Here is a 57671-nt window from a genome sequence, read left to right on the forward strand (position 1 = left end):
TTGCGACTGCGTCCCCGCCTGGACCGACGCCCACCACATCAAACACTGGGCCAAAGGAGGACCAACCGTCATGGACAACCTGGTCCTGCTCTGCCGAACCCACCACACCCTGATGCACCGAAAACCCGGATTCACCGGACAATGGGAAATCCGAATGGGCACCGATCACCTGCCCTGGTTCATCCCACCACCAGGCATCGACCCCGACCGGAAACCCCGCCGCTCCACCACACGACTCTGAACCCGGAGGTCACCGAGCACACGCCTCGGTGACCCATTCCGGCGTGCTCTCAATTGCCCGCCCACTCCAAAAGATCTTCGGCGGTCCAGGTATTGATCACCCGATCGGCTTCGACGCCGCACTTTTCGGCCCGGTCACAGCCGTAGCCCTGCCAAGCCAGCTGACCGGGGGCATGGGCGTCAGTGTCGATGGAGAAAAGACAATCGAGATCGCGGGCCAACTCGATCAAACGCGAAGGCGGGTCACGACGCTCCGGTCGGGAATTGATCTCAACGGCTGTGCCTGATTCGCGGCAGGCCTCGAACACTTTCTCCGCGTCGAACTGCGACTCGGGCCGGGTTCCGCGAGCACCCTCGACAAGACGCCCGGTGCAGTGTCCGAGAATATCGACACGCGGATTTCGCACTGCAGCAAGCATTCTGCGGGTCATCGCCTCACGCTCGGACCGCAGCTTGGAGTGGACGCTCGCCACCACGATGTCGAGTTCGTCGAGCAGATCGGGATCCTGGTCGAGTGAACCGTCCTCGAGGATGTCCACCTCGATTCCCGTGAGGATGCGGAAGGGAGCCAGTTCGGCATTCAACCCGGCTATCACGTCGAGTTGAGACCGTAGGCGCTCCGCGGACAGCCCGTTTGCAACTGTGAGGCGAGGCGAATGATCGGTGAGGGCGCAGTAGTCATGGCCGAGTGCTGCTGCGCGTCGCATCATCTCTTCGATGGGGCTTCCACCATCGGACCAGTCGGAGTGGGTGTGGAGGTCGCCGCGCAGCGCTTGTCGCAATGGGCTGTCGCCGATGGGCTCAGCCTGCCCCCGCAGTTCCTCGAGATACTCGGGGATGCCGTCGTACGACTGAGCGATAATCGTGGCAGTCTTCGGCCCGATGCCGGTGAGGGCCTTCCAACTGTCGGCTTTCCGGCGAGACTCCTTCTGCTCGTCGGACAATCCTGAAAAGACCTCCGCAGCTCGGCGATAGGCCTTGACGCGGTGCGTTTCAGCGCGTGATCGTTCGAGCCAGTAGGCGATCTCCCGAAGCGCTTCATCCGGTTCCATGAGACCACTGTTCCGTCAGCAGCGGCTCGCGGCAACCCTTGATCCCCTTACGCTGTGAATATGGACGACCCGAGAGCACGATTTGAAGCCGCGCGGGTGGCTCACCTGGCAACGGCAGATGCGGCCGGCGTTCCGCACATCGTGCCGCTGGTATTCGTCTTGGTCGGCGGCACCGTCTATTCCTGTGTCGACCACAAACCGAAAACCACGACCGCTCTTCGCAGGCTCCGGAACATCACCGAGACGGGGCGCGCAAGCCTGCTGGTCGATCATTACGACGACGACTGGTCCGCGCTCTGGTGGGTCCGCGTCGACGGACATGCGGAGGTTCTCGACCCCGGCACCAAGGAGTCCGAGAGCGCGATCGATGCTTTGGCCGCAAAGTATCCGCAGTACGTAGATCACCGACCGCACGGACGGGTCATAGCTGTCCGCGATGTGGAGTGGTCGTCATGGTCCGCAGCAGCCTAAGGTTCTGTCCTAGTGTTCAAGGAGCGAAAGTGATTGCAACACTCTCAATTCGGACAAATTGGCGGGGGATCGATGAAACGACGGCAGTTACTTCAGCGCGCAGCCACAGGTCTGGCGCTGGTAGCGGGACCTCAGGTGATCGACATGGGTAGCAGTTCCGGAAGCAGTCAAGACGCAACAAGTCCGTTGAACGAACAGTTGTCGGTTGTTTCGCTCTCACACGTGAACGACCCGGCGACGACGCCGGTTTTTCCAGGCGACCCCGAGTTCACTCTCGACACAGCGGCCACCATCGCAGACGACGGCTACTACCTCCAGTACGTCAAGGAAGGTGAGCACACGGGCACGCATTGGGGCGCACCCGCACACTTCCAGGAAGGCGGCCTCACAGCCGACCAACTCGATCCGGCGGACCTCTTCCTCCCCGCAGTGAAGATCGACATCCGGGACAAGGCTGCCGCCGATTCGGACTATGCGCTCACGGTCGCGGACCTGCAGGAATGGGAAACGCGCAACGGCAAGATCCCCGATGGAGCGGCCGTAGTTCTCTGGACCGGATGGGAATCGCGCTGGGGTAGCGAAGAATATGCCAACTCCGATGCCGAGGGCGTCACCCACCAGCCCGGCTTCTCGGTGGACGCGGCGCGGTGGCTGATAGACACCGGCCGTTTGGGCACCCGCGGAGCATTGGGAACCGACACGTTCGGTCCCGACCTCGGAAACGACGAAACCTACCCCGTCTCGACAATCCTGTACGACAAGCATCGAATCAGCCTGGAGAACTTGAACAATCTTGCCGCCCTGCCAACCACCGGGGCCAGCATCCTTGTCGGTGGTGCGATCAACAAGGCCGGATCGGGTTCACCGGCAACGATTTTCGCACTACTACGGCGATAACCATTTGCGACGGTCGCCGTAGACAACGACCGCGCCCTTCCCACTTCTCTTCGCCTCGTACATCGCCGCATCGGCCTGGCGAAGAAGAGTGTGCGCGCTGAGCGGTTCGTCCCCGAACTCGAACTGCGCGGACTCGAAATGCGCGACACCAACGCTCGCACCCACCGACACCGATGTGTCTGCAGTCTGATCGGACCTGAGCGCGTCGACGATCCGGCGAGCCACGACGACGGCGTCGTCGATCGTGCCCTGCAGGAGCACTGTGAACTCGTCGCCACCGAATCGGGCGACAAACGCACCCTCGGGAACCGCTTCGCGCAGACGTGCTGTGAGAGCAACCAGTAACCGGTCGCCGGCCGGGTGCCCGTATCGATCGTTGATCTGTTTGAAGTCGTCCAGATCGACAAGCATCAGCACCCAATCGGAGTTCGTCTGGCGATTGTCGTCGATGGCGCTCGCAAAGTGTTCGTCGAACGCGGCCCGGTTTGCAAGCTCGGTGAGTGGGTCGTGATGTGCTCGGTACCTCAGCTCGTCCTGGGCAGCGGAGATCTGTTGAAGGAGCGCGTCGTTCTCGAGGAGCGTGAGTATTTGGCGCACCAGCGCGAGAACCAACACGCCGACGCCGAGTATCACGACCACGGCATCGAGGTTGCCGACGATCAGCGCCTGAACAGTCACGATCGTCGCGATCACCGCGATCAACAGATACGGCAGCAGCAACTGAGTCCGATCGCTTCGCCACTGCTGCGGCGCGTTGCGGTTCCGAGGCTCGGTTCGCTTCGTCAGCGCCGCCAAGGCGATCAACGGCGGCCCCGCGATGAACCCGGCATCGGCGATGGTCGGCATACTCTCGGCGCCGATCGCCACCAAGTACGCGTACAGGCTGTCCGATAGGGAGAGCATCACCAACCCGCACCCGAGGAACGTCAGCGGTTCGCGGATCTCGGCAACGGCCTTCGGTCCGATGACCATCAGCAAGACCATGGCGATCAGGACGAAGTCGGTGATCGGATACATCACCGCGACAAGAAACCCGAGAGATCCCGTCGGACCGGTATGAACGACGGCGCCCAAGGCGGTCGTCCACGTGAGGATGAACAATCCACCGACAACGACAAGACCGTCGAGCGTCAGCACGAGCCAGAGATGGATCGGACCGATCGCCTCACGCCGGGGCGACTGACGCACCAACGACAGAAGCGCCGGCACGGCGAACACCGGGAACATGAAGAAACCGATATCCGCGATCGACGGCGACGGAAGTGGAACGTGGAGAACCGAGCGGTAGAACGCCCAGAAGAACATCCCGAGAGTCCAGCCGGCCATACCCAGAGCCATCAGAGTTCGCCAACGCCGCTCGACGCCGTGATAGCGCCGCGATGTCCACCAACAGACCGCAGTTGCGGTGGCTCCGCCGACGAGCTGGGCGATATCGTCCACCAGAACCGAAGTTCGTGGGCTGAGCAGCCCGGATCCGGCGAGAGCGATGACCGCGACAACGACGCCGAGAACCAGCCACGTGCGTCGCGCTCGGAACTGCGTCATCGAAGAACCCATCGGTGTTCAAGGCGTCACCACCGATCGTCTTGCAGCCGGCATCGTTGCGGCCGGAATGTTGTGGTGACGAATGCCCGTACGAACCTACCCGATTTGGTAGCGGATTGTTAACTGGACGAACGATCAGGAAGGCTCGTACGCCCCGCGGCGCTGTATTCCGCTCGGGTCCTACGCCGCTGCGAAGTCCATTTCGCGATCACCCCTTGCGACGGGCTGAACAGGTACACCAGAGCGAACACGATGCCCTGCGTCATGACGACCATGCCACCGGAAGCCGTGTCGAGGTAGTAGCTGACGTAGATACCGGCAATCGCGCAGACTGCGGAAACGACGGGAGCTATCACCAGCATCCGCGAAAACTTGTCGGTGAGGAGGTAGGCCGTCGCGCCGGGGATGATCAGCATCGCCACCACCAGCACGACGCCGACGGCTTGCAACGCCACAACGGACGTGAGTGCGAGGACGCCGAGTAGCAGCGCACCCAGGCGCTTGGGCGAAAGACCTATCGCGTTCGCATGGATCGGGTCGAAGGCGAACAACGTCAGATCACGACGCTTGATCAACAGAATGCTCAACGCCAACGCGCCGAGTATCGCGACCTGCAGAAGATCGGACGAGCTCACCCCCAGCAGGTTGCCGAAAATGATGTGGTTGAGATCGGTCTGGCTGGGGGTCACCGAGATGAGAACCAAACCGAACGCAAAGAGAGTCGTGAAGACGATACCGATCGCGGCGTCTTCCTTGACGCGGCTGGTGTTACGGATCAGTCCGATCAGGGCTACGGCGATCAACCCGAAGATCAAGGCCCCGATGGCAAATGGTGCGCCGACGACGTAAGCGAGGACAACACCCGGCAGCACGGCGTGCGAGACGGCGTCGCCCATCAACGACCACCCGATGAGCACCAACCAACAACTGAGCACCGCGCAGACAACCGCTGCCACAACCGCAACGGCCAACGCGCGCACCATGAATCCGTACTGGAGAGGATCAAGTAGGAGTTCTACGAGGTTCATCGATCAGGTCCTGTCCATCACGTCGAGACCGAAAGCCAGGGCGAGGTTTTCCGGTTGCAGCACGGTGTCCGGGTCGGAATGCACCAGGACCTTGCGCATGAGCAGTACCGCCTCGTCGCAAAGTTTCGGCACAGCGTGGAGATCGTGGGTCGAGACCAAGATCGACCGGCCGTCGGAAGCCAACTCTCGTAGTAGCGTAGAAATCGTTGCCTCGGAACGCTTGTCGACGCCCGCAAACGGCTCGTCCAGCAGCAGTATCGACGCGTCCTGCGCGATGCCGCGTGCGACGAACGCGCGCTTCTTCTGACCACCTGAGAGCTGACCGATCTGACGATCCGCAAATTCGGTGAGTTCCACCCGCTCGAGGGCCTCTGCCACCGCCTCGCGATCTGCACGCCGCGGACGTCGCAAGAATCCGAGGTGGCCGTACCTGCCCATCATAACGACGTCACGGACGCTGATCGGGAAGGTCCAGTCGACGTCTTCACTCTGCGGCACGTATCCGACGCGGCCGCTCTTGCGCGCAGTGGCTGCGTCGAGACCGGCGATTCTGACAGAACCGTGGTCCGGCTTGATCATCCCCATGATCACTTTGAACAGAGTCGACTTTCCTGAACCGTTCATGCCGATCAGTCCGCAGACGCTTCCGGAATTCAATGTCAGATCGACGTGGTCCAGTGCGTGGACCTCGCCGTAGTGAACGCTGACGTTTTCGACGCGAATGGCTTCGTTCATGATTTACCGCCGGTCAGACCGCCGAGGATGACGTCGGTGTCGTGGCGAATCATGTCCAGGTAGGTGGGCACGGGACCGTCGGCTTCGGACAGCGAATCGACGTACAGCGTTCCGCCGAACTTCGCGCCGGTCGCCCCGACAACCTGCTGCATGGGGGCATCCGAGACCGTCGACTCGCAGAAGACGGCGGGAACGGAATTGGCTCGGACGAAGTCGATCGCGGCGATGATCTGCTGCGGCGTCGCCTGCTGCTCGGCATTGACCGGCCAGATGTACGCCTCGCTGAGTCCCGCGTCCCTGGCCAGATAGGAGAACGCACCCTCGCAACTGACGAGTGCACGCTGACCTGCGGGCAATGCCGCCAGCCCACTGACCAGGCCGTCCTGAACTGCTTGCAGTTCCGCCTTGTACTTCGCGCCGTTCTCCGCAAATGCCGAGGCGTTGTCCGGGTCGAGGTCGCTGAAAGCAGTCACCATGTTGTCGACGTAGATCTGCGTATTCAACGGAGACATCCATGCATGCGGATTGGGCTTGCCCGCATACGCGTCGCCGGCGATCGGAATGCCTTCGACGCCGTCGCTGACCACGACGTGTGGCACGTCCAGTCCGTTGACGAATTTCGCGAACCACGCCTCGAGGTTCATGCCGTTGTCGAGGATCAGATCGGCTTCGCTCGCCCGCCGAATGTCTCCGGGCGTCGGCTCGTAGCCGTGAATTTCGGCCCCCGCCTTGGTGATCGACTCGACGCGAAGATGATCGCCGGCAACGTTCTGGGCGATGTCCGACAGCACGGTGAACGTGGTGAGCACCACCGGGCGGTCGTCGTCGGAGCCAGAACTCACCGCAGAACAGCTGGACAGAAGCAGGGCGGCGAGGGCGGCAATTCCCAGGCGGCGGAAGTTCTTCGCGTCGCGTGTCGTCATGGTCGAACTCTAATATGTGGGTAAACAAATACACAAGTTCGTCTCGCCGAACAATCTCCACTCGATAGGCTCGGGCCATGCGTCCTACTGCCTTGATCACCGGTTCCAGTCGCGGCCTCGGAGCTGCCATCGCACGCGAACTGGCGCCGACACACGACCTGCTGCTCGGTGCACGATCCGCGCAGGCCCTCGAGCCGATCTGCGCCGAACTGCCCGGATCGACGCCTCTACCCCTCGACCTCACGGACTACGACGCCGTCGCCGCCGCCGCCTCGTCCATCACGACGCTCGACGTGCTGGTACACAACGCCGGCGTGGCCGACATCGGAACCATCGAGGAATCCTCGGTCGATCAGTGGCGACGCACCCTCGAGGCAAACGTCATCGCCGTCGCCGAACTCACGCGGGTTCTCCTGCCCGCGCTTCGTGCGGCCGGAGGTCACGTCGTGCTGATCAATTCGGGTGCCGGACTGCGCGCCAACGCCGGTTGGGGCTCGTATGCGGCCAGCAAGTTCGGCCTGCGCGCTTTCGGAGATGCGTTGCGCCTGGAAGAGCCGGCACTTCGGGTCACCTCCATTCACCCCGGACGGATCGACACCGACATGCAGCGCGACATCGTCGCGGGTGAGGGCGACGAGTACGACCCTGAGCGCTTCCTGAAAGCCTCCACTGTGGCGCGTGCCGTACTCACTGCCGTCGAAACACCGTCCGACGCACACCCCACGGAGATCGTGCTTCGACCTACCGGCCGGTAAATCCCCAGTTCGGCGGTAACGGAATGGTGACGATGGCCATCCGGATATCGCTTTTCCGGGCACTGGCCCGATACTGACATCAGTTGTCGGACAAAGAGACTGGACTTGTCTCAGGAGTTCATCGAGAGGTGGTGTGCGATGCATGATCATACGGATACATGGGGGATCCCCAGCCAGACTTTCCTTCAGTGGTACCTGGTGGCGGCTGCCGTCGCGATCGGACTCTCGCTGTACAGCCGAATGACTGCGCGCCGGTCACCGGTGGTCGTCGACGCTGTCCGTCGGCCGCTCACTCCTCCCGAGATCGGTGCCTTGACCAGTGACTACCAAGCGGTGCTGGCGTCGATGGCTATTCTGCGCAGCGCCGAGCTGATCAGCACCGAAGGCAAGACCAAGCTGGCACTCACTGCGGAGGACAAGAATCGTCTCGACTGGTTCACCCGTACGGTGCACAAGCGGCTCGGCAACGGAAAGGTCCCGCTGCGGCAGGTGCGTCTGATGGGACGGCTGAACGTCGCACTCGCACAACTACGTACGACGTTGATCGACGAGGGATATTTGCAACGCCAGCAGGACGGTCTGACCGCTGCCCTTCGGACCGTTCCGATCGTGGCGGTCATTGCTCTCGGCGTAGTCCGTCTCGTCGCCGGAATCGCCGGCGGTAAGCCGGTCGGGTTCCTGCTCCTCACCATCATCGTTCTCGCTCTGATGATTCCACTTCTTCGCATCAAGCGTCGTCGGACAGCTTTGGGAGACAGCGAGCTTCGACGCCTCAAGCACGAAAACTCGTACCTCTCACCGAAACTGCGGCCCGCGTACACGAGCTACGGTCCCTCGCTCGCCGGGCTGTCGGCGGCGCTCTTCGGTGCGGGCGCTCTGGTTCTGATCGATCCGGCGCTGGCGGGAGCGGTAGCTGCGGGCGCCGCGTACAGCCCGGGTGGCGGAAGTTCGAGCTACTACAGTTGTGGCTCCTCATCCGGATCATCCGGCTCGGACGGCGGTGGCGGCAGTGGGAGCAGTTGCGGCGGCGGGGGGTGTGGGGGATGAGCACGCATGCAGCCGACACCTGGGGGATCCCCAGCGAGGATTTCCTCTACGGCTACATAGCCGTTTCGGCCACGCTCATGGTTCTCACTCTGGGGTGGCGTCTGATGATCCGGGCACGCCGGCACGGGTACTCAACCGAGCACGGGTATTCCGCCGAGCAACTGACGCCTCCGGAAGTCGGAATGCTCACCGGCGAGTCACGCGCCATCGCAGCATCATTGGCAATCCTGCGTAGCGCTGACCTGATCACCACCGACGGCGCTGTCCTGCGCCCGTTGGGCCCTGGCGACGAGACCCTGGACTGGTACACCCTCACCGTGTACCAGCGCCTGGCCCAGCAGGCTCTACCCCATCGTCGGCGCCAACTCGCCGAGCGTATGACGGTGGAAACAGCTCGCCTACGAAACTCTTTGGCGGACCGGGGATACCTGACCTCCGACAGCGCCAGGCGTTCAATCTTTCTCTCCACAGTTCCGCTGAAGATCCTGGTGGCCGTGGGTATCGTCCGCATTGCTTTCGGACTGCACAACGACAAGCCCGTCGAGTTTCTGATTCTCGCCGTACTCGTCACCGGGTTCAGCATCCCGCTGCTCGGGCTCAACTTCGATCGAACCACCTCTGGCAAGGCGGCACGTTCGGAACTGACCACGGCACACGCCTACCTGTCCCCGCGCAACAAGCCTGCCTTCTCCGCCTACGGACCGCGTTTGGCGGGAATGTCCGCTGCTCTCTTCGCCGGTTCGGCGATGCTGATGATCAATCCCGCCTTGGCCTCCGCCGCCGGAATCGGTGCCGACGGCAGCGGAAGTAGCGGGGGTTCGGACGGTGGCGGTTCAGGCGGGGGAGGCAGCAGCTGCAGCGGGGGCGGCGGATGTGGCGGCGGCGGTGGATGCGGGGGATAGCCGCGCCCGGGCGAGCATAAGCGCTGCGGCCTCGGTAGTGATGCCACGTTCCTCGCTCAACGAGTACACCTCGTCCAAGGTTCGACCGATCCCGCGGGTTCGTTCGACGACGTCGTCTTCGTTCCACCCCAAGACTTCTCGCCCCACGAGGTGAAAGGCTCCGCCTGCGTTCGCGACGAAATCAGGGGCACAGAGAACCCCGCGGTCTCGCAGAACCTCACCGGCAGCGGCATCGGTCAAGATGTTGTTTGCTGCGCCCGCCACGGCCATAGTCGGAATCGACGCAGCCGCAGCGGAATCAATGATGCCTCCCATCGCGCAGGGGGCAAAGAGGTCACACGGTGTTCGGAGGACCTCGCCGGCAGGAACGACCGTGTGCCCCGCGAGAGAAGCCGCCTCGAGGCGCTGCGGGTCCGTATCGGCAACCAGCAGACGTGCGCCAGCCTGCGCTGCGAGACGGACGACGTCGCCGCCGACGGCGCCGAGCCCCTGTACCAGTACCGTTCGGCCGTCGAGTGTTCCGAGTCCTCGGCGACGCGCCGTGGCCTTCATCGCTTCGAACACACCCAGAGCGGTGGCGTGCGCGCTGGAACCGGCGCCACCGTTGCCGACCGAACGCCCGAAGACGTATTTGGTGGTGCGGCTGAGCTGATCCATGTCGGAAGAGTTGGTGTTGACGTCAGGACCAGTCCAGTAGTTTCCTTCGAGCTTGTCGATGTTCTCGGCGTGGATGCCGAGGATACGAGACCAGGTTGCGGCGTCGATCTGATTGCGCGGTGCTGGCAGTGCGATCACCGACTTCCCGCCACCCATCGGCAGGTCGGAGACAGCCATCTTCAAAGTCATTGCACCGGCCAGCTTCCCGGCGTCCGCCAGAGCGTGGCCGATCGAGGGATAGTGAGCGGCCCGCGTGCCACCCGACGCCGGTCCCAGACGGGTGGAGTCGATTCGAATCACGAAAGTCGTGCCGGTCTCCCGATCATGGCGTGTGACGGTCAGTTCACCGTCCCAGCGCAGTTCGTCGTCGATACTCATTGAATCTCCTTTTCTGTCTCCGGATCAGTTGTGGGCGTGCAGTGGTGTTCCCGCGAGTGCGAGCATGGCCTCGCCCAACGCTTCGTTCTGACTGGGATGCGCGTGGATGAAACGCCCCACTTCATCGGGAAGTGCTTCCCAGGCAACGGCCAACTGCGCCTCACCGATCAGTTCGCCGACGCGGTCTCCCACCAGGTGAACTCCGACAACAGGGCCTTTCGTTCCGCTTCGAATCACTTTGATTCCACCGGTAGTTCGCAGGATCTGACTCTTGCCGTTACCTGCCAGGTCGTAGATGACGGTGGAGACGTCGGTGTGCTGCGTGCGCGCCGCCTCTTCGTCGAGTCCGACCGATGCAACTTCGGGATGTGAGTACGTCACGCGAGGAATCAGGTGTTCGGCGACCGGTATCGGATCCTTGCCGGCAATCTGTTCAGCCACAAAGATTCCTTGTTGGAAACCTCGGTGCGCCAACGCAAGACCGGGCACGATGTCGCCGACCGCGTACACACCGTCCACGGACGTACGGAGGCGTTCGTCGGTGACGACAAATCCCTTGTCGAGGCTGATTCCGCGTTCTTCGAAACCGTTACCGTCCGTGCGAGGTCCGCGGCCGACGGCGACCAACAGTAGGTCGGTGTCGAGTATCGTTCCGTCGCTTAGTTCGATGCGGACGGAACCGGCTGCTTCTTTCGCGAAATCGACCTTTGTGTCTGTCTTACAGACGATTCCACGTTTCCGGTATGCCCGCTCCAGCTGCTTCGACGACCACGGGTCCTCGGCGGCGATCAGTCGGGGGAGTGCCTCGACGATCGTGACTTCGGCGCCGAACGAGCGCCAGAGGCTTGCGAACTCGACGCCGATGACACCGCCACCGAGTACCGTTGCGCTGGTGGGCACCCGGTCGAGTTCGAGTGCCTGGTCGCTGGTGACGATCCGTCGGCCGAGTTCGATGCCGGGGAGTTCCCGCGGATACGAGCCGGTGGCCAGAACGAGTGATGTTCCGGTGTAGCGGGTTCCGTCGACGTCGATGCTTCGCCCACCGACGTACGTTCCGTATCCGTTGACGATAGTGATCTTGTGTTGCGCCAACAAACCTTGCAGACCGCTGTACAGCCGCTCGACTGTCCCGTTCTTGTAGTCGTGCACCTGCGCGATGTCGATGCCGTCAAAAGATGCCCGGACTCCGAATTGCTCACTGGTGCGTGCCGAGTCGGCCACCTCGGCGGAATGCAGCAGCGCCTTGGTCGGGATGCATCCGCGGTGCAGGCACGTTCCGCCGACCTTGTCCGCCTCGATCAGCGTGACCGACAATCCGAGTTGGGCGGCGCGGATGGCGCAGGCATAGCCGCCCGATCCTCCACCGAGGATCACGACGTCGCTGTGGGGTTCTGCAGTTGTCATCGGAGCCTTGGTCATCAGAGCCTTCCCAGGACGCGGATCGGGTTCTCGATGTAGTCACCGAACAGCCTCAGGAATCCGCCTGCTTCGCCCCCGTCACAGACGCGGTGGTCGAAGCTCAACGAGATCTGAGTGACCTTACGAACGGTCAACTCGCCGTTCACCACCCACGGCTTGTCGATGATGCGTCCGATCCCCAAAATTGCCGCCTCGGGGTGATTGATGATCGGAGTCGATCCGTCGACCCCGAATACCCCGTAGTTGTTGAGTGTGAACGTGCCGCCGGTCAGGCGGGCGGGTTCGAGCTTGCCGTCGCGGGCAAGGTCGGTGGTCACCCGAAGTGCTTGTGCGAGTTCGACGGTGCTCAGGGCGTCCGCATTTCGAATGACCGGTACCATCAATCCCTTCGGTGTCTGCGCGGCGATCCCCAGGTGGGTGCGGGCGTGTCGAACGATCTCGCCTCGAGCAGTATCGACCGACGAGTTCAGTTCGGGGTACTGCGCCAACGCCGCGATGGTCAGCCGAGCCAGGAGCGCCATCAGGCTGATCTTGTCGGAATCGGGCAGTGACTTGTTGATCTCGGCTCGCGCCGCCAGCAGTTCGGTGGCGTCGACGTCGACCCAGGTTGTCGCGTCCGGGATCTCGCGGCGGCTGGTGGACAGCTTGTCGGCCACTACCTTGCGTAGCCCCTTGATCGGAATTCTTTGGTCGGTCGCGTGTGACGTTTCCGTTTCCGGTCCGAAGTTTGCCCCGGCCTCGACGTCGGCGCGCGTGATGACTCCGCCAGCGCCCGATCCGGAAATCGTGGCTAGGTCGATACTGTTGTCAGAGGCCAATTTACGAACGATCGGCGAGATCACGCGTACCGACGGAGCCGCTCTGCGTCGGCGTCTCGGTGCATCCTCGCTGGTGCCGTAGCCGATCAGGACGTTGCCCGAACCGGCGCGTTCCTCTTCGCGGTAGCGCTCGTGGTTGGCCGAAACGACCGCGTCGACACTGTCGCCACCACTCACGGTGATCAGCGGTGTGCCCACCTTCAGGGTGTCGCCGTCATTGCCGTGTAGTTCGATCACGGTCCCGGCGAACGGGATGGGCACATCCACAGCAGCTTTCGCAGTTTCCACCTCCACGACGATCTGATCGATGGTGACCACGTCGCCTACCTTGACGTGCCACTCCGCGATGTCGGCCTCCGCCAGTCCTTCGCCGAGGTCGGGGAGCATGAACACCTGATTGCTCATGCCGTCACAGCCCAACGGGTGTCCGGAGTGTCGTTCCACTGCAGACGGTCGAGGGCGTCCAGGACACGGTCGACGCTGGGCAGGTGGTGACGCTCGAGCTTGGGAGCGGGGTAGGGGATGTCGAAGCCGCTGACCCGGAGCACCGGGGCATGGAGATGGTGGAAACACCGTTCCTGCACGCGGGCAGCAATTTCTGCACCCACACCGGCAAAACCCTGCGCTTCCTGGATAACGATGCAGCGTCCGGTCTTTCGCACCGATGCGGTGACCGTCTCGTCGTCGAACGGCACTATCGAGCGGATGTCGATCACCTCGATGTCCCGGCCCTCGGCTGCAGCGGCCTCGGCGGACCTCAGTGCAACGTCCACGGACGGACCGTAGGCGATGAGCGTCGCGTCACGACCGGGGCGCCGGACGACGGCGCGACCGATCGGCTCACGTGCGGTCAGTTCGACATCTGCTCGCGCGAAGTACAGCTTCTTGGGCTCGAGGAAGATCACGGGGTCGGGGTCCTCGATTGCCGAACGTAGCAGCGAGTACGCATCTTCCACTGTGGACGGCGCCACAACCTTCAGTCCGGGTGTGTGCGCGTAGTAGCCCTCACTGGAATCACAGTGATGCTCCACCCCGCCGATACCGCCGGCAAAAGGAACACGAATGACTATCGGAATCGACAGCGCGCCCTTGGTGCGGTTGCGGATCTTCGCCACATGGGAGGCGATCTGTTCGAACGCCGGATAGGCAAACGCGTCGAACTGCATTTCCACGACCGGACGAAAACCGGCCATGGCCATGCCGATTGCGAATCCGATGATGCCGGACTCGGCGAGGGGAGTGTCGAAGCATCGGTCGTCGCCGAAGTCGCGGGTGAGGCCGTCGGTGACGCGGAAAACGCCGCCCAGGGTGCCGACGTCCTCACCGAAGACGACAACGTTGTCGTCCGCAGCCAGAGAGTCGCGTAGCGCGGTGTTGAGGGCCTGAGCCATCGTGAGCATGGGCATGGTCAGTGTCCCCCTGTGTCAGCGGCTTCGGCAGCAAGTTCGGTTTCGAGTTGAGCTTGTTGCTCACGCAATTGCGGTGTCTGCTCGGCGAAGACGTACCGGAACAGATCGAGCGGATCGTGCGGGCGGTCGACATTCATGCCGGCGCGTAGTGTGGCGGCCTCTGCCTCGGCCTCTTCGGTCAGTGATTCGACGAAGGCGTCGTCGATCAGATCGTTTGCGCGCAGATACTTTTCGAGACGCAGCAACGGATCTCGCCCGAGCCAGGCTTCCACCTCGGCGCTGTCGCGGTAGCGGGTGGCGTCGTCGGCATTGGTATGTGCGTCGATGCGATAAGTGTGTGCCTCGACGATCACCGGTCCGTTTCCGCTGCGGACGAAGCGTGCCGCCTCGTCCATGACGGCCAGCATCGCAACGGGATCGTTGCCGTCGACCTGCTCGCTGCCGATCCCGTAGCCGACGCCCTTATGCGCCAACGTCGGTGCTGCACTTTGACGTGACAACGGCACGCTGATCGCAAATCCGTTGTTCTGCACCAGAAAGATCACCGGCGCCTTGAAGACGGCGGCGAAGTTCAGCGCCTCGTGGAAATCGCCCTCACTGGTGGCGCCGTCACCACAGAGCGCCAAGGCGACGGTGTTCAAGCCCCGTCGAGACTCCCCGTAGGCCACCCCCGCTGCATGCAGCAATTGCGTTGCCAGCGGGGTGCACTGCGGCGCACTGCGCAGTGCGACCGGGTCGTATCCGCAGTGCCAGTCGCCGGCGAGCATGCTCAGAATCTGCACCGGATCGACACCCCGGGCGGCCAACGCCATCGAATCCCGGTAGGTGGGGAAGAGCCAGTCACTCGGCTCCAGACTCATCGCTGCCGCGATCTGACATGCCTCCTGCCCTCGCGAGGACGGATACACGGCCAGGCGCCCCTGTTTGGTCAGCGCCGTAGCCTGCTGGTCGAAACGCCTGCCCAGGAACATCTTTCGATACATCGCGATCAGGCGATCGTCGCTCGGTTTTGCGTAGCGGGCCTCGCTGCGCGTCAGTTCTCCGGCAGGGTCGAGGTACTGCACCGCAGAATCGGCCGGCAGGAACTTCTGATACCGCAGTTCCCCCAAGGGTTCGACAAGTGTCACTTCTACCTCCAGAAGACGTTGTGTCCATCAGTATTCGCACTTCGGCGACGTAATGGCAGCAAGCGTCGAGGATTCAAGACAAACGGCCTATCATGAGGATTCGGGCAGCAATATGTCCATCAACCGACTCGACTACCGAAGCAGGAATGGACAGATGGCCACCGAACCGCACGCTCTCGATGCGATCGACCGTCGCATCATCGCCGAGCTGGTCGCAGACAGTCGCATCTCCATGCGTGCACTGGCCGAGAAGGCGCACATATCCCGCGCTCACGCCTACGTCCGCATCGAAAGGCTCGAGGACGCCGGAATCATCACCGGATTCACGACGCGGATCGCCCACGAGAAGGCCGGACTCGGCTCCTCGGCATACGTGGCACTCTCGATCAGGCAGCACTCGTGGCGAGGTCTGGCGGCGTCCTTGAAGGCCCTGCCGTTTGTCGAGCACTTCTCCCTCCTCGGCGGCGACTTCGACGTTCTGGTGCTGGTTCGAGCCCCGGACAACCAGGAACTACGCCACACCGTTCTCGAAGAACTCCAGGGACTCGACGGGGTTCTCTCGACCAAAACGTGGCTGATCTTCGAAGAAGGCAACGGTCCGGGACCCAACTGGTTGCCCGGCTGATCCGTCTATAGTCGCCGTTAGCAGTTGCACACGGGAGGTGACTCGAATGACCCTGCACGGCCTGGGAATCGGTTGGCGCCCCGAGGTCTCCGGAATCATCGCGCAACTCGACGGCCTGGCATTCTGCGAAGTCATTGCCGAATCCGTCGGAAACGAGATACCGCCGCACCTCGGCTCGCTCGGAGTTCCGGTGATCCCGCACGGAATCTCGCTCTCACTTGGCGGGGCCGAGGCGGTAGATCAGGCACGGATCGATCACCTTGCGCGTGCATCCCAGCTACTGGGCGCTCCCTTGGCGAGCGAGCACATCGCATTCGTGCGTGCAGGCGGCATCGAGGCCGGCCACCTGCTCCCACTTCCGCGCACCTACGAAGCCGTCGACGCCCTGGTACGCAACATCACCCGGACTCAGGACGGTCTACCGGTGCCGTTCGCCGTCGAAAACGTTGCCGCCCTGTTCGACTGGCCGGACGACGAGTTGACCGAAGGGGAGTTTCTCGCGGAAATCGTCGAGCGCACCGGAGCCCTGCTGGTTCTCGACATCGCGAACGTCTATGCCAATGCCCTCAACCGAGGGCGTGATCCCTGGGCCGAGCTGAGCCGGCTACCACTCGAGCGAATCGCATACTGCCACATCGCCGGTGGCAGCATCAGCGACGGCAAATACCACGACACGCACACCGATCCGGTACCCGAAGCCGTGCTGGAACTCCTTGCGCAGTTCACCGCCGCCGGTCACCATCCCGCCATCATGCTCGAGCGCGACGGAAACTATCCGCCGGCACTGGAATTGCTCGACGAGCTCGATGCCATCGCCGACGCAGCTGGTCTGGATCGCATCACCGCGGGCACCGATTGGTCACGCACATGAGCACGCTCGGTGAGCGTCAAGAGGCGCTGATTCGCGCACTGGTGGCGGGTGGCGAACTGCCCGAAGGCTTCGACAAAGACGAAGCCGCCGTTGTCTCGGCGGCGCTGCTCCGAAAGCGCGCAGGAGAAGTGGCGCACCACCTTCCGGTCGTGCGCCACACTCTCGGCGATCGTTATCTTCAGTTGTTCACAGCGTGGGCGGACGGACGACCGAAGTCGTCTTCGCATGCGGATGCCCAGGCCTTTGTCGCCCATCTCCAGGACATCGGCGAACTGCCTCGCCCACCCTGGTATCAGAGGTTTCGAAAGGTCTCACGCAAGTGAGACAACAGCTTCGCTGGTGTACATGAGGAACGTCATCGATTCCTGGAAGTACAGCTCGACGGAGTTCGCATCGTGCGAGAGATAGCCGATGGACAGGTCCTGGCCGAGGTGCAATTCGTAGTCACCGCCACGCGTCGACAGCAGGAAAGCGCCGTCGATGGCCGGGGCCCAGATGATCTCGCCGTCGAGGACGCGTCGCAGGTGCTCGCGGATGGGGTAGCCGTGATCGGAGGTCTCGTTGATCGCGGTGAACGCATCTGCATTCAAGAGCAGTGAGTACGGTCCGTTGACACCGGCCAAGCGCAGCGACGTGATCGCCTGGCTGATGGCTTCCGGGTAGTCCTTGGCGTCGATGGGTAGCTTCAGTTCCGGGTTGGAACCGCTGGCCCGCACGCCGGTGATGCTGGCTGCGGGGTATCCCTCGAAGATGGCGCGGTCCTCGGCGAACGCGATCTGCTTGGCCGCGTCCTTGACGGGCTGCCAGTCGGAGTCCTTGGCGCCGCGTTCGACGTCGTCGATGGCCTGACGGCTGACGGTGAAAGGGACCCGCAGTTCGATGATCGGCTGGGACTGACGAGCATGTGCGATGACGCCGTCGGCCAAGGGATTGATCGGCACCTGATGCCCGAGTGGGATGGCCGCGAGATCGTCACCCGACGGTCCCTCCACATCCACGACACGACGACCGGCGACGTGACGCTTGAAGGTACGGCTCGCCTCTTCTTCGATCTCGGCCCAGGCTGCTGCCGAAATGGGTGCTAGGTCGCGGTGCAGGTTTGTCATTGCTGGGCACTCCTTTTGAGGCTGCCGATTCCGAGAGAACCGTCAGAGATGGGCGCTGTGAACGTCGCTTCGGGAACGAGCCTGGTCGGCAAGTCCGGGGGATCGTCGAGAAAGTCCGCCGTCGGAACGAAGAAATTGATTCCGGTGACGGCGGTGGAGAAATCGAGAATGCGGTCGTAATTGCCGACGGGATTCCCGATGAACATGTTGGTGAGCATCTGCTCGGTGACCGTAGGCGACGCCGAGTAACCGATGAAATAGGTACCCATCTCAGCGGAACCGACGTGGCCGAACGGCATGTTGTCCCGCAGAATCTGGATCTGCTCACCGGATTCGTCCTCGATGACGGTGAGTGCGGTGTGGGAGTTGGCCGGCTTGGTGTCGTCGTCCATCTCGAGATCTTCGAGCTTGGAGCGTCCGATGACGTTCTCCTGCTCCTCGACGGGCAGGGAGTTCCACTCCGACATGTCGTGGAGGTACTTCTGGACGATGACGTAACTGCTGCCTGCGAAATCCGGATCCTCGTCACCGACGGTGACCGCGACGTAAGCGGCCTGCCCGGACGGGTTCTCGGTACCGTCGACAAAACCCATGAGGTCGCGTTGCTCGAAATACTTGAACCCGTGGACCTCGTCGATCACCGACGCGGCCCCGGCCAACCTGTTGGTCACGACCGTGGCGAACTCGAAGCACAGGTCCATCTGACGGGCCCGGATGTGAAACAACAGATCGCCCGGCGTGCGCGGGGCGTGGTGTTTGTCACCGGTCAACTCGACGAACGGATGCAATTCCGCCGGCCGTGGACCGTCGAAAAGTCGGTCCCACGCATCCGAACCGATGCCGACGACGGCAGCCAAGCCACCGGCGGGAACCCGGAATCCGATCGAGCGTTGCAGCCCGGAAATATCCGCCAGAACGTCGTGAACTGCCTGCTCACCACCCTCGTCGATGGTGAAAACCAGGAAGATCGCAGCTTCCGTGAGCGGGGTCAGCAACGGCTGCGGTATCGCGGGAAGGGCCACTTCGGCCTCGTCGATCTCACTCGTTTCCGCCATGCAGACCAGTATGGACGATTCCGGCAGTCCCGGCATCAGTAGTGGGTAAGTCGCGTCAGGGTGTCGCGTCAGGGTGTTGCGGCCTGGGCGCCCGCGTCGAAGCCGGCCGGAATCTCGAAGATCTTTCCGTCGAAGCCGGCGCGGTAGAGATGCCCGGCCGCGAAACCGGAATTGCCACGCCCGTAGGTCAACACACTCGACGCCTGCAGTCCGCTGGTGAGCGAGCAGTACTGGCCGGGTCCGTCGATCCGCCACACCTCACCACTGATGTCCGTGGGAACAATTGCGCGATCTCGCGAGTCCAAGGTCAAACCATCTGGGGCAGAGAAGGTTTCGAAACCACCGAGATCGACCAACGACTCCGAATATCCCGGATTGTCCACGGAGATGCGGCTGACACCCGGGTTTGCGAACGTGCGCGAAACGTAGAGCCAGCGATTATCGGCGCTCAGGGCAGCCCCGTTTGCACTCGGGAAGGTTGCCCACGCCGGGTCGACGGAACCATTCGGGCTGACCTTTCCGATCAGCGAACCGAAATCGTTGGTGGCGTAGATCGTCCCGTCGTGCGCGACGGCAAGGCCGTTTGCAGCGCTCAGACCACCGGCTATCGGCGTCACGGCACCCGAGTTCACGTCCACCCGCGCGACCGACGCAGCACGCGTCAGATCGCCGATCAGCACGCCGGCGTTTGCTCCGGTACCCACCAGCAGTGAACCGTCCGGGCTCCACGCGAGTGCGCCCGCACCGCCGGGAACCGTCGCGATCGGAACTGCGGCCTGACCAGGCCCGTCGACGCGGAAGATCCGCCCACTCACCAGGTCGGTCGTATACAGGCGCCCTTGCCCGTCCACCGTGACACCCTCGAGGGCCGCACCCGGAATCTGGGCGCTGAGTATGGCGGGTGACGATCCAGGGCAAGGCGGAGCGGCGGCGGCACCGGACACGCCCAGAGCCAGAAGCGAACCGGCAACAAGAGCACCGGTGATACCTACCCGAATACCGCGATCGAAGATCCTGGTGCGCATCTGCGCAACGCTAGACCTTCGGCCCGATTTCGCCTAGAGCGACCGAAGGAAAGAGATCAAAAGTTCATTGACCTCGGCAGCGTGTTCTTGTTGTACGAAGTGCCCCGCACCGCCGAGGAGATGTACACCCCGCAGGTCGGGGACGGTGTCCTTCATGCGGTCCAGTGCCTTGGGGCCGCTCATCGCGATGACCGGATCCTCGGCGCGCGCGACGAAGAGCGTCGGGACGTTGACGGTCGCGCCGTCCAGATCCGCACTGCGTTCCCAATTGGCGTCGTACGCTCGGTACCAGTTCAAGCCGCCTGTGAAACCTGTTGCAGTAAAGGCCTTTACATAAACATCCAGATCGTCCTCGGTGAGCCACGACCACGGCAATGCAGGCGCCTCGGGAAGTACGTCGAGATAGCCGTTTCCTTCGGAGGGGTTCTTCCACACATCGAGGTACCGGTAAGCCCCGGACAAGGCGTGGAAGAGCCGCTGAAGGAATTCACGTGGACGGGCGTCGAGTTCGCGCTCCGCGACACCCGGTTCCTGAAAATAGTGAATGTGCAGAAAGTGCTTTCGCGCCAAGGCGGCGTAGATCGTCGAGGGCTTGGCCGGGAATCTGTCCGGCGCATAGGGAACCGCCAAGGAGACCAGTCCCGCAACGCGATCGGGGTGACGAAGCGCTGTCGTCCACGCGACCGGAGCGCCGAAATCGTGTCCGACGAACACCGCTTTGTCGATTCCGAGAGCGTCGAGTAGGTCGATCAGCCGGTTCGCGACGGCGTCGTTGGTGTAATCCTCGATCGCGTCGGGGCGGGTAGTGCCGCCGTAACCGGGCATGTCGAGTGCAATCGACCGAAAACCCGCTTCCGCCAACGCTGCCGACTGATGGCGAAAGCTGTATCCGAGGCCGGGAAAGCCGTGGCACATGACCACAGCTGTCCCGGAACCGGAATCGTCGATCTGCCAACAGAATCCGTCGACGTCGATCGTCTTGACCGTCATGTCAGGCGGTGATCATGTCTTCCTGGTTCCAGAATGCGCGCATCGACAGGATCTTTCCGTCGTCGTCGAAGGTCATGACGTCGATGGGTGCGATGGTCAGGGTCTGCTCGCCGAGCTTGGTGATCAGCGAGAAGTGGAATGCCGCTTCGTTTCCGGCGATGCGGAGGGTCTGAAGGTGAGCTTCCTGGTCGAAATTCTCGATCACGGAGTAGAACTCGAGAATGGACTCGCGGGTGGTGCGCACGTCGGTACCAACCGGGTCTTCAACCGTTGCACCCTCTGCGTACAGGGCCACAACCTGGGCAGCAGTGCCCGTCGCAACGGTCTCGATGTAGGCGTCGACGGTCTTGCGGATTACCTCTGCGGACGGTGCCATGGTCTACCCCTCGTAGTTAGAACAGGTTCTAATTCTGAGGATAACCTACGACTCTGTTCCACGGGTCAGCTTTCGAGCACCTTGCGCAGGCGAGCCTTCTTCCGGTTCTCCCGCACGATCCAGACGACATCGGCGTCGTCCGACGCCTCCAGGGAGAGGAATGCCGGCAGTGCATTCTCCGGATCCGCCGCAACCGCGACACTCCAGCAGTATCCGAGCGCCTGCCGGAGAGTCCGTGTATCGGCGTCACGACGGGCGTCATCCGGTTGCGAGACGATCCACTCGGTAGCGTCTCGGCACACCTGAACGGCCAGCGCAGCGTTGGTCTTGTCCTTCAGCAACCGTGGCTCGCAGATACCGGCAGGCGCTGCGCGCAGCGTCAATGGATGGGTGGAGCGCGCCCACTGCTCGATGATCGCCCGGAACAATTCCGGATCCGTGTCGCCTATCGCTTGAACGGCCATCGCGGCAGCTTCACGTGCACGCCACGACGCACTGGTGGTCGCCTCCGTGAGACTGTTCAGAACAGCCTTGTCGCGTGAACGAACAAGGATGAATCCGAGCCCGACGATCCCACAGCAGCGGATGTATTCGTCCTCGGACTCCGCCGCCAGCAGGATGTCGTCGTCATCGGCGCCGCGCGCGAACTCGAGCATGAGCCCAAGGTTCGCGCGCGGGCCGGGCAATCCTGAACGCTCCGTCAGGTAACTCCACAGTTCGTCACCGTCCAGATCCGCGAACGTCATGGGAGTCCTGCTTTCTCGAGTGCGGGTGCACCCATCATTTCACCGAAAGCCCTCTCACGACGGGAGTTCGAAGCTCACTTGCTTCCGTCGTCGCGCATAGAGGAATCCACCGACAAACGCGAGCACCAGCACCCCGGTCATCACCACGGCCAGAATGTTGCCGCCCAGTAGGAGCGGAAGGTTTCCGGCAATGGCGATCGCGAATCCGATCAGCCCGACAAGGCCCAAGCTCGGGGCAAGTTTGGTGTGCCAGAATCGCTGATCGACCTTCGTACGATGAAAGAAGACGAGCACCGCAAGGCACGTGAGCAACATGAGAGCCACGATCCCCACCGTTGCAACGCCGGCGAACCACGCGAAGATCTGTGTCACCGGATCCAGACCGATGACGATGCAAGCTCCGAGAAGTACCAGAGCACAGCAGGATTGCACCACTGACGCGATGTGCGGCGAACCATGCACGCGGTGCGTCCGCCCACCTGCGCCCGGCAGAACGCCGGTGTTCGACAGAACGAAGATGTATCTGGCCAAGACATTGTGGAGAGACAGAACTGCGGCAAAGAGACTGGACACCAACAGAATTTGAATCAGGTGGGCTGTCACCGTTCCGGCAAAGTCGGTGGCAGTGGTGATCAGCATGCCGTCGGGGTCAGTACCCGCAATGTCCACTGCACCCTTGTCGCCCCAGGCTGTCACAACCGCCCAACTGGAGAGAGCGTAGAAGCCGCCGATGAGGATCAAGGCGGCGTATGTCGCTCGCGGGATAGTCCGCGCGGGATCCTTCGCTTCGTCACGGAAGATCGCCGTCGACTCGAACCCGATGTAACCGGCAAGCGCGAATACCAATGCGACGCCGGGGGATCCGGAGAATATTTCCGACGGAGAGAACATTGCTGTCGACGGGCCTTCCGGACCACCGTCGGCGATGATGAAAGCGTCGAGTACGACTACGATCCCGACCTCTGCGATCAACAGGATGCCGAGCACCTTGCCCGACAATTCGATATGACGAAATCCGAGGACGGCTACCAGAGCCAACGAGGCGAGCGAGAAGATCCACCACGGCACCTCCGGACCACCGTAGGAGGTGATCAACGAACTCATTGCCGGGCCGAGGTAGCCGTATACGGCCAATTGCACTGTGCTGTAACTGACGAGGGCCAACATCGCACTGCCGACGCCGGCACCACGGCCGAGACCATGTCCGATGTAGAGATAGAACGCTCCGGTTCCCGGGATGTAACGCGACATCGCGGTGAACCCGACGGCGAAGAGCAGAAGTACACCGGTTGTCACGGCGAAGGTCATGGGGAAGCCCGCACCGTTGCCACCGGAAATACCCAGCGGCACAAGACCACTGATCACAGTCAGGGGAGCAGCTGCGGCAACGACCATGAGGACTATCGAGCCGGTACCCAGCGAGCCTCGAAGAGTTCGGTCATCGCCGGATGCATCACGTGAAGCATTGACGGAAGTATGGGTCATACGGGCGATATTAGAACCATTGAAGTCGATTCGGGACCCAATTCACAAAACTTTTACTTGCGAAAAACGGGACGAACCGTCCGTTCGTCGCGCTCCCGTCAGCCTTCTTCCTGCAGCGCCAAGCGTTTGAGCTCGTCTTTTGCGTGCAGAATGTGACGTTCCATTGCCTCCGCCGCGCGAGCGCTGTCGCCCCGCTTGATCGCCTCGAAGATTTCCTTGTGCTCCACCCTCGAAGCCTCGACCTGGTCTTCGAACACGAGATGATCGACGGGGACGAACATTTCGCCGCGAGCCTCGACCACAGCGGCCTCCAACCTGCTGTTTCCCGCCGCTCTGGCGATACCGCCGTGGAACCTGGCGTCACAAGCCCGGAACGATCCCCGACTTCCGGAAACCCCCAATTGCTCAATGGATTCGAGCAACTCGAGAAGATGACGATCGGTTCGCCGGACCGCCGCGAGGCTTGCCGTGCGCATTTCCAACCCGATACGGAGGTCGACGATCTCGTCGATGTCTGCTTCTCGCGCTTTCAACTGGCCAACCCAGTCTTCATAAGGCCTGGTCAACTCCGAAACGAACGATCCGCCCGTGGCTCCTCGCCGCACCTCGATGTATCCCATCGCCTGAAGGATTCGGACCGCTTCTCGCACACTGACTCGACCGACTTCGAGTTGCTGAGACAGTTCACGCTCGGATGGCAGGCGATCACCGGGGCTGAGCGCGCCGCTGTGAATGAGCAGTCGCAAGCGTCGAGCGATATCCTCCCCCAACGTCGGTGCACTGACCATGAATTCGATGGCCGGCAGCTTGTCGATCTGCACGTCTCGTACCCCCTACTCGGTGCCTGGACCGACTCTTCAGCTTCGTCCTCGTACGCTTCGTCTTGACCTACGAAATCGAACGCTCCCATTCGCAACTGTCCTTGAATAGATACAGCAGCGCGCGGCACTTCGAACCCGTTACCCCAACTTTACAAGCCAAACTCTAGCGAAAAGCCATTCAATGGTTCTATGCTCGCTCCTATGACCCAATTCACGATGACGGCGGAGGCACTCCCCGCCATGCCCCTGATCGGAGTCACCGGCCGCGTCGACCGCGGCGGGCCGTCACTACCCAACGTCGTCGGCGACGCGTTGATGGAAATGTTCTTCACCGATTTTCCGTCGAAGATCCGCGCCGCCGGTGGTCAACCGATCCTGCTGAGCATCCACAGTGATCCGCGCCGAATCGTCGAGCATCTCGACGCCCTCGTCCTCAGCGGTGGTTCCGACGTGGACCCCCGACGATACGGCCGCACCCCCGGCCCCAACTCGTCACCCATCGACCCCGCTCGGGACGAATTCGAGTTCGCCCTGGTCGATGCAGCCTGGGAAATCGGACTGCCAATCCTGGGAGTGTGCCGAGGACACCAAGTCGTCAACGTCGCCCGCGGCGGCACACTGGTTGCCGACCTTCCGACCGACGCCGGTGAGGCGCACAGCTTCTTCGGCTATCCGCGTTCCTACCGACCACAACAGGTCGCCCTTGAATCCGGCTCCATCCCATACAGTCTGTACGGCAACAGCATTCACGTGAACAGCCTTCACCACCAAGCCGTGGACACCCCGGGGAGCGGGCTTCGGATCGTCGGACGCGCGCTCGACGGCGTCGCCGAAGCCATCCAGGCCGCCGATCGCCCCGTGGTGGGCGTGCAGTGGCACCCCGAATTCTTCGTCGAAATCGACCCGCTCTTCTCGTGGCTCGTCGACGCTGCAACCTCCCGTCGGACCAATTCTTCTCACCAGATCGATCATCACAGAATGGAAGACAACAATGTCACGTACGCATGAGAACAAGGTTGCCCTGATCACCGGTGCAGGCTCCGGAATCGGCCGCGGCATCGCGCTGCGCCTCGCCTCCGACGGTGCCCGCGTCGCGGTCGTGGACCTTCACATCGAAAGTGCAAAGGAGACCGTCGCACTTATCGAATCGCAGTACGGCACACCCGCGCTCGCCCTTGAGGCCGATGTGCGCGACCGCGCCGCCGTGAGCGCCGCTTTCGAAGCCACCGTCGCCGAATGGGGACGCTTCGACTACCTCGTCAACAACGCCGGCCTGATCACGATGAGTTCTCTCGAGAACCTCACCGACGAAGAGTGGGACCTCGTCCTCGACGTCAATCTCAAGGGCATGTTCATCGTCACGCAGATCGCCACCCCGTACTTCCGCGACGGCAACAGCGGCGCTGTGGTGAACTTGTCGACGGTGGAAGCGGACGTGGTCGTGTCCTCCCAGGGCTTCGCACAGGTCCACTACAACGCGTCGAAGGGTGGAGTGAAGATGCTGACGAAGGCTCTGGCCGTCGAACTCTCGCGGTACAACGTACGAGTCAACGCGATCGCCCCCGGGCCGGTCCCCACCGCCTTCCTGCCTGGCATCGACGTCTCCTCCGGCGAAGTTCTCGACTTCATGAAGTCCAGGCTCCTGGTGCCGCGCGTCGGCCGCCCCGAGGACATGGGTGCTGCAGTCTCCTTCCTGCTCTCCGACGACGCCTCCTACATCAGTGGAGTCCAGCTGCCCGTCGACGGCGGATGGCTTGCCCGATGAAAGGCCGGCTCACCACGGCCGAGCTCGCCGAGTCCGACATCGACACCGTCCTCATCGCCGGTATCGACCTCTACGGACGGTTGATCGGCAAACGAGTCCCGACGCGAATTTTCCTCGCGAACATCGACGAGGGTCTGCATGTGTGCACCTGTGTGTATGCCTGGGATGCCAGCCAACGCATGGACAAACTCGTTGTCGACTACGCCGGCGGACACACCGGCTGGCATGACTTCCGCCTGCAACCTGACCTGGGAACACTGCGACGCGCGTCGTGGCTCGAGTCCACTGCCATCGTCATCGCTGACTCGGTCGACGAACATACCGGCGAGATGGTCCCGATCGCACCGCGCACGATCCTGCGCAAACAGATCGACAAGCTCGAAGCTGACGGCCACACCGTCTACGCGGCAACGGAACTCGAGTTCCACCTCTACCGAGGTACCCCCGACGCATTGCGGCGCAGCGGCTATCGGGATCTCGAACCCACCACCCTGGTGCCCTCGGATTACACCATCACCGCCGGCAACGCGATGGAACCTTTCTTCCGCAAGGTACGAACCGCGTTGGAGGAGAGCGCGATTCCCGTGGAGGTCTCTCAGGTCGAATACGGCCTGGGCCAGTGGGAGATCAACCTCGAATACGGAACCGCCCTCGAGATGGCCGACCGCCATGTGCTATTCAAGCAGGTCGTCCACGACGTCGCTGCGGCAGAAGGGCTCACTGCTACCTTCATGGCACGTCCGAGCACCGACGGCATGGGCTCGTCGTGTCATATTCACGCGTCCATGCGGAGCGACGACACCTTCCCATTCCACGACGAAAGCGCAGAAAACACCGCGAGCGCCGAACTGCTGCACGCCGTCGGCGGAGTTCTCGAGCACTGCCCGGAACTCATGCTGTTCTACACGCCGACCATCAACTCGATGCGCCGCACCAGAGCCAGCCACGATTTCTCGGGGAACGGCTTGACCTGGGGTTTCGACAACAGGACTACCACCTGCCGACTCATCACCGGTGCACCGTCCGCCAACCGTCTCGAAATGAGACTGCCAGGGGCGGACGCAAATCCGTATCTCGCACTCGCCGCCGTTCTGGCGTCGATGAACGACGGTCTGACACGAAAGCTCGATCCCGGCGCACCGGTACGACGCGACGGGTACAGCGACACAGACACACTCGAGAAGGTGAAGCAACAACCGCTGCCCGGCACACTGGACGAAGCGGCGCGTGCGCTCGAGGCCAGTGAGTTCGCACTCGCGGCGTTCGGCGCCGACGTCGTATCGCACTATGCGGCGGTCGCCAAGGACGAATGGGATTCCTTCATGTCCGCGGTCACCGACTGGGAACGCGAACGCTACCTCGACAACATCTGACCTACAAACGATTTCGCCACGAAGGACAGTCATGACCACTTCATGCTCACTCGTGCCCCAGAACAACACGATCGACGGAAACGCCGAAACACCGGCTATCGAACTCGGCGAATTTCTCACCGATCCCGACACCGGAGAGAAACTGCAAGCCCAACTCTCGTCCTCCACCGAACAGGTGGAGAGGGCGATCACCGCCGCGACAGAACTTCACCGATCGGGTGTCTGGACCCGTCGACCGGTCGCCGACCGGGTGCGCCTACTCGAGAGAACGGCTGAACTTGTCGAAGAACGGACTGCGGCGATCGCCCGTGAGGACTCCAAGAACAACGGCCTTCCGCTTTCGATCAGCACACTTTTCGCCGGCGGACTTCCCGATCTGTTCCGCAGTGCTGCAACGCATCTGAAGAACTCCTCCGGGTTCGAGCAGTTGCCGTCAGGTGCACATTTACATCGGCTGGCGTGGGGCCCGACCGCTGTGATCGCACCGTGGAACGCACCGAGCTTCATCACCGCCAAGAAGACCGCATTCGCTTTGGCCGCAGGTGCTCCGGTCATCGCCAAGCCCTCCAACTGGGCACCGTCGGGTCCCAACGTGCTTGCCGAGGCGATCTCACGTGCCATCGCCGAAGTCGACGCGCCGAAAGCTCTGTTTCAACTCGTTCACGGAGGCGGGGACGTCGGGCATCTACTGGCCTCCGATCGACGAATCCGAGCACTGGCGTTCACCGGCGGCCGAGCGGCCGGTAGTTCCATCGCCACTGCAGCTTCTACCGATTTCAAGGCTCTTCAACTCGAGCTCGGCAGCAACAACCCCGTAATCATCCGCGCCGACGCCGACATCGATCTGACTGCCACCGCACTCGTCGACGGGTTCACCAAACTTAACGGGCAATGGTGTGAGAGTCCGGGAAGCGTCTTCGTGCCGCCGCACCTTCACGACCGGCTTGTCGACGCAATACTCGACCGCACGGCCGAAATCGCACTCGGCCGAACCGATGACGCCAACACCACGATGGGTCCGCAGGCGAACGAGCCTCAACTCCAACGGATGCGGGATACCGTCGAGTTCCTCCGTGGCGTGGGCGGCACGGCCGTCTCGAGCACCCCCGTGCCTGACGATTCCGGATGGTTCTTCCCACCGACAGTGGTGCACGGAATCTCGTCGGAGCAGACCAAATCGGAGACCTTCGGGCCGATCCTGACGGTGCACCGAGCATCAACCGACGAGGAAGCTCTGCTCGAGGCCAACGCTCTCGATACCGGCCTGGCCGGATACGTGTTCGGCGCCGACGTCGACGCCGCTCGTGAACTTGCGACCCGAATCGATTGCGGTGAGAACAAGATCAACAGCACCAGCCTCCTGGACCTAGACGACCACTCGACCCAGAGTTTCTGGGGCGGAAGCGGTATCGGCGCACACGGCGACGCAGAGCTTCTCGACTTCTTCCGGGGATCGAGAATCATCGGGGTCGATGCGCCCGGACTTCCTCTCTAGGCGGAGGAGGTCGAGGAAATGGGTGAAGCGGCTCGGGTGGGCACCGATACGAGTCGGGTGGGCACCATGTTGGTCGAATGCCACGATACCGCGGCGGTTCTCGCACGTATTTCGTCGCTGGGGTGGAAGCTCGGCGTCGAGGTCGTCAGCCTGTCTACATGGGTATCCGTGACATCGCCGGGAGTCACCGGAATGTCGATCGCGTACCGTTGCCCGGCAACGATCTCCGACGCCATGTTGATCAAGCGTCTCAACAAGATCATCGGGATAGTTCGCATCAAGACGGACCACGGCCCGTTCGTTCCGGTGACACCACAGGTCGGCCTACACGTCACCGCGACTTTCCAACGCGTCGATCCCGTGGCGCTGGTGGCGTACCGGCACGGCGCAACTGTGTGCAGTCAAGCGAACAATGTTCTGTCGGTACAACTCACCACCACCCGATCGATCGCGGACACATTCGTATCTGATCTGGCACAGGTCGCAGAGCGTCCGCTGCGGGGTGAGATCTCGCTGCAGGAGATTCATCTTGCATGACGTCGAAGTGCACCACGGCGATGTGCGGCTACGGAAGTTGGCCAGTAGCCGCACATCATCGTGTGATCAGTGAGCAGGGAGGAGGGACGTCTCCTGCTGCACACCGTCTTCTGCGCCGATCTGGACGATGTTTCGCGGCAGGAACACGGCTGCGATCGCGCCGAGAACTGCTGCAGCAGCACCGATCAGGAACGCGATACGCATGCCCTCGTCGGTGTAGAAGACAGCGCCCTCCATCGCCATCGCGATGTGCGAGTTCAAGACCGTGAAGGCGATGACGGGAAGCACTGCGGGGAAGATGCTCTGGAAGACCGCAACCATGCTCGCCGTGGTTGCCTGCAACTGCGGCGGCACTGCCTCGATGAGCAGGTTCGGGATGGAGGCGTAGCCCATACCCATACCGACACCGAAGATTCCGGCAAAGATGATGAGCAGAGGCTTGTTGTCGTGAATGGTTGCCGTCAACGTGAATCCGACTGCCATGAGGATCATTCCGATGATCATCAGCAGACGGGGCCGGATGTTGCGCCCCACGAGGAAGCCCACGATCAAACCACCGACCACCACCATGCCGCCAAGCGGCGCCTGGAAGATCGCGAATCCCTCTGCCGTCACGCCGAATCCGTATCCCAGGCCGAGAACTGCGGGGGTCATCACCATCATCGGCAGCAAAATCGTGAAGACTCCCGACGCGCCGTAGCAGAAACCGGCACCGACGGCGGTGAGCATCACCGAACGCTTGCCGAAGTAGCGCAGGTCGATCAAGGGCTCGCGGATGGCTCGGGCAGAGGCAACCCAAGCCACCAACAGTGCGACGCCGCCGATCAGGTAGGCCAGTGTCGAACCGTTCTTCCAGCCCCAGGTCGGGCCGAAGCTGACGCCGATCAGAATTCCGGCGATGCCCGATCCGAGCAGTACCGCGCCGATCAGGTCCAGCGAAGAGCGAAGTCGGACAGTCGATTCCGCCGTCGAAGCGAAGATCATGCCGCCGAGGAGAACCAGCCCGACGACAAAGAACCAGAAGATGCTCCGGAACCCGTGGTTGTCGATCAACCAACCGGAGACGAACGGCGCCGGAATCGCGATCAGACCCATACCGGAAGTCGCGATACTGACTGCCAGCGCAACAGTTTTCGGCGGGAAGACATCTCGAATGAGGGAGTAGCTCAGGAAGAGGCAGGGAACGAGAAGACCCGTCAATGACCGGCCCAGAATCAGGACGGCATAGCTCGGCGCAACCGCCGAAATGAAGGATCCGACCGCTGCGCCGGCGACCGCCAAGAGCAGGACTTTTCGCTTGCCGTACATGTCGGCGAGCTTTCCGAGCAGAGGAGACGCGACCGCCCCCAGCAGCAAGAACGACGTGAGCAGCCAAGCTCCCTGCGTCGTCTGATAATGCGTCGAGATGGCCGGCAGCGCAGTGGAAATCATCATGTAGCTCACCGCGAGCATCTCGAGAAGTAGAACGATCGACGCCAGAGAGAACACCAGTCGCGGAGTCCAACGCTCCGGTATCGATGTCGGTTCGGGCGCACTAGGAGACGAACCGGAGCTGTGGACGTGAGACGCCATGGCTGGAAGATCCTTTCGGGACACCTACAAATTCGATTGACCCCCTGTCGAATACCGCCGACGGGGGCCTTGCGGGGAAGTGCAGTGGAACGACAGCTACCGCTCTCGGCAACGTGTTACGTGCATCACAGCCCTCACATCGAACACGCGCTACCAAATGTTCCGTGGAGCGGGACATTCAGGACAACGACTGATTGGCATCACAAACTCGAACCTGGCCTTGGATTATGAGCAACGGCAACGATTTTCGGTTCGAACTTGAACGTGGAGCCATTCCCATTACGAAATACCGACCACCCCGTACTTGACGATCCCGCCTTTGAGGTTCCCCCCTCGGTGTCAACGTCGGGAATCATCCCCCAGAAACGACTGTGCGCCGTTTCGGTAGCGGTAACTACCAAAACGGCGCACAGGGGCCGAAGGCCCTACAGAACTATGTTCACCATCTTGCCCGGCACAACGATCACCTTGCGGGGTGCGTTGCCCTCGAGCAGAGCGACGATCTTCTCGTCGGCCAGCGCAATCTCTTCGACAGCCTTGCGATCGGCATCCGCCGGGACGCTGATGCGGCTACGAACCTTGCCGTTGACCTGGATCGGGTACTCGACGGTATCCTCGACGAGCCACTTCTCCTCGACTGCCGGGAAGGGTCCGTGCGCAAGGGATTCCGTGTGACCCAGACGCGACCACAGCTCTTCCGCGAGGTGCGGCGCCAGGGGAGCGAGCATCAGCACCAGCGGCTCGACAGCAGCACGCGGCGCACCGCCCGGGAACGCCTTGGTGAGGTGGTTGTTGTACTCGATCAGCTTCGCGGCGGCCGTGTTGTCGCGCAGCGCCGTGTAATCCTCGATGACACCGGAAATCGCCTTGTTGAGCGCACGCAGCGTCTCTTCACCAGGAGCTTCGTCGGTGACACGGGGCTTGCCGGTCTCCTCGTCGATGACGACGCGCCACACTCGCTGCAGGAATCGCGCAGCACCGACGACGTCCTTGGTTGCCCACGGACGCGAGGTGTCCAGCGGACCCATCGACATCTCGTACACACGCAGAGTGTCTGCACCGAACTCGGCGCAGATCTCGTCCGGCGCAACGGCATTCTTCAGGCTCTTGCCCATCTTGCCGTACTCGCGGTTGACCTCGGCGCCTTCGTAGAAGAACTTGCCGTCACGCTCGACGACCTCCTCTGCCGGCACGTAGACGCCGCGGGCGTCGGTGTACGCGAATGCCTGGATGTAGCCCTGGTTGTACAGGCGGCGGTACGGCTCGCTCGAGGACACGTAGCCCAGGTCGAACAGAACCTTGTGCCAGAAGCGCGAGTACAGCAGGTGCAGCACTGCGTGCTCGACGCCGCCGACGTACAGGTCGACTCCACCGGGATCGTTGGGGCCGTGCAGTTCCGGACGCGGGCCCGTCCAGTACGCCTCGTTCTGCGGGTCGCAGAAGGCGTCCTGGTTGGTGGGGTCGATGTAGCGCAGCTGGTACCACGAGCTACCTGCCCACTGCGGCATGACGTTGGTGTCGCGGTGGTAGGTCTGCAGACCGTCACCGAGATCGAGCTCGACGTTGACCCAGTCGGTCGCCTTGTTCAGCGGGGGAGAGGGCTCGGAGTTGGCGTCGTCCGGATCGAAGGACACGGGTGCGTAGTCCTCGACCTCCGGAAGCACCACGGGCAGAGCCGAATCCGGCAGAGCGTGTGCGTTGCCGTCCGCGTCGTAGACGATCGGGAAAGGCTCGCCCCAGTAACGCTGACGCGCGAAAAGCCAGTCGCGCAGCTTGTACTGGATGGTGCCCTTGCCCTGGCCGCTCTCCTCGAGGCGACTGATGACGGTCGCCTTGGCCTCGGCAACGTCCAGCCCGTCGAGGTAGTCGGAGTTCACCAGCGGGCCGTCACCGGAGTACGCAGCCTCCGAAACATTGCCACCGGCAATAACTTCGAGAATATCCAGGCCGAACGCGTTCGCGAACTCCCAGTCACGGTGATCGTGTCCCGGAACTGCCATGATCGCACCGGTGCCGTAACCCGTCAGAACGTAGTCGGCGATGAAGATCGGAACCTTGTGTCCGTTGACCGGATTGACGGCGTAGGAACCGAGGAAGACGCCCGTCTTCTCCTTGTTTTCCTGGCGCTCCAGGTCGGTCTTGGCGGCAATCGACTTACGGTATGCAGCAACAGCTTCCGCCGGAGTCGTGGCACCGCCAGTCCAGCGCGCGTCGACACCTTCGGGCCACTCGTCCGCGACGAGCTTGTCCACCAAGTCGTGCTCAGGAGCCAGCGTCACGTAGGTGGCGCCGAACAGCGTGTCCGGACGGGTAGTGAACACATCGACGCCGTACTCGCCTGCAGCAAAGGTAACTTCGGCACCGTACGAGCGTCCGATCCAGTTGCGCTGCATGGCCTTGACCTTGTCCGGCCAATCCAAGTACTCGAGGTCGTCGACCAGGCGATCGGAGTACGCGGTGATGCGCATCATCCACTGCTGGAGATGCTTACGGAAGACTGGGAAGTTTCCGCGGTCACTACGACCGTCGGCGGTGACTTCCTCGTTGGCCAGGACGGTACCCAAACCGGGGCACCAGTTGACCATCGAATCCGACTGGTAGACAAGGCGGTACGAGTCCAGAACCTTGGCCTTCGCGGCCACGTCCAACGAAGCCCACTCGCGTCCGTCTTCCAGAGCGCGCTCACCGGAATCGAACTCGGCTTCCAACTCGGAGATACGACGCGCCTTGCCGGCTTCCTTGTCGTACCAGGCGCCATGGATCTGCAGGAAGATCCACTGCGTCCAGTGGTAGAAGTCGACATCCGTCGTCGCGAGACTACGACGCTCGTCGTGGCCCAGACCCAGGCGTCGCAGCTGGCGCTTCATGTTGGCGATGTTGGACTCGGTGGTGGTCCGTGGGTGGGTACCCGTCTGCACGGCGTACTGCTCGGCCGGGAGACCGAAGGCGTCGTAACCGAGGGTGTGCAGGACATTGCGGCCCTGCATGCGATGGAAGCGCGCGAAGACGTCCGTAGCGATGTATCCGAGCGGGTGACCGACATGCAGGCCCGAACCCGAGGGGTACGGGAACATGTCCTGCACGAAGAGCTTGTCGGCGGGAACACCGTCGGGCGAGGAGAGCGGACCGACCGGATTGGGCGCGTTGAACGTGCCTTCCTCACTCCAGCGGTCCTGCCAGTGCTGCTCGATCTGGCCGGCGAGCTCCGCGGTGTAGCGGTGCTGCGGAGTTGCGTCGGCTGGTGAATCGGGGGACTGCGGAGACTCGGTCACTGTGGTCGCTATCTACTTGGCTGACGGAAATACCGATAACCAGGGTAGAGCCTGCACGACCCGGGCATACCATCAACTCCACTCGCGCCTATCCTGTATGGGTGATCGTTGTCGCTGTGGTGCTATTCGTGCTCGCTGTCGCCGTCGGTGGAGTTGCTGTCGCCGGACTGATCGGCAAACTCCCGCGCAACCGCTGGGCCGGTGTCCGCACCGAGGATTCCCTGCGGAGCGAGGAGTCGTTCGCCCTCGCCAACAAGGTGGCCGGTCCGACCATGCTCGCGGCCGCTGGAATGTTGGTCATCGGCGGAGTCGCAGCACTGACCATCGGCGGAGTCTTCGGCATTGCCGTCGCGATCATCGCCGTCGTCGTCGCCGTCCTCACTGCCGGTTTCGGTGGAGGCATCGGCACCCGCGCAGCCGCCGCGCTCCCGCAGCAGAGCGGATGCGGTAACGACTGCAACTGCGGCGGACACTCCGAGCCTGCCGCCGACGAGCCGGTGGCGGAGACCCCCGAGGCCAAGGCGAACGCTGCCGCTTGCGGCACCGCTTCCTGCGGTGCCTGCGCGCTCAAGGATGCTTGCCAGCCGGCTCATTGATTCACGTGAAACATCGCGTGGTCGACCCGGCCGGGGTCGTATTCGGGCTAGTCGTTCCGCTGTTGTGTGCGGTCTTCGGCTTCGTCCTGACAAAAATTTGGGAGCCCCGCCTCCCGGAACAGATCGCGACTCACTGGACCACCACCTCGCCGGACGGATTCTCCACCCCGTCGGCCAACGCCTGGACCATTACACTTCTGACGCTGCTCTTCGGTGGCGGCCTGAGTGCGATTGCTGCTCTTGCTCCCGCGATGCTGATGATGCGCCGATTCATGTTAGTTGTCGGGCTGAGCGTGGTCGGGCTCATCACGACAGTGAACTTCGCTTTGCTCTACACCCAACTCGATGTCACCGATCCATCCACGACGTCACTCCCGCTGTGGTCTCTCGGTGTCGGCTTTGTCATCGGCGGGGTGGTGGGGTGGATCGGCGCCTCGTTCCTGCGTGACTACCGCGTCCGCACTCTTGCCACGATCGAACCCTCGGCCGGGTTGCCGCGAAGCCGCTGCGCTCTCCCCATCTCCGACGACGTCGGATTCAGCACCAAGGGGTCGGTGATCCTCACTGCGATCACTCTGGCGCCCGGAGTCATCATGGCGTTGGCGATGCGGTCACTCTGGCCGTTGTTCATCTTCGGGGCACTCGGACTGCTCGTCGTCAGCCTGGTTCGCTTCCGGGTGATCGTCGACGAACGGGAAATCCGGGTGATCAACATGGGGATGGCTGCGATGACCTACGGCATCGAGGAAGTTGTCGGAGCCGACGTCGCGGAGATCAAACCGTTCGCGGACTTCGGCGGCTGGGGACTCAAGACCAAGGGTCGTCGTAACTACGGCGTCGTCACCCGCACCGGACCAGCGGTGGTCATCACGTTCGCTTGTGGCGACCGACTCACGATCACGACACCCGAAGCCAAAGACATCGCGGGGTCACTCAATCGATTGGCCGACGCCCGGACTCGGTAACCGCCGAGCCTGAACCGATCGCTTCCTGAGTCTTCTCGAGATACCCACACGCCGCAGCCCTGGCTTTGGTGACATCGCGTTCGGCGATGGCTTCGGCAACTCCCTGATGATGCGAAGACGTCAGCGACGGCGGATGCACCCCTTCGGTCACCTCGTAGGTGGCTCGAACTGTTTCGAGGATTCCGGCAAACAGATCTTTCAGCACGGGATTGTGGGCGGCATCGACAACGGCAATGTGAAACGCGAGATCGACGTCGACGAAGTTCTCCGCTGGGACATCACGCTTGGCGGCCAGTTCACGAAGTATCCGAACGTCGTCGTCGCTGCGACGCTCACACGCCAACCGGACCGCTTCCATCTCGAGCGCACGACGCACTTCGAAGACGTATTTCATCTCGTCGACGGACGCGTGTTTGCCGAGCAGTCCGCCGATGTCGGTCCGAGCGCGCACGAAGGTCCCTGATCCGCGACGGATCTCGAGAACTCCCGTCGAGGTCAATGTCTTGATCGCTTCGCGCACGGTGTTCCGGCCGACGCCGAGAACACTCATCAGCTCCGGCTCGGTCGGAACACGATTGCCCACTGTCCAGACGCCGTCGGAGATCTGCGTGCGCATCCAGTCGAGGGATTGCTCGTACGCGGACTCTTTGCGAACAACGGTCATCAGCTCATCCTCACAGCATTAGCGGCGATCATTCCACTCACCTACGATACGTAGGACGACCCATGTATTTTCGCACTCTGTCTTCAGGAGGGGCTTCCCACGTCCGCCACAGCTGTCGCCACCGAAGAACGCACACGCCGCACCAATCGACACTTCTACGGCGTGGGCTACGTCCTCACCGTGATCCTCTTGGGCGCGAACATGCCCACCTCCGTCTACGGGCTGTACCGGACCGAGTTCGGATTCACGCCCACCATCCAGACGCTGATCTACGGCGTCTACGTCGCCGGCCTCGTTCCGGCATTGCTGTTCTTCGGACCGCTGTCCGACGCCCTCGGCCGACGCACCGTGCTCCTTACTGCACTCGCTCTGAGCGTCGTCGGCACGCTCGTTCTGGCATTTGCCGACGCGACGGTGTGGTTGTTCGTCGGCCGGATTGCCCAGGGAATCGCGGTGGGCGCGGCCAGTGCGGCGGGCAGCGCCGCATTGGTGGAGCAGGAACCGAAGTTCGATCACCGACGAGCAGCGCTCGTATCGACGGTGACGGGCGCGTTGGGCGGTGCGCTCGGACCACTCGTGTCCGGTGCAATCGCCCAGTACCTTCCACAACCGCTGCGGTTGCCGTATCTGATCTTCCTCGTCGCGTTCATCCCGGCACTGATCGTGTTGCTGCTACTTCCGCGGATCGGGGACGTCACACGCCCGAAGCGGTTCTTCCAAATGCCACATGTTCCCGCCACTATTCGCGAGACTTTCTGGCTCAGCTCGCTCGCCGTCGCGCTGTCGTGGGGCGCGGTCGGGCTCTTCCAGTCGGTGGTCCCGTCGTGGATGACCAGCCTGCTGAACATCGACAACCTTCTGCTCGGCGGCGGGGCAGCTGCACTGGTGATGATCTGCTCGGTGGTCGCGCAACTCGGCGGAAGCCGCATGGACCCGCGCACGTCCGTCACCGTCGGTCTGGGAATCCTCGCTCTGGGAATGATCGGCCTCCTCGTGGTCGACCTCGTCCCGAGCCTGGCACTGCTGGGCGCCATCACCGTCGTGGTCGGCGCCGGGCACGGTCTGGCGTTTGCCGGCGGCATGAAGCGCGTCAACGCCGCCGCCCGGACCCACGCCCGCGAGAGCCACGGCGGAGTTCTGGCCGCGTTCTTCACCGTCAGCTACGCGGGACTGGCGATCCCGTCGATCATCGCGGGTATCGCCATCACCCTCCAGGGAATGCAGACGGCCATCATCGAGCTGTCGATCATCGGGACGCTGCTGTGCCTGGCGGTGATGGGCTTCAACCTTCGTGGGGCTCGAGAGCCCGCTGAAGCTCGCCGTTATCCTTAGCCAGGTGAAGTTTCTCAGTAGGTTCTACATCGACGGGTTCATCCTCGGCATCATCATCGCCGGCGTGCTCGGAAGTGTGTTCCCGGTATCGGGTACCGCGGAGAGCATTCTGAACTGGGCCACCAAGATCGCCATCGGCTTCTTGTTCCTGCTCTACGGCGCACGGCTCTCGCCGCAGGAAGCCTGGAAGGGCGTCAAGCACTGGCGACTGCACACCGTCGTCCTCGCCGCGACGTTCGTGCTGTTCCCACTGATCGGCCTAGCACTGCGATTCCTGTCACCGACGCTGATCAGCGACGAGCTCTACACCGGCATCCTCTACATGTGCCTGGTTCCGTCGACGGTTCAGTCTTCGATCGCGTTCACCTCGATCGCCAAGGGGAACGTCGCGGGCGCGATCGTCAGTGCGTCGTTCTCCAACCTGATCGGCGTCTTCGTCACACCGCTGCTGGTGGTTCTGCTGATGAACACCACCGGCCAGGCGACGGTCGACTTCTCGTCGATCCTCGACATCGTCGTGCAGTTGCTGATCCCGTTCATCGTCGGTCAGCTGATCCGCCCGCTGGTGATCGGATGGCTGCAGAAGTACGCCGAACCCACCAAGTACGTCGATCGCGGATCGATCCTCCTCGTTGTCTTCGCCGCCTTCAGCGAAAGCATGAAAGAGGGGATCTGGAGCACCATCACGATCTGGCAGATCGTGATCCTCACAATCGTGTGCTGCCTGATTCTCGCGCTGGTTCTCGGCGTGACCACTCTCGCGGGGCGCAAGCTCGGGTTCGATCTTCCCGATCAGATCGTCATCATCTTCTGCGGGTCGAAGAAGTCCTTGGCAACGGGCCTACCGATGGCGGCTGTACTGTTCGCGGGCCAGCCCGTCGGCCTGATCGTGTTGCCGCTGATGATCTTCCATCAGATCCAACTGATCGTCTGTGCTGCGATGGCGCAACGCTTCGCGAATCGGGATCCGGTCAGCGTCAGCTAGCGAGCAACTCGCCTCGGGTCGCGTCGACGCAGCCGCAACCGCCCTGCAGTTCAGCACAATCGATGGACAGCGCATGGCGGACCGATGCCAGGTCGAGGCAGTTCGCGCCGGTGCATTCGAGTGATCCGTCGGCATGCCGTAGCAAAGAATCGTGGCAGTGATCGACATCCGAAACACAATCCGCGCACTGGATCTGACGCTCAGCGAGCATTACTGCCACCTCTCTCGAAAACGATGACACAGGAATATCATCGACCTCCGACAAGTCAGTTTCGTTCCACCTCGATGGGGTGGCTGGCCAGCATCGCCACGGGTAGCGGCTGGCGTCGTAGCACCCGTGCCCAGACATCGACTCGGGGCGGCGTCAGCACATCCGACGGCAGCGAGCTGATCACCATCCAGTCTTCACGCTCGAGCTCCGAATCCAGCTGGCCCAGAGTCCAACCCGAGTACCCGGCAAAAATTCGGATCCCTTCGACCAGAGGAGCAATGACCTCCGGGTCCGAGTCCAGATCCACCATGACTACCTTGCCGTCCACCCGCCGCAGACCGGCGACGCCGTCGATCCGCGCACCGTTGCGAGCGATGCCCAGGCAAAGCGCCGAGTCACGCTTGACTGGTCCACCGATGTACAGGGCCGAAGGATGCGCGGTCAGCGGTGACCACTGCGGCAACACGTTCTGCACGGCCGTCTCACTCGGCCGATTGACGACGACGCCCAGGCTCCCGGCGTCGTTGTGCTCGATCATGTAGATGACGGTGCGGCGAAATGCGGGTTCCGTGAGATCGGTCGACGACACCAACAAACTGCCCGGACGAACCTCCGGTTCTATCCAGGCCATTCGATCCTCGGGTTCTTCTGCGTGCGCCACAAGGACATCATCTCACCGACAACTGCGCGCGGAGGAACGAGACACAAGCGTGTTCAGGTCAGACCCGCCACATCGGCAAGTAGTGCCAAATGCCGCTCGAAAATCTCGCTCGCGTCGGTGAACGTATCGCTTCCGTACTGCCCGAACACCTCGAAGTTCACCGAACCGAACAGCGATACCCAGACGAGAGTTGCGCGCACCGCGGCATCCGGCGGCAGGTCCGTACCCAGTTCATTCCGCACTCCCTCGAGGTCCGCTGCCAACGTGTCACTCAGGCCCGGACCCTCTCGCACCGTCAGTGAACCCGCGCGATGGGCGGCGTCGATGATCCCGATCAGCCGGGTCACGACGAGGGTGCCGGGGCCGGTGGTCTGCTCGCCCGGAGCGTCGTAGCCGGGGACGGGGCTGCCGAACAACAGACCGTAGCGGGCCGGCTCCCGGATCGCCCAGCTCCGAACGGCGCGCCCGAGAGCAATGAACTGTCCGCGAAAATCCTCTGCTGCAACGGCATTCACGGCGGCGTCCACTTCCGTGCCCAGTTCCGTGTACCCGTCGACCACCAGCAAGGTCAGCAGTTCGTCCCGACTGGCGACATAGCGGTATACCGCTGAGGACACGACTCCCAGGTCACGCGCGACGGCCCGCAGAGACAAAGCGGCAGCGCCGACGGCAGCAAGATGCTCGCGTCCGATACGGGTGATGTCCTGCAGCGTCTGTTCGCGCGCCCGCTCACGGGGAGTTCCAACCATGAGTCCATCTTGCCCCATTCCCGAGAGCAATATCAACAAAAGAGAGCACTGCTCTTGACATCGCTCGGGTGCAGGTGCATTCTTGAAAACGAGAGCAGTGCTCTCAGTTCACTCGAAACAAGAAGGAGCACACCATGTCGAACCTCGAAATCGTCACCGGAGCAGGACCCGTCGGATCCGCCGTCGCGCTACAGCTCGCCGAGCAGGGAATCAACGTCCGGCTCCTGACCAGGTCCGGCAGCGGGCCCGAGCACCCGCTGATCGACCGCCGACGCGTCGACGTCTCGGATTCCGAGGCCCTTCGCTCGGTCAGCGAGGGCGCCACGGCCATCTACCACTGCATCCACGCTGCTTACAACGCAGCCGATTGGGAGCGGGAACTCCCGGCGGCCGAGAAGGTTGTGCTCGACGCGGCCGCATCCATCGGTGCCGTCGTGCTCTTCCCCGAAAGCCTCTACGCCTACAACTCCGACACCCTGATGACCGAATCCGATCCACGCAACGCCACCGGCGGCAAGCGCGGAGTGCGCACCGCGCTGCTGCGTGCTCGCGAGGCCTCTGCAACACCCACCGTCAGCGTCGTCGCCTCGGACTTCTTCGGTCCCCGCGTCCGCACTGCCCACGCCGGCGAGCGCATGGTTCCGAAAGTCATGGCAGGTAAGAAGATTCGTGTCATCGGTTCCGCAGATCAGCCGCACTCCTTCACCTACATCCCCGATCTCGCAGCAGCGATGATCGCGGCGGCACACAACCCCGAACTTTGGAACTCCGTCCTCCACGCACCCACCGGCCCCGCGCTCACTCAGCGCAAGATCGCCGAGGCCTTCGCCCGCGCCGCCGGGGCATCCCCCGCCAAGGTGGGTGTACTCCCCGCCTGGGTGCTCGACGCCGTCGGCAAGATCAACACCGACAGCCGCGAACTCGCTGAGATGAACTACCAGTTCACCAAGCCGTTCGTCATGGACTCGAGCGCCAGCGAAGTGCTGCTCGGACTCTCGCCGACGCCGCTCGATCAGGCCGCCGAAGAGACCGTCGCGTGGTGGCGCGCGGAACAGGCTCGCACCGCTGCTGCCTGAATCTGGCGGTGGGCCGGGCATCACTCAGATCTGCGTGAGATAGCGTCGACTGAGAGCGACGATGGCCACGAAACACGCTGCAACGAAGATCATCCCGATGCGTGCCCCACCAACGGAGTTCGACGCACTCAGAGCGATGCCCAGGGCCGCGACGCCGATCGCCATGCCCGTTTGACGGGAGGTATTCAGTACCCCCGAGGCAAGTCCGGCGAACGATTTGTCGATCACTGCCATGGCCGCTCCATTGCAGCTGGGGCCGAACACACCACACCCGAGACCGACGAGGGCGGTCCCCGCCATCACCACAGGCCAGGTATCGCTGTCCCCGATCGCGGTGCACAGGAGCGCGCCGATCGCAGCAGTGGAAGCACCGACAGTCAGGAGCCAGCACATACCGCGACCTGCCCACACGCGATTGAGGACCAGCGTTCCGAACGTCCACAACACTGCAAACGGCAGAAAGAACAGTCCTGTCCGCAGCGCTGAAGAGCCCCAGTAGGACTGGATGAATATCGCGAGCATGAATTGCATGCCGTAGGCCCCGAATTGGAAGGCGAATCCGTTCGCTATGGATGCAGAGAACGCCGGCTTACGGAAGATCGACAGCGGCAGAACCGGATGCCGGGTCCGGCCCTCGACGACGAAGAACCCGACGAGCGTTGGCACACATCCGAGTAGCAACGCCAGCGCCAACGGATCACCCCACCCGCGGGAGCCGCCTTCGATCAAACCGGCTACCAGAAGGGCAAGTCCGGCGATGCCGAGGACCTGCCCGGGAACGTCATAGGATTCCGCATCGCGCGTCGCGGTTTCACGGACATGCCGCCAGCACAGCCAGAGGGCTAGAACGCCGATGGGGACATTGACGAAGAAGATCGAGCGCCAACCGATGAACTCGGTGAGCAGGCCTCCTCCGATCGGCCCTGCTACCAATGCGATTCCGCCCGTTGCACCCCACATCGTGATTGCCTTGGCACGCGCGATCGGATCCGGATAGGTGCGTGCAATGATCGCCAGTGTCGTTGGAAGAAGCCCGGCAGCAGCGACACCCTGCAGGCAACGAAATGCCATCAGCAACCCCAGGTTCGGGCTTATTGCGCACAATAGAGAAGCCGCCGTGAAGCCGCCCAACGACCACAGGAAGACACTGCGGGAACCGACTCGGTCCGCCAGAACTCCCGCTGTGAGCAACAGGCTGGCCAGAGGAACCGTGTAGATGTTCACCAACCATTGCAAAGCGGCAATGGAGCCACCGATGTCGCGTTCGATTGCCGGTAACGCGATGTTGAGAGCGCTCCCGTCCAACAGGATCATGAAGAATCCAAGACAAACCGCAGTCAGCGCCAGTGCCCGAACCCTTGAAGCACTCACTGGTGCAGTATGTTTCGTGCCGCCGGAGACTGCGTCACCGACCGAGCTGTCAGCAGAGATGTTGCTCGTGCCCATATGAGGCCCCCGTCTCCGGAATTTCTGTACCTGCAAGTACAACAGCTTTCACAGAGACTGTACATACCCATAGGTACAATGTCTGTATGAGTAGCGCGGAACGGCTGATCGCAAGCATGCAAGAACTGTTGTGGGAGCGTGGCTACTCCGGAACGAGCCCACGTGCCGTGCAGAAAATGGCTGACGTCGGGCAAGGCAGCATGTACCACCACTTCCAGGGGAAAGCGGACCTGGCGGTGGCCGCAGAGCATCTCATGGGGCGCGAACTACAAGCGCAAATCACCGAACGACTCAGCTCCGGCGAGACGACCGTCGACAAGATCGCCGCCTTCCTCACGATCGACAAACACGTCCTCCGCGGGTGTCGGCTCGGGAGATTGGTCCAAGACACTGAGGTCGCATCCAACGACGAGTTGCGAGCACCGATCCAGACCATGTTCGTGTGGATTCAACAGAACATTGCATCCACACTCGAAGACGGGCGCAGCAACGGTGAAATCCGTCCCGATGCGAACATCGAAGCTCTCGCCGCCACCATTCTCGCAGTGCGGCAAGGTGCTTACGTCCTCGCTCGTGCTGCCCAATCCGAAGAACCGTTTCGAAAGGCGGCCGACGGGCTGATCGAAATGCTCACCCACGGGGTTTGCGTGTAAAAGTTCAACGATGCTCCAGTAGGCCATGTCGCCGTTCTGCTCCAGTCAACTCTTGACGCAAGAACGGAACGGGTGTTCACTTCTTCGCATGGCCTATCGCCGCACTCCGGCAGTACAGGAAAGACTGGACGCCCAACGCGCCCGACTGCTCGAAGCCGCCATGACGGCAGTGGCCACCCGCGGCTATGCGGGATGTTCCATCGCCGCGGTGGCCAAGAACGCCGGCGTCGGCACCGGGACGCTGTATCGACATTTCGACGGCAAGGGCGAATTGTTCGCCGAAGTGTTCCAATCAGTCTGCAGCCGTGAGGTATCCGCAGCTCGGGACGCCGGAGACAGCGCCCGACATCTGGAAGGCAACCACCGCTCCGCTGTATCGGCGTCGGTTCGGACCTTCGCCGAACGTGCCATGCGCGCACCGGTTCTCGCCTATGCACTGCTGGTGGAACCGGTAGATCCTCTCGTCGACGAACAGCGGTTGATGTTTCGCGAATCGTTCCGCGATTGCCTGGCCACCGCAATTCGCTCAGCAGTCGAATCCGGTGAGATACCGCCACAGGATGCCACTCTGACGGCAGCGTGCATCGTCGGGGCAATCGGCGAGGCCCTGATCCTTCCACTGCGCGGCGGCACCACCGATCCCGCTGCGATCGACGCCATTCTCGCCTTCACCCTTCGATCGTTAGGGAGCTTCGATGACACCCACGCATGAAGTCACCAATCAGGTTCCGTCCCTGATCGATTACGACGCAGCCGAATACGCGCCGATCCTCGAGGCACTCCACCGTGAAGGCGCATCGGATGCACTCGAAGAGGTTCATCGAGTAGGGATCCGCGCCGGAAGCGCGCAGGCCCAGGAGTGGGGCGATCTGGCCGAGGAGCACCCACCCGTCCTGAGAACCCACGATCGCTACGGCAACCGTATCGACGAGGTCCGCTACGACCCCGCCTATCACCAACTCATGAGCACCGCAGTGGAATTGGGACTGCACGGCGCTCCGTGGGTTGACCCGAATCCACACGCACACCTCGTCCGCGCCGCGAAGATGGCCGTGTGGGGTCAAACCGATGCCGGCCACGGCTGTCCCATCTCCATGACGTACGCCGTGATCCCCGCGTTGCGGCACAACGCGGATCTGGCCGCGCAGTACGAACCCCTCCTGACCACGCGGCACTACGAGCCGGCGCTGAAAGCTCCCCTCACCAAACCCGGATTGATCGCCGGTATGTCGATGACGGAAAAGCAGGGCGGTTCGGATGTTCGTGCCGGAACCACAAGGGCAGTGCCACAATCCGACGGCAGCTACCTGCTGACGGGCCACAAGTGGTTCACCTCCGCGCCGATGTCGGACGTGTTCCTCGTCCTCGCCCAGGCACCGGGTGGTCTGTCGTGCTTCTTCCTGCCTCGGGTCCTGCCGGACGGCTCGCTCAACAACATGTACCTGCAACGCTTGAAGGACAAGTTGGGCAATCATTCCAACGCGAGCAGTGAGGTCGAGTACCTCGACGCTCTCGCATGGATGGTCGGCGAGGAAGGCCGGGGCGTGCGCACCATCATCGAGATGGTCAACATGACCCGGTTGGACTGCACGATCGGCACGGCCACCGGCATGCGCGTCGGCACCATGCAGGCAGTTCACCACGCGACGCATCGAAGTGCTTTCGGCGCCAACCTGATCGACCAACCCTTGATGCGAAACGTTCTGGCAGATCTGGCGGTGGAATCGGAAGCGTCGACCACCGTCGCGATGTGGCTGGCCGCTCTGACCGACCGCGCAACCGCAGGCGATGCCCACGCCAGCGCACTACGACGCATTTCGTTGGCCGTGAGTAAGTACTTCGTCTGCAAGCGCGGACCGATCCACGCTGCCGAGGCACTCGAGTGTCTGGGCGGAAACGGATACGTGGAGGAATCCCGGATGCCGCGCCTCTATCGCGAGGCTCCGCTGCTTTCGGTGTGGGAGGGTTCCGGCAACGTCGCGGCGCTCGACACACTGCGGGCGATGGCCAAGCAACCCGAAACACTGCAGGTGTTCTTCGACGAGCTGAAACGAGCCAGTGGAGTGGACGGCCACTTCGATCAGGCCGTGCGGGATCTCCAGGCGGCTTTCGGCGATTTCGACGACATCGAATACCGGGCACGAAAGATCGTCGGCGACATGGCGCTCGCGCTGCAGGCCTCGCTGTTGCTCCGCTACGGGCACCCCGCGGTGGCCGACGCGTTCTGCGCGAGTCGGCTCGGAAACAGCTGGGGGAGTGTGTTCGGAACGCTGCCGAGGGGCGTCGACGTCGCGCCGATCCTCGAGCGGGCCACCGTCAAGATCGGCGCCTGACCCACCCACTACAGTTTCCGCTTATGAACCGAGCCTCGAACCGCCGCGAGGCCTGGCAGCGCGTACTGCACACCCTGCGTGAATCACCCGGCCTCGGAAGGCTGGCGCTCGTCCGCTTTTCCAGCCAGTTCGGTGACGGAATGTTCCAGGCCGCGCTCGGCGGCGCAATCCTCTTCAACCCGGAACGCGAAACCGATCCGGTGGCGATAGCGGCCGGCTTTGCCGTACTGCTCCTTCCTTATTCGGTGATCGGCCCCTTTGCCGGCGCTCTGCTGGATCGTTGGGACCGCCGCCTGGTGCTCCTGTGGGCGAGCGTGCTCCGCGGGCTCTTCATCCTGACCACTGCGGTGCTGCTGGTCGCCGGCGGCGGTGACACTCTGTTGTTGACCTGTGCGCTTGCTGCAATCGGAGTCAGTCGCTTCGTCGGGGCAGGCGTATCCGCAGCCCTGCCGAAGGTCGTCCGACAATCGTGGCTGGTGGCAACCAATTCCGTTCTCACAACGGCTGGTTCGGTGGTAGCCGCTCTTGGTGCTTCGGCAGCGGTGGCGATCATCGGCATGATCGGCGCGGGGGATCGAGCGTCAGGCGCCGCCGTGGCCATCGCAGCACTGGGATCGGTGATCGCGGCCCTCGCCGCGGCCAGGTTCACCGCCCGCTCACTTGGTCCGGTCGCCGACGAAGTGGTCCGCGCCAGTGCCGTCCGTTCGGTGACGGCCGGACTGCGCACCGGGGCAACCGCTGTCTGGGAGGCGCCCGGCGTCACCACGGCGATGATCGGAATCGGAGCGCACCGCATCTGCTTCGGCATCAACACCCTCATCATGGTGCTGGTCCTGCGCGACACCTCGAACGGCTCCCAATTGCCTGGAGGGATGGCCGGATTCGGCGTCGCCGTCGGCGCCACGGCAATCGGAATGCTGATCGCGGCATTGATCACACCGTTCCTCATCCCGCGGATCGGTCGCTCACGGACGATCACCTACGCCCTGGTGTGCGCGGTTCTCGTCCAGCTCGTCTTCGTGACCACGCTGACTCAGGGGTCGCTGCTGATCGCCGCTTTCCTGCTCGGCATCGCCGGCCAGTCCGTGAAACTCAGCGGCGACGCGGCCATGCAGATCGACATCGACGACGACCGTCGTGGTCAGGTATTCGCACTGCAGGACACCGTGTTCAACGTCGCGTTCATCGGTGCGATCGCGGCAGCGTCGACGGTGATCGCACCCGACGGCAAGAGCGTCGGCCTGGCCGTTGCCGGTGCGGGTGTCTATGCCGCCGGATTGTCAGCGGTGCTGATCAACCGCAAGAAACGAGAAACTAGCCCTGCTGGGTAGCCCACCACTTCAGCAGTTCGGCCTCGGCCTCGTCACGCTCGAGCGGGCCGCGATCCAGACGTAGTTCCTTGAGGAACGTCCATGCCTTGCCCACCTGCGGGCCGGCCGGGATGTTCAGCAGCTCCATGATGGCGTTGCCGTCGAGGTCCGGACGCACCCGAGCAAGGTCTTCCTGCTCGGCGATGCGCGCGATCCGCTCTTCGATGTCGTCGTACGTGGCCTGCAGCTGCGCGGCGCGACGCTTGTTGCGTGTGGTGCAGTCGGCCCGCACGAGCTTGTGCAAGCGGGGGAGCAGCTCGCCCGCGTCGGTGACGTACCGCCGCACCGCCGAGTCGGTCCACTGTCCCTTGCCGTAGCCGTGAAAACGCAAGTGCAGGAACACGAGCTGCGAGACGTCGTCGACCATCTGCTTCGAGAACTTAAGTGCCCGCATGCGCTTGCGCACCAGCTTGGCGCCGACCACCTCGTGGTGGTGGAAGCTGACCCCACCGCCAGGCTCGTTACGCTTGGTATCCGGCTTTCCGATGTCGTGAAGCAGTGCTGCCCAACGCAATACGAGGTCCGGATCGCCTTCTTCGAGATCGATCGCCTGCTGGAGCACCGTGAGGGAGTGCTGGTAGACGTCCTTGTGCTGGTGATGCTCGTCGATCTCGAGCTTCATCTGCGGAACCTCGGGCAGCACGTATGCAGCCAGTCCGGAGTCGACCATCATGTTGATGCCGTCCACCGGGTACATGCCCAGCATCAGTTTGTTCAGCTCCACCTGCACACGCTCGGCGGTGATTCGCTCGATCTGCGACGCCATCTCCTTGATGGCCTCGAAAACACGATTGTTCAACGTGAAACCAAGCTGCGAGACGAACCGGGCAGCACGCAGCATCCGCAGCGGATCGTCGTTGAACGAGTTTTCCGGCGCCGACGGCGTATCGAGCTCTCCGGCCAACAGCGCGTCCATGCCGTTCAGCGGATCGACAAACGTGTAGGAACCGTCCGCGCCGATCTTCATCGCCATCGCGTTGACGGTGAAATCGCGGCGCACCAGATCGTCGGCCAACGTCGTGCCGTACTCGACTATCGGATTACGAGAGACGCGATCGTAAGCGTCGGCCCGGAAGGTCGTGATCTCGATCTCCTGGCCGTGCTTGATGGCGCTGATGGTCCCGAACTCGATGCCCGTGTCCCACTGCTTGTCCACCCAGCCCTTGAGCAGAGCCTGAACCTTCTCCGGCCTGGCGTCCGTCGTGAAGTCCAGATCGCCACTGAAGCGGCCGAGGATCGCGTCGCGAACACTGCCACCCACCAGGAACAGCTCGTGACCGGCCGCAGCAAAACGCTCACCGAGCGGGTTCAACACGTCGGACAACGTGCCGAGCGTTGCAGTGGCGTCGGCAAGCAGTCGTAGGCGGCGATCAGCGTCGGAGGTAGGGACAGTCACGTGAAAGGAGCTTACTTAAGGTGCGCAAATAGCAGAACGCGCATACGAACGCGATAGACCGCTTTGCGCGGGTTACCGGGCAACGCTGCAACGCCAACTAGTATCGATGAGGTGTCTGGTGCCGAACGAACAAACAGGAGTCGCCGCAACCCGCGGCGTCGACCTGCCGTCGGCAACCCCGATAAACCTTTGATGCGAACCGTCCGTGAAACTTCTGCGGGCGGCTTGGTCGTCGACGGCTGGGGAGGACCCCCGGAACGCCTCTGCGCTGCACTGATCGGCCGAACCGACCGCCGCGGACGCCTGCTCTGGTCGCTACCGAAGGGCCATATCGAACAAGGTGAGACCGCTGAGCAGACCGCGATGCGTGAGGTCGAAGAAGAAACCGGTATCCAGGGAACCGTCCTGGCACCGCTGGGTAGCATCGACTACTGGTTCGTGACCGAAGGTCGACGCGTCCACAAGACCGTGCACCACTACCTCCTCCGCTTTCTCGGCGGTGAACTCTCCGACGAGGACATCGAGGTCACCGAAGTCGCCTGGGTGCCGCTGACGGAATTGCACTCGCGCCTCGCATACGCCGACGAGCGCAAACTCGCAGAACTCGCGTCCCAGATGATCGCCGAGATGCCGCGAACGGAAATACGGCAAGAACAGCGCCCGAAGGAACCGGACGCCGGATGAGAATGGCACTGCGGCGGGCCGGTGTGGCCGCTCTGGTGATGGCCGCTGTCGGTTTCGGGCCTGCAACGACGGCCGTCGCATGGGCAGCGCCGTCCAGCCAGCCCAGTGAGCGCGCCCCGGCGCGAAACACCAACGATGCCAAATTTCTGCAGCTGACCATCGACTCCACCGCACCGACCACGGTGACGACCACCAGCGACCGCAACGTCGTGGTCAAGGGGACGGTGAAGAACGTCGGTGACCGTCCCGTCGAGGACGTCGGAGTGAGGCTGCAACGCGCTCCCGCGATCGACTCCAGTTCGGACGTGCGCGCAGCACTCGACTTCGACCAGGCCGTTTTCGACACGGTCGGCGAATTCGACACCGTTGCCACCACCCTTGACACCGGCCAGTCCAAGCAGTTCACGCTCACCTTGCCGTTGCGGAGCACTACCGGGTTGTCTCTCGACATCACCGAACCGGGCGTCTACCCGATGCTCGTCAACGTGAACGGCACCCCGGAGTACGGCGGTGCCGCCCGACTCGACGACGCACGCTTCCTGCTCCCCGTCCTCGGTGTGCCGGCCGCAGCCGAATCGAACGCCACAGCCGGAACCCCCAGTTCGTCCGCCACGGCGGTCGTTCCCCCCGACACGTCCGCCCCGATCGGCGTCACGCTCATGTGGCCGCTGGCCGACGCGCCACGACTCGTCGGCGGAATCCCCGGCGCGGTCAACGAGCCCGTACGCCTGATCGACGACGAACTTGCCACCGAACTTTCCGACGGCGGCCGTCTGGACGCGTTGGTCGATGCGGTGGAGAACGCCACCAAGCCCGAGAGCGATACCGATCGACGCGTCACGGATGCGCTCTGCCTGGCAATCGACCCCGACCTTCTGATCACCGTCGAGAACATGACTCGCGGATACCTCGTGGCCGACAACTCGTCCGACCCCACCGGGCCGTCGCACGAAGGCCGCGGCAGCGACGCCGCCAACCAGTGGCTCGGCCGGGTGAAGACCCTCGCGTCCTCGATGTGCACGACGGCGGTTCCGTTCGCGCAGTCCGATCTCGCCGCGGTCACCTCGGTGGCCAATCCGGAGTTGACGGCTACCGCGCTCACACGGCCGGCGGACATCGTCGACAACATCCTCGGCGTGACCTCACTGCGAGATTTCGTCTGGCCGGATTCGGGTGTCCTCGACTCGGCCACCGCAGAGGTGCTGAGCGTGAATCCCACCACAGCGATGGTGGCTGACACTTCCGTCGACTCGGCAGCTCCGCAGCTGTCGTCGCGGATAACCGGCTCACTCGACGCGCTTGCCTTCGACACCTCGGCGGCAGCAGCGCTGGCCGCCACCGGCTCGGAGCCGCAGGTCCCGTCGTACATCCCCGACGACACCGCGCCGACCATCGACATCGAATCGCGCAGCGCCCGGCGTCAGGACGCGCTGGGGGCGATGGCCTGGGCCGCGCTGACGCCGACGTCGCTGCCGCGCAATCAGATCTTCGCGCCGCCGCAACTGTGGACCGCCGACAGCAACGACGCCACGGCGGTGCTCTCGATGCTCGCGACCCTCATCCGGTCCGGGCTCGCCTCACCTCAGGCCCTGCCGGCACTGCTCGGCAGGCAACCGGGCGCGACGGACGCCGCCACTCTCGACTACCCGGACCGGGCTACCCAGGACGGTCCGCAAACGTCCGTCGTCGAGACCGCAACCACCCAACTTCCGCGTATCGACGGGCTCGAAGCTTCGCTCGTGGACGATCCGGCGGCTTCGCTCACCCCCCGGGGATTCACGGCGCCGCTCCGCGAAGATCTACTCCGTTCGATGACCTTGGCCGATCGCCGCAACGTCGACTCCGCGTCGGTCAATCGGGCGGAGCGGGCCGCGACCATCCGCGCCGACAACGTCACCGAAGCCGTCGACGGGATGTACCGGGCCGTCAGTGTGGTGTCTCCGGGCGGCGTCTACACCCTCGCGTCGGGGCAGAGTCCGCTCCTGCTGGTGGCGCGCAACGAGCTGCCCATCGCCATCAACGTCGACCTGCGTGTGGAAGCCCCACCCGAGATGCAGATCAGTGACATCGGTCCCAAACAGCTTCCGCCGCGAGGTAGCCGACAGTTGACTGTGCCCGCGGAAATGAACGATTCTCGCAAGCTGGAAGTCAACTTCTCGCTGACCACGACAGATGGCCGCCAATTGGGTACGCCGACCAGCGTGACCGTACGGTCGAATGCGTACGGTCGTCCCCTGGCCGCCGTGACGGCGACAGCGGGAGGGTTGCTGCTGTTCCTGGCAGGGCGACGGCTGTGGCATCGATTCAAGGGTCAGCCGGACCCAGCAGATGAAGGGTACGAACGCTCATGACCGGGAATCCACCCGAGGAGGGTCGCCGCTCGGCGATCACCCGCAAGAGTGCCACGACCCGCTCGCATCCTCGGATGCCACCGTGGGAGCGCGGTTACCCGATCCAGCCGGTCAACCCGGACGCACGTTTCGACGACGCACCCACCATGACCATCCCGGTGATCCGCGACTACCCCCGGTACCGCGAAGCCGAGATGGAGTTTGCCGACCGGGCGACGACCACGTCGGACGAGTTCGACACCGACGCCCATGTCCAGGTCGGGGAACGCAAGGAGACGAACTCTCGACTCCTCGCGGCAACGGGTTCCATCGCGATCGCGACGCTGACGAGCCGCATCACGGGATTCGCCAAGCAGTTGATGATCCTGATGGTCCTCGGCCCCGCCATCGCCAGCTCGTTCACCGTCGCCAGCCAGATTCCGAACATGATCGCGGAACTGGTTCTGGGCGCCGTGCTGACCGCCATCGTCGTCCCCGTGCTGGTTCGCGCCGAGCGGGAGGACGCCGATCACGGCGAAGCGTTTGTCCGACGCCTCTTCACGGCGTCGCTCGTTCTACTCGGCATGGCCGCGCTGCTCGCGACCCTGGCAGCACCCGTACTCACCAAATACGTCTTCCTGTCCGAAGACGGCAAGGTCAGCACCGACCTGACCACGGCGCTGTCGTATCTGCTTCTGCCGGCAATCCTGTTCTACGGGCTGTCGGCGCTGTTCACAGCGTTTCTGAACACCAGACAGATCTTCAAGCCCGGAGCCTGGGCTCCCGTACTCAACAATGTCGTCGTCCTCGTGGTGCTCGTGGTCTATCGCCTGACTCCGGGTGAGATCTCGCTTGATCCGGTCTCGATGGGCGATGCAAAGCTGCTCACCCTCGGCATCGGCATCACCATCGGCGTCATCGTGCAGGCAGCCAGCCTGATCCCCGCGCTTCGCCGCGAGAAGATCTCGCTCAAGCCGCTGTGGGGTCTCGACGACCGCCTGCGCCAGTTCGGCGGCATGGCCGTCGCCATCGTCTTGTACGTCCTGATCAGCCAGATGGGCATGATCTTCGCGACCAAGATCTCCTCCCACGCCGACGAAGCCGGCCCTGCCATCTACAGCCAGGCCTGGTTGCTCCTGCAACTCCCGTACGGCGTGCTCGGAGTGACGGTTCTGACGGCGATCATGCCGCGCCTGAGCCGCAACGCTGCTGCCGACGACACCCCGGCCGTCGTGGACGATCTGTCGGTCGCAACGCGTCTGACCATGATCACGCTGGTTCCGATCATCATGTTCCTGACCTTCATGGGTCCGCAGGTCGGTGAAGCGCTCTACGGTTACGGCCGCTTCGGACCCGAACAGGCCGAACGACTCGGCACCGCCGTGAGCTGGTCGGCATTCACGTTGATTCCGTACGCGCTGGTCCTGATCCAACTTCGTGTGTTCTACGCCCGCGAACAAGCCTGGACGCCGACGTGGATCGTTCTCGGCATCACTGCAGTGAAAATCGCTTTCTCGGCGCTCGCTCCGGTCTTCGCATCCAACAGCGATCAGGTCGTGATCCTGCTCGGTGCGGCCAACGGTCTCGGATACATCACCGGCGCCGTCATCGGCGGGTACCTCCTGCACCGCAGCCTCGGAAACCTGCAGATGGCCAACGTGGGCAAGACAGTCTGGTCCGTCGTACTCGCCTCGCTGGCCGGTTCGCTGACCATGCTCGCGGTCGACCGCGTCCTCGGATTCGATCAACTCACCGAGCGTTTCGGCGGACCTGGCTCGATGGTTCGCGTCGCCGTCGGCGGCATCCTGATGCTCGCGATCACCTTCACGATTCTCTACTTCAAGAAGGTTCCGGAAGTCCTGTCGGTAACGGTTGCGGTCTCCCGCAAGATTCGTTCACTGACAGGTCGCGCCGAACCGTACACACGTAACAACACCGACGACGACGTCACTGAGCTGATTCCTGCAATCAGAACGGAATCAAACGAGCAAGAACGACCGGGTGCGCTCCCGTACCCTGGTCGTGGGCGTACAGGATCGCAACCCGCGCGTATTCGGGGACGGGCTATCGATGGAGAAGGAGCGAGGGTGAGCGACGACAACGTTTCCGGCAACAAGAGTGCCGGGACTTCTGCCGTGAAAGCGTCCGAACAGAAGTCAACGGCATCGTCGGGCACACCTGCATCCACGAGTTCCTCCGCATCTTCCGGCCAGAAGCCACAGCAGGGTCAGAAGCCACAGCAGCCCGCACAGCGACCGCAGCAGGGCCAAAGCCCGCAGGGTCAGAAGCCGCAGCCGCCGGTGCAGAAGGCCGCTCCGCCGGTACCTCCGGTCAGTGTGTCCAAGACACCTTCGGCGCCCGTGTCGAAGACACCTTCAGCACCTGTCTCGAAGACACCCGCGCCGAAGACGCCTGCTCCGGACAAGAAGGCACCCGAATCTCAGAAGACGGCTGCCGCTCAGACACCACCGCCCGCTGCACCTCGCACACCTTCCGCCGGATCCGCATCACGACCGGCCCAGCGACCGATGCCACGTGGACCCAAGCTCATCCCCGGCGCATCTGTCGCCGGCGGACGCTACCGTCTGCTCGCGCCGCACGGCGGAACCCGCGGACTGCAGTTCTGGGAAGCTCTCGACGTCAAGCTCGACCGTGAAGTAGCCCTGACGTTCGTCGACGCCGATCAGCGCGGTGACGACGACAGCCAGTCCGGACCGCAGGCAGTTCTCTCACGCACTCTGCGCCTGGGACGAATCAACTCGCCCGGTCTGGCTCGCGTCCTCGACGTCGTCCGCGGAAGCTCGGGCGGCATCGTCGTCGCCGAATGGACTCCCGGCCGCTCGCTGCGTGAGATGGCCGAGACGACGCCGTCGCCGATCGGTGCAGCCCGCGCCATCCGCGCCCTCGCGGCGGCTGCCGAAGCTGCTCACCGCACCGGCGGTGCGCTGTCCATCGATCACCCGGACCGCGTTCGCATCAGCATCAACGGTGACGCCGTACTGGCGTTCCCGGCGACGCTTGCCGACGCCGATTCCACCAGCGACGTCCGCGGTCTCGGCGCCATGCTGTACTCGCTCATCACGGCGCGCTGGCCGCTCGCCGATCCGTCCGCCGGTCCCGTCGGTGGTTTGCTTCCCGCCGGCCGCGGCGCCGACGGGAACATCGTCGAGCCTCGGGTCGTCCGTCCGGAGGTTCCGTTCGACATCTCGGCCGTTGCGGTTCGAGCGTTGCAGTCGGAGAGTGGAATCCGCACTGCTGCCACCGTGCAGCACATCCTCGATCAGGCGTCCGTCGTCAACGACAAGACGGAAATGATTCCGGCACTTCGTCTCGGCCACCGCGAACAGGGTGCGTCGGGTCATGCACTGAACGACCCCGAAGCCATCGAGGCCGAGAAGAAGAAGTCGACGCGGATGCTCGCGGCACTGACGGCGCTCGGTGTCTTCACCGTGATCGTCCTGATTCTCCTTGTGGTGTGGGTAGCGAGCTTCCTCTCGGGTGGCAGTAACGACACCCCGCTCAGCGAGCAGAGTTTCGGACTGACCACCGAAGCCACTGCGCCCGAGAACAATTCACCGGCGCCCGCACCGGCGGCAGCAACCGTTCCGGTAGCTTCCTCGGCCGTAACGGTGTTCTCGCCCCAGGGAACGCCGGATCAGCCGGCAACAGCGAAGAACGCCATCGACGGCAATCCGGCCACCGCATGGTCGTCGGATTCGTACTTCCAGCCGTTCCCGTCGCTGAAGAACGGTGTCGGCCTGATGGTGACGCTTGCCGATGCCGCCAACCTGAAGAACGTTGCGATCACGTCTGATTCGCCGGGAACCGTCGTTGAAATCCGTTCTTCCCCTTCTGCGAATACTTCGCTGGATCAGACCAAGGAAATCGGATCGGGTGTCCTGAAGAACGGCGTGACCGACATTCCAGTCACGTCGGACGGCTCGGGTCAGTATGTCCTGGTTTGGATTACGCAGCTCAGCACCGAATCCGGACAAAACCAGACATCCATCTCGGAGATTGCATTCACTGCTGCAAAGTGATCGCCCTTGGCCCTTCTGAAACCTACCGACTGGGCTAATATCCGCCCGTGCACAGTTATCGGGGGGGCACCGGGGGCGGAGCCGGAAAATTCGAATCCAGAAGTTTCGAGAACAAGAATCTCGAGGCGACGGATTTCGAATTGTTGACTGCTCATGTCGAGGGCGATCGGCATGCGTTCCGTGAACTACTGACCAGGCATCAGGATCATCTATGGCACGTTGCCCGGCGTACGAGCTACTCGGACGAGGACGCGGCCGACGCGCTCCAGGAGGGTCTGCTGTCCGCGCATCGCAAGGCAGCGAAGTTCCGCGGCGACGCGGCGGTGCGTAGTTGGCTCCACACCATCGTGGTCAATGCCTGCCTCGACCGGATCCGACGCAACAAATCACGGGCGGCGTTCTCTCTGTCTTCGGAGAACGCGGAGGAACCCCGCGATCACCGCGACTATGCGGCGACAGTGGACATGAGCCTGACCGTCGAACAGGCACTGGCATCGCTGCCGCCTGAGCAGCGTGCTGCCGTCGTCGCCGTCGATGTCGAGGGGTATCCGGTAGCCGAGGCCGCCGAGAGGTTGGGAGTGCCCGTAGGGACCGTGAAGAGTCGCTGCGCCCGCGCGCGCAAGCGTCTTGCCGCCCAGTTGGAGGACTTTCGCGAAGGCGGGAACCATTCGTGAACCGGCCGCGTCCTATCTTGTAAGGGTCCGCATCGACTGCCGAGGGAGGGTTCATGACAGATCCGTCTGTTCGCGTTCCGTCGCCTCCGTTTTCAGAAGACCTACTCGCAGATCTTCACGCCGGGGTTCTCGATTCCGAAACCAGTGCGGCTCTGTGGCCGGTGGTACACGCAGATCCTGACGCCCATGCATTTGTCACCGCCCTTGACGGCGTCACGGCATCACTCGCGACACTGAACTCGAGCAAGGCCACTCACGAACGGATTCCGAATTCGCTTGCCGAGCGAATCAATTCGGCACTGGATCGACAGTCAGAACAGCTGGAGCCGCCAGCTGAGGCAGCTGTCGTGCCGTTCCGGCGGCGCCCACAAGCGTGGGTTCTCGGTGCCGCAGCAGCCGTGTTGGTAGCCTTCGTGATCGTTGTTATCGGAACCCGAGATTCCGAACCCGCCGAAAGTGTTGTCGCTCAACCGAGCACACCGGCGACGTCTGCTGTCGACGATCCGGATTCGGCGTCTCTGCTCTCACTCGTCGGATCCAAAAACCTTGGACCACTGGATGATCCATCCAAACTTGCCGGATGCCTACGCGCCAACGGCATCGACGAGGGCCGGCCTTTGCTCGGTTCCGGCGAGATTCGCATCGACGGGGCGCCGGCGATAGTCCTACTCTTCACGGGATCGCAGCCGCGTCAGATCACTGCACTGACTGTCGGCATCAACTGCAGCGACGGGAATCCGAATACGTTGTCGGTCAAGAACATCGGCTGACGTCGACGGTCAGCGCGGCGATGCCGCCGGGAGTAAGAGCTCGAGGATTCTTTCGCGTAGCGCATCTGTATCGTCCTCGACCGCTATCAGACTCGAAAACATCGCTGCCCCGGCCGCCAGAACCAGCACGGCCTTGGCATCGAGCAGTGCCGATTCAGGATCTTCGGCGTTCTGAAGGAACAGTTGCGTACTCGGTCCACTGAACCCGCGCCACAATTC

55 protein-coding genes (1 of these 55 running past the window's edge) are annotated in these 57671 nt (G+C 63.0%); 28 read left to right on the top strand and 27 right to left on the bottom strand.

Annotated elements, in window-relative coordinates; genetic code table 11:
- On the top strand, positions 1-241 hold a 241-nt coding region (locus tag ACN50D_RS22480), incomplete at its 5' end, for an HNH endonuclease signature motif containing protein (protein ID WP_141695785.1).
- A 49-nt stretch (positions 242-290) separates the two neighbouring features.
- Here the strand turns inward: ACN50D_RS22480 and ACN50D_RS22485 are convergent.
- Positions 291-1292, bottom strand: coding sequence for a PHP domain-containing protein (locus tag ACN50D_RS22485; RefSeq protein WP_003942580.1), 1002 nt, complete (start codon positions 1290-1292; stop codon positions 291-293).
- 60 nt (positions 1293-1352) lie between these two features.
- On the opposite strand from ACN50D_RS22485, the gene ACN50D_RS22490 reads away from it, so the two are divergent.
- Together ACN50D_RS22490 and ACN50D_RS22495 are read left to right on the top strand one after the other, a co-directional pair.
- Positions 1353-1763 carry a TIGR03668 family PPOX class F420-dependent oxidoreductase gene (locus ACN50D_RS22490; RefSeq protein WP_218959818.1) on the top strand — a complete coding sequence of 137 codons (411 nt, stop codon included), beginning with the start codon at positions 1353-1355 and terminating at the stop codon, positions 1761-1763.
- 144 nt (positions 1764-1907) lie between these two features.
- Complete coding sequence (locus ACN50D_RS22495; protein WP_007729041.1) at positions 1908-2660, top strand: cyclase family protein; 753 nt, start codon at positions 1908-1910, stop codon at positions 2658-2660.
- On the opposite strand, the gene ACN50D_RS22500 is transcribed toward ACN50D_RS22495, so the two are convergent.
- The 4 genes from ACN50D_RS22500 to ACN50D_RS22515 form a co-directional block, all read right to left on the bottom strand.
- Positions 2649-4205: a GGDEF domain-containing protein gene (locus tag ACN50D_RS22500; protein WP_212633994.1), complete on the bottom strand. Its 1557-nt coding sequence runs from the start codon at positions 4203-4205 to the stop codon at positions 2649-2651. The genes ACN50D_RS22495 and ACN50D_RS22500 overlap by 12 nt on opposite strands.
- A gap of 119 nt (positions 4206-4324) precedes the next feature.
- A complete protein-coding gene (locus tag ACN50D_RS22505) occupies positions 4325-5233 on the bottom strand; it encodes a metal ABC transporter permease (RefSeq protein WP_050655897.1) in 909 nt (302 codons plus the stop codon).
- A gap of 3 nt (positions 5234-5236) precedes the next feature.
- Positions 5237-5968 (bottom strand): metal ABC transporter ATP-binding protein, encoded by a 732-nt coding sequence (locus ACN50D_RS22510; RefSeq protein ID WP_212633995.1) that lies wholly within the window; start codon positions 5966-5968, stop codon positions 5237-5239.
- Complete coding sequence (locus tag ACN50D_RS22515) at positions 5965-6891, bottom strand: metal ABC transporter substrate-binding protein (protein ID WP_047272640.1); 927 nt, start codon at positions 6889-6891, stop codon at positions 5965-5967. Before ACN50D_RS22515 ends, ACN50D_RS22510 begins: the two co-directional genes overlap by 4 nt.
- A 77-nt stretch (positions 6892-6968) precedes the next feature.
- Between ACN50D_RS22515 and ACN50D_RS22520 the strand changes: the two genes are divergently transcribed.
- The 3 genes from ACN50D_RS22520 (at position 6969) to ACN50D_RS22530 (ending at position 9595) form a co-directional block, all read left to right on the top strand.
- Positions 6969-7646 (top strand): SDR family oxidoreductase, encoded by a 678-nt coding sequence (locus tag ACN50D_RS22520; protein ID WP_212633996.1) that lies wholly within the window; start codon positions 6969-6971, stop codon positions 7644-7646.
- A gap of 138 nt (positions 7647-7784) precedes the next feature.
- Positions 7785-8693, top strand: coding sequence for a TIGR04222 domain-containing membrane protein (locus tag ACN50D_RS22525; protein ID WP_064113141.1), 909 nt, complete (start codon positions 7785-7787; stop codon positions 8691-8693).
- Positions 8690-9595 (top strand): TIGR04222 domain-containing membrane protein, encoded by a 906-nt coding sequence (locus tag ACN50D_RS22530; RefSeq protein WP_212633997.1) that lies wholly within the window; start codon positions 8690-8692, stop codon positions 9593-9595. Before ACN50D_RS22525 ends, ACN50D_RS22530 begins: the two co-directional genes overlap by 4 nt.
- Here the strand turns inward: ACN50D_RS22530 and ACN50D_RS22535 are convergent.
- Genes ACN50D_RS22535 through pdhA form a run of 5 tightly spaced genes read right to left on the bottom strand, consistent with a single transcriptional unit; the run spans position 9527 to position 15403 of the window.
- Positions 9527-10630 (bottom strand): Glu/Leu/Phe/Val dehydrogenase family protein, encoded by a 1104-nt coding sequence (locus tag ACN50D_RS22535; protein WP_212633998.1) that lies wholly within the window; start codon positions 10628-10630, stop codon positions 9527-9529. The genes ACN50D_RS22530 and ACN50D_RS22535 overlap by 69 nt on opposite strands.
- Before the next feature lie 24 nt (positions 10631-10654).
- A complete protein-coding gene (gene lpdA, locus ACN50D_RS22540; RefSeq protein ID WP_249343247.1) occupies positions 10655-12049 on the bottom strand; it encodes a dihydrolipoyl dehydrogenase in 1395 nt (464 codons plus the stop codon).
- A complete protein-coding gene (locus ACN50D_RS22545; RefSeq protein WP_212633999.1) occupies positions 12049-13272 on the bottom strand; it encodes a dihydrolipoamide acetyltransferase family protein in 1224 nt (407 codons plus the stop codon). The genes lpdA and ACN50D_RS22545 overlap by 1 nt, the downstream gene beginning before the upstream one ends.
- Positions 13269-14273, bottom strand: coding sequence for an alpha-ketoacid dehydrogenase subunit beta (locus ACN50D_RS22550; RefSeq protein ID WP_212634000.1), 1005 nt, complete (start codon positions 14271-14273; stop codon positions 13269-13271). The genes ACN50D_RS22545 and ACN50D_RS22550 overlap by 4 nt, the downstream gene beginning before the upstream one ends.
- Positions 14274-14275: 2 nt before the next feature.
- Complete coding sequence (pdhA, locus tag ACN50D_RS22555; protein WP_212634001.1) at positions 14276-15403, bottom strand: pyruvate dehydrogenase (acetyl-transferring) E1 component subunit alpha; 1128 nt, start codon at positions 15401-15403, stop codon at positions 14276-14278.
- A 154-nt stretch (positions 15404-15557) separates the two neighbouring features.
- Here pdhA and ACN50D_RS22560 point away from each other — a divergent pair, with 154 nt between their 5' ends.
- From ACN50D_RS22560 to ACN50D_RS22570, 3 genes are read left to right on the top strand one after another with little or no spacing between them, the layout of a single operon-like run.
- Entirely contained in the window at positions 15558-16028 is a 471-nt protein-coding gene (locus tag ACN50D_RS22560; protein WP_020971454.1) for an Lrp/AsnC family transcriptional regulator, read from the top strand.
- Positions 16029-16074: 46 nt separating this feature from the next.
- Complete coding sequence (locus ACN50D_RS22565) at positions 16075-16899, top strand: DUF692 domain-containing protein (protein WP_007729070.1); 825 nt, start codon at positions 16075-16077, stop codon at positions 16897-16899.
- A complete protein-coding gene (locus ACN50D_RS22570) occupies positions 16896-17222 on the top strand; it encodes a hypothetical protein (protein WP_007729071.1) in 327 nt (108 codons plus the stop codon). The genes ACN50D_RS22565 and ACN50D_RS22570 overlap by 4 nt, the downstream gene beginning before the upstream one ends.
- On the opposite strand, the gene ACN50D_RS22575 is transcribed toward ACN50D_RS22570, so the two are convergent.
- The 8 genes from ACN50D_RS22575 to ACN50D_RS22610 all read right to left on the bottom strand — a co-directional run bounded on the left by ACN50D_RS22575 (position 17211) and on the right by ACN50D_RS22610 (position 24503).
- Complete coding sequence (locus tag ACN50D_RS22575; protein WP_003942478.1) at positions 17211-18005, bottom strand: family 1 encapsulin nanocompartment shell protein; 795 nt, start codon at positions 18003-18005, stop codon at positions 17211-17213. The genes ACN50D_RS22570 and ACN50D_RS22575 overlap by 12 nt on opposite strands.
- Entirely contained in the window at positions 18002-19060 is a 1059-nt protein-coding gene (locus tag ACN50D_RS22580; RefSeq protein ID WP_042447536.1) for a Dyp-type peroxidase, read from the bottom strand. Before ACN50D_RS22580 ends, ACN50D_RS22575 begins: the two co-directional genes overlap by 4 nt.
- A gap of 68 nt (positions 19061-19128) precedes the next feature.
- Positions 19129-20085, bottom strand: a complete 957-nt coding sequence (locus ACN50D_RS22585) for an SMP-30/gluconolactonase/LRE family protein (protein WP_007729077.1) — start codon at positions 20083-20085, stop codon at positions 19129-19131.
- A 33-nt stretch (positions 20086-20118) separates the two neighbouring features.
- Positions 20119-21075, bottom strand: a complete 957-nt coding sequence (locus tag ACN50D_RS22590) for an alpha/beta fold hydrolase (protein WP_212634002.1) — start codon at positions 21073-21075, stop codon at positions 20119-20121.
- A 1-nt stretch (position 21076) separates the two neighbouring features.
- The gene (locus ACN50D_RS22595; RefSeq protein ID WP_003942502.1) at positions 21077-21451 is read right to left on the bottom strand and encodes a nuclear transport factor 2 family protein; all 375 of its coding nucleotides are present in this window, start codon (positions 21449-21451) and stop codon (positions 21077-21079) included.
- A gap of 65 nt (positions 21452-21516) precedes the next feature.
- Complete coding sequence (locus tag ACN50D_RS22600; RefSeq protein ID WP_192712802.1) at positions 21517-22197, bottom strand: hypothetical protein; 681 nt, start codon at positions 22195-22197, stop codon at positions 21517-21519.
- 54 nt (positions 22198-22251) lie between these two features.
- Positions 22252-23682 carry an APC family permease gene (locus ACN50D_RS22605; protein WP_050655905.1) on the bottom strand — a complete coding sequence of 477 codons (1431 nt, stop codon included), beginning with the start codon at positions 23680-23682 and terminating at the stop codon, positions 22252-22254.
- Positions 23683-23780: 98 nt separating this feature from the next.
- Positions 23781-24503, bottom strand: a complete 723-nt coding sequence (locus ACN50D_RS22610; RefSeq protein WP_021332595.1) for a FadR/GntR family transcriptional regulator — start codon at positions 24501-24503, stop codon at positions 23781-23783.
- A gap of 201 nt (positions 24504-24704) precedes the next feature.
- On the opposite strand from ACN50D_RS22610, the gene ACN50D_RS22615 reads away from it, so the two are divergent.
- Genes ACN50D_RS22615 through ACN50D_RS22635 form a run of 5 tightly spaced genes read left to right on the top strand, consistent with a single transcriptional unit; the run spans position 24705 to position 29673 of the window.
- Positions 24705-25511: a gamma-glutamyl-gamma-aminobutyrate hydrolase family protein gene (locus tag ACN50D_RS22615; protein ID WP_225320216.1), complete on the top strand. Its 807-nt coding sequence runs from the start codon at positions 24705-24707 to the stop codon at positions 25509-25511.
- Positions 25495-26268, top strand: coding sequence for an SDR family NAD(P)-dependent oxidoreductase (locus tag ACN50D_RS22620; protein WP_021332597.1), 774 nt, complete (start codon positions 25495-25497; stop codon positions 26266-26268). Before ACN50D_RS22615 ends, ACN50D_RS22620 begins: the two co-directional genes overlap by 17 nt.
- Positions 26265-27641, top strand: a complete 1377-nt coding sequence (locus ACN50D_RS22625; protein ID WP_099696898.1) for a glutamine synthetase family protein — start codon at positions 26265-26267, stop codon at positions 27639-27641. Before ACN50D_RS22620 ends, ACN50D_RS22625 begins: the two co-directional genes overlap by 4 nt.
- A 31-nt stretch (positions 27642-27672) precedes the next feature.
- Positions 27673-29136 (top strand): aldehyde dehydrogenase family protein, encoded by a 1464-nt coding sequence (locus ACN50D_RS22630; protein ID WP_164490606.1) that lies wholly within the window; start codon positions 27673-27675, stop codon positions 29134-29136.
- A gap of 18 nt (positions 29137-29154) precedes the next feature.
- A complete protein-coding gene (locus ACN50D_RS22635; RefSeq protein WP_212634003.1) occupies positions 29155-29673 on the top strand; it encodes a hypothetical protein in 519 nt (172 codons plus the stop codon).
- Between the two features lie 66 nt (positions 29674-29739).
- Here ACN50D_RS22635 and ACN50D_RS22640 read toward each other — a convergent pair whose 3' ends face one another.
- Together ACN50D_RS22640 and leuS are read right to left on the bottom strand one after the other, a co-directional pair.
- Entirely contained in the window at positions 29740-31245 is a 1506-nt protein-coding gene (locus tag ACN50D_RS22640) for an MFS transporter (protein WP_042451764.1), read from the bottom strand.
- A gap of 425 nt (positions 31246-31670) precedes the next feature.
- Positions 31671-34517, bottom strand: coding sequence for a leucine--tRNA ligase (gene leuS, locus ACN50D_RS22645; protein ID WP_021332602.1), 2847 nt, complete (start codon positions 34515-34517; stop codon positions 31671-31673).
- Positions 34518-34618: 101 nt separating this feature from the next.
- On the opposite strand from leuS, the gene ACN50D_RS22650 reads away from it, so the two are divergent.
- The gene (locus ACN50D_RS22650) at positions 34619-35113 is read left to right on the top strand and encodes an SdpI family protein (protein ID WP_003942484.1); all 495 of its coding nucleotides are present in this window, start codon (positions 34619-34621) and stop codon (positions 35111-35113) included.
- A gap of 5 nt (positions 35114-35118) precedes the next feature.
- Positions 35119-36078, top strand: a complete 960-nt coding sequence (locus ACN50D_RS22655; RefSeq protein ID WP_235867728.1) for a DUF1648 domain-containing protein — start codon at positions 35119-35121, stop codon at positions 36076-36078.
- Here the strand turns inward: ACN50D_RS22655 and ACN50D_RS22660 are convergent.
- Positions 36047-36742, bottom strand: a complete 696-nt coding sequence (locus ACN50D_RS22660; protein WP_030537479.1) for a FadR/GntR family transcriptional regulator — start codon at positions 36740-36742, stop codon at positions 36047-36049. The genes ACN50D_RS22655 and ACN50D_RS22660 overlap by 32 nt on opposite strands.
- 162 nt (positions 36743-36904) lie before the next feature.
- On the opposite strand from ACN50D_RS22660, the gene ACN50D_RS22665 reads away from it, so the two are divergent.
- Entirely contained in the window at positions 36905-38074 is a 1170-nt protein-coding gene (locus ACN50D_RS22665; RefSeq protein ID WP_064442886.1) for an MFS transporter, read from the top strand.
- A gap of 4 nt (positions 38075-38078) precedes the next feature.
- Positions 38079-39059, top strand: a complete 981-nt coding sequence (locus ACN50D_RS22670; protein WP_003942582.1) for a bile acid:sodium symporter family protein — start codon at positions 38079-38081, stop codon at positions 39057-39059.
- Here the strand turns inward: ACN50D_RS22670 and ACN50D_RS22675 are convergent.
- From ACN50D_RS22675 to ACN50D_RS22685, 3 genes are read right to left on the bottom strand one after another with little or no spacing between them, the layout of a single operon-like run.
- Positions 39052-39270, bottom strand: a complete 219-nt coding sequence (locus ACN50D_RS22675; RefSeq protein WP_007729106.1) for a hypothetical protein — start codon at positions 39268-39270, stop codon at positions 39052-39054. The two genes, ACN50D_RS22670 and ACN50D_RS22675, sit on opposite strands and share 8 nt — an antisense overlap.
- 55 nt (positions 39271-39325) lie before the next feature.
- Complete coding sequence (locus tag ACN50D_RS22680) at positions 39326-39931, bottom strand: YqgE/AlgH family protein (protein WP_003942572.1); 606 nt, start codon at positions 39929-39931, stop codon at positions 39326-39328.
- A 53-nt stretch (positions 39932-39984) separates the two neighbouring features.
- Entirely contained in the window at positions 39985-40680 is a 696-nt protein-coding gene (locus ACN50D_RS22685; protein WP_212634004.1) for a TetR/AcrR family transcriptional regulator, read from the bottom strand.
- Positions 40681-40814: 134 nt separating this feature from the next.
- Between ACN50D_RS22685 and ACN50D_RS22690 the strand changes: the two genes are divergently transcribed.
- Positions 40815-41756 carry an NAD-dependent epimerase/dehydratase family protein gene (locus tag ACN50D_RS22690; RefSeq protein ID WP_212634005.1) on the top strand — a complete coding sequence of 314 codons (942 nt, stop codon included), beginning with the start codon at positions 40815-40817 and terminating at the stop codon, positions 41754-41756.
- 24 nt (positions 41757-41780) lie between these two features.
- Here the strand turns inward: ACN50D_RS22690 and ACN50D_RS22695 are convergent, their stop codons facing one another.
- Positions 41781-43127: an MFS transporter gene (locus tag ACN50D_RS22695; protein ID WP_307850570.1), complete on the bottom strand. Its 1347-nt coding sequence runs from the start codon at positions 43125-43127 to the stop codon at positions 41781-41783.
- A gap of 161 nt (positions 43128-43288) precedes the next feature.
- Here ACN50D_RS22695 and ACN50D_RS22700 point away from each other — a divergent pair, with 161 nt between their 5' ends.
- The 4 genes from ACN50D_RS22700 to ACN50D_RS22715 all read left to right on the top strand — a co-directional run bounded on the left by ACN50D_RS22700 (position 43289) and on the right by ACN50D_RS22715 (position 47519).
- Positions 43289-43855 (top strand): TetR/AcrR family transcriptional regulator, encoded by a 567-nt coding sequence (locus ACN50D_RS22700; RefSeq protein WP_212634007.1) that lies wholly within the window; start codon positions 43289-43291, stop codon positions 43853-43855.
- An 88-nt stretch (positions 43856-43943) separates the two neighbouring features.
- A complete protein-coding gene (locus ACN50D_RS22705) occupies positions 43944-44567 on the top strand; it encodes a TetR/AcrR family transcriptional regulator (protein ID WP_212634008.1) in 624 nt (207 codons plus the stop codon).
- Positions 44551-46188 carry an acyl-CoA dehydrogenase family protein gene (locus tag ACN50D_RS22710; protein WP_212634009.1) on the top strand — a complete coding sequence of 546 codons (1638 nt, stop codon included), beginning with the start codon at positions 44551-44553 and terminating at the stop codon, positions 46186-46188. Before ACN50D_RS22705 ends, ACN50D_RS22710 begins: the two co-directional genes overlap by 17 nt.
- Positions 46189-46211: 23 nt before the next feature.
- Positions 46212-47519, top strand: a complete 1308-nt coding sequence (locus ACN50D_RS22715; protein WP_007729119.1) for an MFS transporter — start codon at positions 46212-46214, stop codon at positions 47517-47519.
- On the opposite strand, the gene ACN50D_RS22720 is transcribed toward ACN50D_RS22715, so the two are convergent.
- Entirely contained in the window at positions 47503-48954 is a 1452-nt protein-coding gene (locus tag ACN50D_RS22720) for a CCA tRNA nucleotidyltransferase (protein WP_003942535.1), read from the bottom strand. The genes ACN50D_RS22715 and ACN50D_RS22720 overlap by 17 nt on opposite strands.
- 111 nt (positions 48955-49065) lie before the next feature.
- Here ACN50D_RS22720 and ACN50D_RS22725 point away from each other — a divergent pair, with 111 nt between their 5' ends.
- From ACN50D_RS22725 to ACN50D_RS22745, 5 genes are read left to right on the top strand one after another with little or no spacing between them, the layout of a single operon-like run.
- The gene (locus ACN50D_RS22725; RefSeq protein WP_030537486.1) at positions 49066-49638 is read left to right on the top strand and encodes an NUDIX hydrolase; all 573 of its coding nucleotides are present in this window, start codon (positions 49066-49068) and stop codon (positions 49636-49638) included.
- Complete coding sequence (locus ACN50D_RS22730) at positions 49635-51989, top strand: DUF6049 family protein (RefSeq protein WP_058037556.1); 2355 nt, start codon at positions 49635-49637, stop codon at positions 51987-51989. The genes ACN50D_RS22725 and ACN50D_RS22730 overlap by 4 nt, the downstream gene beginning before the upstream one ends.
- A complete protein-coding gene (locus tag ACN50D_RS22735) occupies positions 51986-56008 on the top strand; it encodes a lipid II flippase MurJ (protein WP_070160919.1) in 4023 nt (1340 codons plus the stop codon). Before ACN50D_RS22730 ends, ACN50D_RS22735 begins: the two co-directional genes overlap by 4 nt.
- Before the next feature lie 47 nt (positions 56009-56055).
- Positions 56056-56682, top strand: coding sequence for an RNA polymerase sigma factor SigM (gene sigM, locus ACN50D_RS22740; protein WP_007729129.1), 627 nt, complete (start codon positions 56056-56058; stop codon positions 56680-56682).
- Between the two features lie 53 nt (positions 56683-56735).
- The gene (locus ACN50D_RS22745) at positions 56736-57452 is read left to right on the top strand and encodes a hypothetical protein (RefSeq protein ID WP_212634010.1); all 717 of its coding nucleotides are present in this window, start codon (positions 56736-56738) and stop codon (positions 57450-57452) included.
- Between the two features lie 9 nt (positions 57453-57461).
- On the opposite strand, the gene ACN50D_RS22750 is transcribed toward ACN50D_RS22745, so the two are convergent.
- Positions 57462-57671, bottom strand: the end of a protein-coding gene (locus ACN50D_RS22750) for a helix-turn-helix domain-containing protein (protein ID WP_003942539.1). It continues 357 nt past the right edge of the window; only the last 210 of its 567 coding nucleotides appear in the window; its start codon lies beyond the right edge, outside the window — the gene reads right to left on this strand; the stop codon is at positions 57462-57464.

It is taken from the genome of Rhodococcus sp. SB1D, from assembly GCF_048573875.1.
GTDB classification, from domain to species: Bacteria; Actinomycetota; Actinomycetes; order Mycobacteriales; family Mycobacteriaceae; genus Rhodococcus_F; species Rhodococcus_F qingshengii.

Bases quoted from the DNA above. Each gene is read 5' to 3' on its own strand.
- ACN50D_RS22485 (WP_003942580.1), bottom strand. From the start codon at position 1,292: ATGGAACCGGATGAAGCGCTTCGGGAGATCGCCTACTGGCTCGAACGA.
- ACN50D_RS22490 (WP_218959818.1), top strand. From the start codon at position 1,353: ATGGACGACCCGAGAGCACGATTTGAAGCCGCGCGGGTGGCTCACCTG.
- ACN50D_RS22495 (WP_007729041.1), top strand. From the start codon at position 1,908: ATGGGTAGCAGTTCCGGAAGCAGTCAAGACGCAACAAGTCCGTTGAAC.
- ACN50D_RS22500 (WP_212633994.1), bottom strand. From the start codon at position 4,205: ATGACGCAGTTCCGAGCGCGACGCACGTGGCTGGTTCTCGGCGTCGTT.
- ACN50D_RS22505 (WP_050655897.1), bottom strand. From the start codon at position 5,233: ATGAACCTCGTAGAACTCCTACTTGATCCTCTCCAGTACGGATTCATG.
- ACN50D_RS22510 (WP_212633995.1), bottom strand. From the start codon at position 5,968: ATGAACGAAGCCATTCGCGTCGAAAACGTCAGCGTTCACTACGGCGAG.
- ACN50D_RS22515 (WP_047272640.1), bottom strand. From the start codon at position 6,891: ATGACGACACGCGACGCGAAGAACTTCCGCCGCCTGGGAATTGCCGCC.
- ACN50D_RS22520 (WP_212633996.1), top strand. From the start codon at position 6,969: ATGCGTCCTACTGCCTTGATCACCGGTTCCAGTCGCGGCCTCGGAGCT.
- ACN50D_RS22525 (WP_064113141.1), top strand. From the start codon at position 7,785: ATGCATGATCATACGGATACATGGGGGATCCCCAGCCAGACTTTCCTT.
- ACN50D_RS22530 (WP_212633997.1), top strand. From the start codon at position 8,690: ATGAGCACGCATGCAGCCGACACCTGGGGGATCCCCAGCGAGGATTTC.
- ACN50D_RS22535 (WP_212633998.1), bottom strand. From the start codon at position 10,630: ATGAGTATCGACGACGAACTGCGCTGGGACGGTGAACTGACCGTCACA.
- lpdA (WP_249343247.1), bottom strand. From the start codon at position 12,049: ATGACCAAGGCTCCGATGACAACTGCAGAACCCCACAGCGACGTCGTG.
- ACN50D_RS22545 (WP_212633999.1), bottom strand. From the start codon at position 13,272: ATGAGCAATCAGGTGTTCATGCTCCCCGACCTCGGCGAAGGACTGGCG.
- ACN50D_RS22550 (WP_212634000.1), bottom strand. From the start codon at position 14,273: ATGCCCATGCTCACGATGGCTCAGGCCCTCAACACCGCGCTACGCGAC.
- ACN50D_RS22560 (WP_020971454.1), top strand. From the start codon at position 15,558: ATGGCCACCGAACCGCACGCTCTCGATGCGATCGACCGTCGCATCATC.
- ACN50D_RS22565 (WP_007729070.1), top strand. From the start codon at position 16,075: ATGACCCTGCACGGCCTGGGAATCGGTTGGCGCCCCGAGGTCTCCGGA.
- ACN50D_RS22570 (WP_007729071.1), top strand. From the start codon at position 16,896: ATGAGCACGCTCGGTGAGCGTCAAGAGGCGCTGATTCGCGCACTGGTG.
- ACN50D_RS22575 (WP_003942478.1), bottom strand. From the start codon at position 18,005: ATGACAAACCTGCACCGCGACCTAGCACCCATTTCGGCAGCAGCCTGG.
- ACN50D_RS22580 (WP_042447536.1), bottom strand. From the start codon at position 19,060: ATGGCGGAAACGAGTGAGATCGACGAGGCCGAAGTGGCCCTTCCCGCG.
- ACN50D_RS22585 (WP_007729077.1), bottom strand. From the start codon at position 20,085: ATGCGCACCAGGATCTTCGATCGCGGTATTCGGGTAGGTATCACCGGT.
- ACN50D_RS22590 (WP_212634002.1), bottom strand. From the start codon at position 21,075: ATGACGGTCAAGACGATCGACGTCGACGGATTCTGTTGGCAGATCGAC.
- ACN50D_RS22595 (WP_003942502.1), bottom strand. From the start codon at position 21,451: ATGGCACCGTCCGCAGAGGTAATCCGCAAGACCGTCGACGCCTACATC.
- ACN50D_RS22600 (WP_192712802.1), bottom strand. From the start codon at position 22,197: ATGACGTTCGCGGATCTGGACGGTGACGAACTGTGGAGTTACCTGACG.
- ACN50D_RS22605 (WP_050655905.1), bottom strand. From the start codon at position 23,682: ATGACCCATACTTCCGTCAATGCTTCACGTGATGCATCCGGCGATGAC.
- ACN50D_RS22615 (WP_225320216.1), top strand. From the start codon at position 24,705: ATGACCCAATTCACGATGACGGCGGAGGCACTCCCCGCCATGCCCCTG.
- ACN50D_RS22620 (WP_021332597.1), top strand. From the start codon at position 25,495: ATGTCACGTACGCATGAGAACAAGGTTGCCCTGATCACCGGTGCAGGC.
- ACN50D_RS22625 (WP_099696898.1), top strand. From the start codon at position 26,265: ATGAAAGGCCGGCTCACCACGGCCGAGCTCGCCGAGTCCGACATCGAC.
- ACN50D_RS22630 (WP_164490606.1), top strand. From the start codon at position 27,673: ATGACCACTTCATGCTCACTCGTGCCCCAGAACAACACGATCGACGGA.
- ACN50D_RS22635 (WP_212634003.1), top strand. From the start codon at position 29,155: ATGGGTGAAGCGGCTCGGGTGGGCACCGATACGAGTCGGGTGGGCACC.
- ACN50D_RS22640 (WP_042451764.1), bottom strand. From the start codon at position 31,245: ATGGCGTCTCACGTCCACAGCTCCGGTTCGTCTCCTAGTGCGCCCGAA.
- ACN50D_RS22660 (WP_030537479.1), bottom strand. From the start codon at position 36,742: ATGACCGTTGTTCGCAAAGAGTCCGCGTACGAGCAATCCCTCGACTGG.
- ACN50D_RS22675 (WP_007729106.1), bottom strand. From the start codon at position 39,270: ATGCTCGCTGAGCGTCAGATCCAGTGCGCGGATTGTGTTTCGGATGTC.
- ACN50D_RS22685 (WP_212634004.1), bottom strand. From the start codon at position 40,680: ATGGTTGGAACTCCCCGTGAGCGGGCGCGCGAACAGACGCTGCAGGAC.
- ACN50D_RS22690 (WP_212634005.1), top strand. From the start codon at position 40,815: ATGTCGAACCTCGAAATCGTCACCGGAGCAGGACCCGTCGGATCCGCC.
- ACN50D_RS22700 (WP_212634007.1), top strand. From the start codon at position 43,289: ATGAGTAGCGCGGAACGGCTGATCGCAAGCATGCAAGAACTGTTGTGG.
- ACN50D_RS22705 (WP_212634008.1), top strand. From the start codon at position 43,944: ATGGCCTATCGCCGCACTCCGGCAGTACAGGAAAGACTGGACGCCCAA.
- ACN50D_RS22710 (WP_212634009.1), top strand. From the start codon at position 44,551: ATGACACCCACGCATGAAGTCACCAATCAGGTTCCGTCCCTGATCGAT.
- ACN50D_RS22715 (WP_007729119.1), top strand. From the start codon at position 46,212: ATGAACCGAGCCTCGAACCGCCGCGAGGCCTGGCAGCGCGTACTGCAC.
- ACN50D_RS22730 (WP_058037556.1), top strand. From the start codon at position 49,635: ATGAGAATGGCACTGCGGCGGGCCGGTGTGGCCGCTCTGGTGATGGCC.
- ACN50D_RS22735 (WP_070160919.1), top strand. From the start codon at position 51,986: ATGACCGGGAATCCACCCGAGGAGGGTCGCCGCTCGGCGATCACCCGC.
- ACN50D_RS22745 (WP_212634010.1), top strand. From the start codon at position 56,736: ATGACAGATCCGTCTGTTCGCGTTCCGTCGCCTCCGTTTTCAGAAGAC.